Source organism: Proteobacteria bacterium CG1_02_64_396, from assembly GCA_001872725.1.
Classification (GTDB): Bacteria; Pseudomonadota; MNWR01; order CG1-02-64-396; family CG1-02-64-396; genus CG1-02-64-396.
On the sequence record MNWR01000108.1, the window covers coordinates 1 to 42,386 of the forward strand.

Consider the following 42,386-nt stretch of genomic DNA (forward strand, 5'->3'; position numbering starts at 1 on the left):
TACCTCCCAACCCTGCCCTTTCACCCGGCGGGTGAATCCAATAACGGGCATTAGCTCTTGTGGATCAAGAGTTTACATGAAAATGGACACGGATTCAGGCTTAAGCCAGAACTCATGTTCTACGAAAGAATTAATAACTTTTTGATTGATATCAATTGACACGTTCACGAATGCCAACAAATATTTATTTCCCACATCAGAAATAGAGCGTTTCATATATCATCATCCCCTTAATATAAAAAGGCGGGGTCGCCCCCGCCTTTTTGATTCAACTTACCGTTTCCCCTTCAACTGCCCCACATCCCTGACCCCACCCCGCGCCGCCGAGGTGGTCATGGCGGCGTAGGCTTGCAGGGCGGGTGAGACCTTGCGCTCCCGGGGGCCGGGGTGGTAGGCCTCAATCCCCTTGGCCTCCTCCGCTTGCCGCCGGGTGGCCAGCTCCTCGTCGCTCTCCGCCACCCGCAGAACCCGACCCGGGATGTCGATCTCGATGGTGTCCCCTTCGCAAATCAAGGCAATCGCCCCACCCTCGGCCGCCTCGGGGGAGACGTGGCCGATGGAGAGGCCCGAGGTGCCGCCCGAGAAACGGCCATCGGTAATCAAGGCGCAGGCCTTGCCCAGGTGTTTGGATTTCAAATAGCTGGTGGGGTAGAGCATCTCTTGCATACCGGGGCCGCCGCGCGGCCCTTCGTAGCGGATCACCACCACATCGCCCGCCTTGATCTCGTCCCCCAAAATCGCCGCCACGGCTGCGTCCTGGCTGTGAAACACCCGCGCCGGGCCGCTGAACTTCCAGATCGACGCGTCCACCCCGGCGGTCTTCACCACGCAGCCATCGAGCGCGATGTTGCCGTAGAGGACCGCCAGGCCACCCTCCTTGGAATAGGCGTGGGCGGCGTCGCGGATGCAGCCGTTTTCGCGGTCCAGGTCGAGGCTGAGGTAACGCTGACTGGTCGAGAAAGGCTCGATGGTTGCCACATTGCCGGGGGCCGCTTTGTAGAGCTTCTTGGCCTCGTCGCTCACGGTCGGGCTCATTACATCCCAGGCGGCGATCTGCTCAGCCTGGGTCAGTCCGCTGGCGGTCCCTGCTTCACCGTTGAGCAGTCCGGCGCGGTACAGCTCGCCCAGAATGGCGACGATGCCGCCGGCCCGGTGCACATCCTCCATGTGGTACTTCTGGGTCGCCGGGGCGACCTTGCACAGGTTGGGCACCCGGCGCGACAGCCGGTCGATCTCGGCCATGTCGAACGCGGTCACCCCCGCCTCCTGGGCGATGGCCAGCAGGTGCAGGATCGTGTTGGTCGAGCCCCCCATGGCGATGTCGAGGCTCATGGCGTTGCGAAAGGCGTCGAGGGTGGCGATGGCGCGGGGCAACACCGAGGCGTCATCCCCCTCGTAGTAGCCCTTGGTCATCGCCACGATGCGCCGGGCGGCGGCCAGAAACAGCTCTTTGCGATCAAGGTGGGTGGCGACCAGCGTACCGTTGCCGGGCAGGGCCAAGCCGATTGCCTCGGCCAGGCAGTTCATCGAGTTGGCGGTGAACATCCCCGAACACGATCCGCAGGTGGGGCAGGCGGAGCGTTCGATCAGCTCGACCGTCGCGTCGCTCACCGAGCTGTCGGCCGCCATTACCATGGCGTCGACCAGATCGAGGTGGAGTTCATCCCCCTCGACCACCGCCTTACCGGCCTCCATCGGGCCGCCCGAGACGAAGATGGTCGGAATGTTCAGCCGCATGGCGGCGATCATCATGCCGGGGGTGATCTTGTCGCAGTTCGAGATGCAGATCAGGGCGTCGGCGCAGTGGGCGTTGACCATGTACTCCACCGAATCGGCGATCAGCTCGCGGCTGGGCAGGCTGTAGAGCATGCCGTCGTGCCCCATGGCGATGCCGTCGTCGATGGCGATGGTGTTGAACTCCTTGGCCACCCCCCCGGCTTGCTCGATCTCGCGGGCCACCATCTGCCCCAGGCCTTTGAGGTGGACATGGCCGGGGACGAACTGGGTGAAGGAGTTGGCGATGGCGATGATCGGCTTGCCGAAGTCCTCCTCCTTGGTGCCGGTGGCGCGCCAAAGGGCGCGGGCGCCGGCCATGTTGCGGCCTTCGGTCGAGGTGGCGCTGCGGTAACGGGGCATGGGGGACTCCTGGGTCTTATGAGGGTAAAACAATAGGTTCTATAGGACGGATGCGACCTATAGAACCTATGAAAACCGGTCGCCGGAAACCGAATCGGTTTTGTAGGAGGCGTCCCTGACGCCGAACAAGGTTTCTTCGCGGTCGGGGACCGCTCCCACAGGCAAAAGAGCTTTCGCCCCGGTTATTTGCGACCCGTCACCATCGCCTCGATCCGCATCCGCAAGGAATTCAAGCGGATGAAGCCCTCGGCATCCTTCTGGTTGTAGGCCCCGGCGTCGTCCTCGAAGGTCGAGATTTGGGGATTGAACAGGGTTTTGTCGGATTTGCGACCGACGACGACGACGTTGCCCTTGTAGAGCTTGAGGCGGACGGTACCGCAAACGTTGACCTGGGAAGCATCGATGGCGGCCTGCAACATGCGGCGCTCGGGGCTGAACCAGTAGCCGTTGTAGATCAAGGCGGCGTAGCGGGGCATCAACTCGTCTTTGAGGTGGGCCACCTCGCGGTCGAGGGTGATCGATTCGATGGCGCGGTGGGCTACCGAGAGGATCGTCCCGCCGGGGGTCTCGTAGACGCCGCGCGACTTCATGCCGACGTAGCGGTTTTCGACCAGATCGAGCCGTCCGATGCCGTTGGCGCCGCCGAGCTCGTTGAGCTTGGTCAGCAGGGTGGCGGGGGTGAGTTGATGTCCGTCGATGGCGACCGGATCGCCCCCCTCGAAGTCGATCTCGATGTAGGTCGCCTTGTCGGGGGCCTGCTCGGGCGACACCGACAGGCGGAACATCTCTTCGTCGGGCTCGACCCAGGGGTCTTCGAGCACCTTGCCCTCATAGGAGATGTGCAGCAGGTTGGCGTCCATCGAGTAGGGGGACTCGCCCCGTTTGCCGCGTGGTACCGGGATGCCGTGTTTCTCGGCGTAGGCGATCAGCTTGTCGCGGGAGTTCAGATCCCATTCGCGCCAGGGGGCGATGACCCGGATGGCGGGGTTGAATGCGTAGTAGCCCAGCTCGAAACGGACCTGATCGTTCCCCTTGCCGGTGGCGCCGTGGGAAACCGCGTCGGCCCCGGTCTTGGCAGCGATCTCCATCTGCTTCTTGGCGATCAGGGGGCGGGCGATGGAGGTGCCGAGCAGGTAAACCCCCTCGTACTGCGCGTTGGCCCGGAACATCGGGAAGATGTAGTCGCGGGTGAACTCCTCGCGCAGATCCTCGATGAAGATCTCCTTGACCCCGAACTGCTGGGCCTTGGCCCGCGCCGGTTCCAGCTCCTCACCCTGGCCCAGGTCGGCGGTGAAGGTCACCACCTCGCAGCCATACTCGTCCTGGAGCCATTTAAGAATGATGGAGGTATCCAAACCGCCGGAATAGGCGAGGACCGCCTTTTTAACTTGGGCGCGAGACATGCGGGCAACCCCTTTCGAAAACAGAAAAAATGCCCCGGATGGGGCGAAACGGTGCGAAAAAAAGCCCGGATTTCGGGCGGAGGCAATGTTGCCAGATCACAGCCCCGCCACCAACCGCTGCGCTAGGGTTCGGCTCAAGGCGAACTTTTATTGGAGTTCCGGTCTTTACTTAAAGTAGATAATCCTTGACGCTCTGTAAGTGCTTGTTAAATCATACAACCATGTTCACCAAAAACCCCCACATCGCCCGCCTTCTTGGCGGGTTTTTGGCCCTAGTGCTGTTGAGCGGCGCCGCGCAAGGCGCCGCGATGGGCAAGTTGACCGGTTTGCGGCTCGATACCGGCACCAGCACCATCACCCTGGTGGCCCAGGGCAGCGATCTGCCCACGATCAAACCCTTCGTTTTGAAGAGTCCCGACCGGATCGTCATCGATTTGCCCGCCACCGAACTCAACTGCGACCTGCCCGAGGTTTCGGGGTTTGTACGCAGCATCCGGGCGGGTCACCCCAACCGGCAAACCCTACGTTTGGTGCTCGATCTCGAAGCCCCCTGCACCGTAAAGTCGTTCCCCCAGGGTGATGCCTGGAAGGTGCAGATCATCCCCCCCAAGGGGCAGCGGCATAACCCGACGTGGGGTAAGCCGGTGGTGGTGGTCGATGCGGGGCATGGGGGCAAGGATCCCGGCGCTATCGGTCCGGGCGGCACCATGGAAAAAGAGGTCACCCTCGCCATCGCCTTGAAGTTGGCCAGGCGACTTGAGGCTCTGGGGGCGCGGGTGGTGTTGACCCGCGATCACGACACCTTCATTAAGCTCAAGAGCCGGGTGCAGATTGCCCAAGAGGCTCACGCCGATCTGTTCATCAGCATTCACGCCGACGCCCTTGAGGACCACCGGGTGACCGGCGCCTCGGTTTATTGCCTGTCTGAGCGCGGTGCCTCCGACAAGGCGGCGGCGGTGCTGGCCGAGCGGGAGAACGCCGCCGACGAGATCGGTGGGGTTGTCTTCAGCCAAGAGGCGGCGCCGGTCGCGGCGATCCTGCTCGACCTGATGCAGCGCGACACCATCAACAACTCCCTCGGTTTTGCCAAACGGGTGATCGCCGGGCTTGACGCGGTCACCGGCAACCATGCCGATGCCCCCAAACAGGCGGGCTTTGCGGTCCTCAAGGCCCCCGCCATCCCCTCGGTATTGGTCGAGGTCGATTACATCAGCAACCGCGCCATGGAAAGGAAGCTGGCCAGCCGTGAGTACCAAACCAAGTTGGCCGACGCCATTGCCCGCGCCACCCTGACCCAGATCGCCGCCATGCGTCCGGCCTGGCAGGGGGATGGGGAGCAGGTCGCCACCGCAGGCGGCGATCCCATGACCAAGCTGATCGCCGGACAACGCTAAACCCAATCCCCCTTCGTGGTTGACCGTCAATTCCCCCTTCCCTAGGATTCGCGCCCGTTTTTCAGCGGAGCGTGCCAACGTAGCTCAGTCGGTAGAGCAGCTCACTCGTAATGAGCAGGTCACCGGTTCGATTCCGGTCGTTGGCTCCAGAAATCACAAGGCCCCTCAATGGCTTGCGCTGTTGAGGGGCCTTTGTGTTTTGGGGCTGGCCAACCAGGGGCCTCTATCCCCCCCTGTTTTTGGCCTCAATCCGGGCCTGCCACCGTTTGAGCTCCTCGATCAGATGCTGCTTTTGGGCCGGACGGCAGAGGGTCAGATCGTCCACCCCGGTCATCCGCCGCACCCAGCCATTCAGGGCGCGGCGGTCGCCGTGGCGGATCGCCCCCATCCGGTAGAGCCCCCCCCACAACGCCAGAATCAGTCGATCCTGGGCGCTTTCGCCGTTATCCCGAACCTGCCGGGGGAGTCCAGGACGCCAACCCAAGCGGCGCAGCAGCCGCAGCACCCGCATCCGCCCCGGCCCATCCAGGTCGGCTGCTGAGCCGCTCGGGGCGCCCCCCTCGATGGCGATAATCCCCCGGTAGACCGCGTCATCCAAATCGAGCTCTTTCTTGGCGATATGAATCTTGGCCAAGTCGCGGCGGCGGATTTCGTCGGTCACGGTGATTCGTCCTCTTGATTCTTGGGCGCGCTCTTGAAAGGGTTACGCATCGGCCCCCACGGCCCTCCTAACACCAGCGAGACCATCATGAACAAAACCGTCGGTATCGTCCTGCTCGTCGTCGGCACCCTTTTGGTCGGTTACGGCTACAACCAGTCGCAATCTCTGCTGGGGCAGACCGCCGCTCTGATTTCGGGCTCCCCCTCCAACGAGGTGATGTATTACTACATCGGCGGTGGCATCTGCGCCTTGCTCGGGTTGGTCGGGGTGTTCAAAAGCAAGTAATTCTCAAAAGGATGGACCGAGGTGCTGCGGCGGGCCGCACCTCGGTGGTATCCTCCCGCCCCATGTCAGCCACCCCCCCCATCGACATCGCCGCGACCCTGGCCCCCGCCCTCAAGATTCTGCATTCCGTCTTCGGCTACGAGTCGTTTCGACCGCCCCAAGACGAGGTGATCGCCCATCTCATTCAGGGGGGCGACGCCCTGGTGTTGGTGCCGACCGGGGGGGGTAAGTCGCTGTGTTATCAGATTCCCGCCATGGTGCGCTCGGGGGTCGGCATTGTCGTTTCCCCCTTGATCGCCCTGATGCAAGACCAGGTCGCCGCCCTGCGCCAAGCGGGGGTGAAGTCGGCCTTTCTCAACTCGACCCTCGGCGGCCAGGAGTCGTGGGCGGTGGAGCAGGCGCTGCTGGCGGGCGATCTCGATCTGCTCTATGTCGCCCCCGAGCGGCTGATGACCCCCCGTTTTTTGAGTCTGCTTGAACAGGCCCCCATCGCCCTGTTCGCCATCGACGAGGCCCACTGCGTCTCGCAATGGGGGCACGACTTCCGCCCCGAATATATGCAGCTGTCGATCCTGCATGAGCGCTTCCCCGCCATCCCCCGTATTGCTCTGACCGCCACCGCCGACGAGCCGACCCGCAAAGAGATTGCCCAGCGTTTGGGGCTGGAATCGGCTGCCGCCTTCGTGCGCGGTTTCGATCGTCCCAACATCCGCTACCGCATCACCCCCAAAGACAACGGGCGCGAGCAGCTGCTGCGTTTTATTCGGGCCGAACACGAAGGGGATGCTGGGATCGTCTATTGCCTGTCGCGCAAGAAGGTCGAAGAGACCGCCCAATGGTTGACCGACAAGGGGCTCAAGGCGCTGCCCTACCATGCCGGGCTCCCCGCCGACATGCGGGCTCACCACCAGAACCGCTTCTTACGCGAGGAGGGGGTGATCGTGGTGGCGACCATCGCCTTCGGCATGGGGATCGACAAACCCAACGTCCGCTTCGTCGCCCACCTCGATCTGCCCAAAAGCCTGGAGTCCTACTATCAAGAGACCGGACGGGCCGGGCGCGACGGCCTGCCCGCCTCGGCCTGGATGGCCTACGGGCTGCAAGATGTGGTGACCCTAAAGCAGATGATCGAATCCTCCGATTCGGGGGAGGAGCGCAAGAGGGTGGAGCGGCACAAGCTGGAGGCGATGCTGGGGCTGTGCGAGGTGACATCCTGCCGCCGTCAGGCGCTGCTGGCCTATTTCGGCGACCGGATGGCCGACAAGTGTGGCAATTGCGACACCTGCCTGGAGCCGGTGGCGACCTGGGACGGCACCGAGGTGGCGCAAAAGGGGCTTTCGGCGGTCTACCGCACCGGCCAACGCTTCGGGGCATCCCACGTCATCGACGTGTTGCGGGGCAAAGAGACCACCAAGATGAAGGAGTTCGGTCACCAACAGCTGACCACTTTCGGCATCGGCAAAGATCTCGACGAGGCGCAGTGGCGTTCGGTGTTTCGGCAATTGGTGGCGCGGGGGTTTCTGGCGGTCGACATCGAGGGGTACGGAGCTTTCAAACTCACCCACGCTGCCCGCCCTTTGCTCAAAGGGGAGCAGCGGATTCAACTGCGCCGCGATCCCCCGAAAACCTCACGGAGTGGCAAGGATCGCCCCAGCACCCGCAAACACCGCTTCATCGACCTGGCCGACGAATTGCTCTGGGACGAGCTACGGGCCAAACGTAAAGCGCTGGCCGAGGAACAAGGGATCCCCCCCTACGTCATCTTCCATGACGCCACCTTGATGGAGATGGTCGAAGCCAAGCCGCACACCCTGGATGAGATGAGCGAGATTACCGGGATCGGCGAGCGCAAGCTGGAGCTGTATGGGCGGGCGTTTTTGCAGGTGATTCTGGGGGCGCAGGGGTAATCCCCCGAAGTTGCGTTGCTGCGTTGCGCGGTAGGTCGATCAGCGCCCCTTCTTCAACCCCTTTTTCGCCGTATGAAGGAAGCGCCCGAAGGTTTTGTCTTTTTCGCGACGTTGGGCGAACGACAGGTCGTTGAACGCCGATTCCTGCTTGAGCTTCATGTAGTTGCGCAGGTGCTCGGGGTCGATCTCCCCCGACGCCAGGGCGCGGGCGACCGCGCAGCCAGGCTCCCCGGCGTGGTGGCAATCGCTGAAGCGGCACTGGGCCGCCCAGGTTTCGATGTCGTGGAACCCCTGTTCGATCCCTTGGCTGGCGCCGAGAAGCCCCAATTCCCTCATGCCGGGGGTGTCGATCAACAAGGCGCCGTTGCGCAGTTGCACCAAATGGCGACGCACGGTGGTGTGGCGACCCTCACCCGTGGCGCTGACCGGTTGGGTTTCGAGTTCGGCCCCCGCGATCAAATGGTTGATGAGGGTGGTTTTGCCCACCCCCGATGAGCCGACCAGGCAGTAGGTTTTGCCCGGCGCCATAAGGTCTCGAACCGCCTCGACCCCCTCGCCGGTGAGTGCGCTCAAGGTGAGGATCGCAGCCCCAATCGCCATGGCGCGGACCGTGTCGATCAGGTGGGGGAGGGTATCGGGGGGAAGCAAATCGGTTTTGCTCAAGAGCACCGTCGGGGCAATCCCCCCCTCGTAAGCCATGACGAGGTAGCGTTCAAGGCGGCGGGGGTTGAAGTCGTACTGGCAGGACTGAACGATCAACACCCCGTCCAGATTGGCCCCGATCATCTGAAAATCGACGGTTTTGCCCACCGCCTTGCGCCGCAAAGAGCTGCGTCGGGGGAGGATGTCATGCAAGGTCGCGGGGTTTCCGGGGCCGTGATCCTCCAGGCAGACCCAATCCCCCACACAAGGTAGATCGAGGCTTGAATTGCTGGTGAAGCGATACCTGCCGCTCAGGACTGCAAAACGCTGTCCCGCTTCGCTCTGGACGGTGGCCCGGTCCCGGTCGACCACGATGACCCGGGCGGGGATTAGGCCGGGTTGGCAATGACGTGCGAAGAGCTGCTCCCACTGAACGTCCCAACCGATGTCGCTTAGGTTGTACATGGCGCCTGGGCACTGTGGGATGTCATGGCCTACCCCCCCAACGTTGTGGATTAAATGGTCCGAATCTCCACCTCGAACACCCCCCCGATGACGGTGTATTCGTCCTCCCCCTTGAGCATCCCCGGCAACAACTTGTTGAAGAAGAAGATCTTCGCCAACGGCACCTGCGCCGTGAGGATGTAATCGCCGAATTCGTCGGCCCGTTCCCGGGTATCGGTGAAGGAATTCAGGCTGTTGAGTACCACGACCCGGTACCCCCCCTTCTCTTTGGCGAGCACCTCGTGCTGATCGACCCGGTTGACACCGCGATACAGGGTCAGATGGGTTGTTCCGGGTAGCCGCCGCCCCAGCTCGTATTGTCCGAAGGTGTACAAAAGATCGAGCTGCGCCTCTAAGGCGTTGGTGTTGTAGAGCCCCCGGGTGCGTTCTTCCATGTAGCGGCGGTAGGCGTTGTCGTCGGGGGAGGGGATCGGGGTTTTGTGGTAGCGGGGGATCAACCCGAAACGCGATTCGACCCACCCTTTGAGTACCGCCCCCTCCCGGCCGTCGCTGTCGAACGACCACCCCCGCACTGTGCGCAGGTAGTCGGCCTTGGCCCGGCTCTTCTTCATCCCCTTCTCGAACCCCGCCCGCTCCAAGTCGTGCAGCGCAAAGTGAACATCCATGTAGTCGAGGAATTGCTGCGCCCGCTCCTGAACCGTCTCCAACCTTTCGAGGCGGCGGAAGAGATCGGCGTGGGTTTCGGCGACCCCGTCGATCTCAAGCGGGGCCGGATGCCGTTGATAGGTCAGGCTGCCCAGGATCGCAGGGGGGAGATTGCAACGGTTGAAAGGCAGACGGGCTTCGGGTGGAAGGGGGGGATGCCGGGGTGTCGGGGTCGTGTCGGCAACCTTACAAGGGGAAATGTCTTGTCGCATTGAACACTGGACCAAACGGCGGGTATGGACCAAAAAAACCAACAAAAACAAAGACTAATTCATGTTGGCACGGGCGCTGCTCAAGGGGTTGGCGTAAGCGGTATCGACCATTCCCGGGGCCGCTGTTCGAACAACCGGGCAATCGTAAGCGCACAGGCGCTTCAACGCACCGTTCGAACACGCCCCCCATCGTTCAAGCCCTCATCGGGAGGAAACAGCCATGCGTCAATGCGCCATTTACGGAAAAGGTGGTATCGGTAAGTCCACCACCACCCAGAACCTCGTCGCCGCCCTCGCTGAGATGGGCAACAAGGTGATGATCGTCGGTTGCGATCCCAAGGCCGACTCCACCCGTTTGATCCTGCACTCCAAGGCCCAGAACACCGTGATGGAGATGGCTGCCGAGGCCGGTACCGTCGAGGACCTGGAGCTCGAAGACGTCATGCAGGTCGGCTACGGCGACGTGCGCTGCGTCGAGTCGGGCGGTCCCGAGCCGGGGGTCGGCTGCGCCGGTCGTGGCGTGATCACCGCCATCAACTTCTTGGAAGAGGAGGGCGCCTACGAGGGCGGCCTGGACTTCGTGTTCTACGACGTGCTGGGCGACGTGGTGTGCGGTGGGTTCGCCATGCCGATTCGTGAAAACAAGGCCCAAGAGATCTACATCGTTTGCTCCGGCGAGATGATGGCGATGTACGCCGCCAACAACATCTCCAAGGGGATCGTGAAGTACGCCAACTCCGGCGGGGTCCGTTTGGCTGGCCTGATTTGCAACAGCCGCAACACCGACCGCGAAGATGAGTTGATCATGGCCCTGGCCGCCAAACTCGGCACCCAGATGATCCACTTCGTCCCCCGCGACAACGTGGTGCAACGCGCCGAAATCCGCCGCATGACCGTCATCGAATACGACCCGACCGCCAAACAGGCCGACGAATACCGCGCCCTGGCCCAGAAGATGGTCGCCAACAAGATGTTTGTGGTGCCCACCCCCCTGACCATGGACGAACTCGAAGATCTGCTGATGGAGTTCGGTCTGATGGATGAAGAGGACGAAAGCATCATCGGCAAAGCCGCAGCAGAGTTGTGATCGTCCGCTTCGGCAAGTAGAGGTCCGGGGGTGGGAGACCCCGCCCCCGGATCGATACCGAAGGAGGTGCCCGAGGGCGACGAATTATCGCGCCGGGGGCGACGCTCCAACACGTTTTCTCCATTCCATGAGGCGTTCGTCCACGCATGAGTGGCGCGCCCGTCAGGAGGTTGCCATGTCCAGCATGTCCCGCGCCGAGACCGAAGCCCTGATCCAAGAGGTGCTTGAGGTCTATCCCGCCAAAGCCAAGAAAGACCGCGCTAAGCATTTGACGGTCAACGACTCCTCGCTTGAGAAGTCCAACAAGTGCATCACCTCGAACAAAAAGTCGCTGCCCGGTGTGATGACCATCCGTGGTTGCGCCTACGCCGGTTCCAAGGGTGTGGTGTGGGGTCCCATCAAGGACATGATCCACATTTCCCACGGCCCGGTCGGTTGCGGCCAGTACTCCCGCGCCGGTCGTCGCAATTACTACGTCGGCACCACCGGGGTGAACGTCTTCGGCACGATGAACTTCACCTCCGACTTCCAAGAAAAAGACATCGTCTTCGGCGGCGACAAGAAACTGACCAAGCTGATCCAAGAGGTCGAGCAACTCTTCCCCTTGCACAAAGGGATCTCGGTGCAGTCCGAGTGCCCCATTGGGCTGATCGGCGACGACATCGAAGCGGTGGCCAAGAAGACCGCTGCCGAGCTCGAAAAGCCGGTTGTGCCGGTGCGCTGCGAAGGGTTCCGTGGCGTGTCGCAGTCGCTGGGTCACCACATCGCCAACGACGCCGTGCGCGATTGGGTGCTGGGCAACCGTGACGACCAAGCGTTCGAATCGACCCCTTACGACATCGCGATTTTGGGCGACTACAACATCGGCGGCGACGCCTGGTCGAGCCGGATCCTGCTCGAAGAGATGGGTCTGCGGGTCGTGGCGCAGTGGTCGGGCGACGGCACCATCGCCGAGATGGAAAACACCCCCAAGGTGAAGCTCAACGTCCTGCACTGCTACCGCTCGATGAACTACATCTCCCGTCACATGGAAGAGAAATACGGGATTCCATGGATGGAGTACAACTTCTTCGGCCCCAGCAAAACCGCCGAGAGTCTGCGCAAGATCGCCAGCTTCTTCGACGAGACCATCCAGGCCAACGCCGAGAAGGTGATCGAGAAGTACAAAGCGATGACCGACGCCGTGATCGCCAAGTACCGCCCCCGTCTCGAAGGCAAGAAGGTGATGCTCTACGTCGGAGGCCTGCGCCCCCGTCACGTCATCGGTGCCTACGAAGATCTGGGTATGGAGGTGGTCGGGACCGGTTACGAGTTCGCCCATAACGACGACTACGACCGGACCATCAAAGAGATGGGCGACGCCACCTTGATCTACGACGACGTCACCGGCTTTGAATTCGAAGAGTTCGTCAAGAAGGTCAAGCCCGACCTGATCGGCTCGGGGATCAAAGAGAAGTACATCTTCCAGAAGATGGGCATCCCCTTCCGTCAGATGCACTCCTGGGATTACTCCGGTCCGTACCACGGTTACGACGGCTTTGCCATCTTCGCCAAAGACATGGACCTGACCTTGAACAACCCCTGCTGGGGCAAGCTCAAGGCCCCCTGGAAGAAGTCCGAGGAAGAGACCGGCGCCGAAGTCGCCAGCGCTTAAAGCACCGAAAAAAACGTGTAGGAGCGCCGCCCCGGCGCTATGCCCTCCCTTCAAGGGGGCAAAAAGCACCGGGCCGGGGCGGCCCTCCCGCAAAGCCCTCAAGTTTTCTCTTGTTTCCCGTTGTCCACGCATGAGTGGCGCGGGAAGGAGGCCGTCATGCAAAACGCCGAGAAGATCAAACCGTCGTATCCCCTGTTCCGGGATGCCGAATACGTCGACATGCTCGCTAAGAAGCAGGAGCAGTTCGAAGAGAAGGTGGACGCCGCCAAGATCCAAGAGGTCTTCGAGTGGACCACCACCACCGAGTACCAGACCCTGAACTTCGCTCGCGAAGCGTTGACCGTGAACCCGGCCAAGGCCTGTCAGCCCCTGGGCGCCGTCCTTTGCGCCCTGGGTTTTGAGAAGACCCTGCCCTACGTGCACGGCTCCCAGGGCTGCGTGGCCTACTTCCGCTCCTATTTCAACCGTCATTTCAAAGAGCCGGTCGCCTGTGTGTCGGACTCCATGACCGAAGATGCGGCGGTGTTCGGCGGCCAGAAAAACATGATGGACGGTCTTGAGAACGCCAAGGCGCTCTACAAGCCTGAGATGATTGCCGTTTCGACCACCTGCATGGCCGAGGTGATCGGCGACGACTTGAACGCCTTCATCACCAACTCCAAGAAGGCTGGGCACATTCCCCAGGAATTCCCCACCCCCTTCGCCCACACCCCGAGCTTCGTCGGCAGCCACACCACCGGCTGGGACAACATGTTCGAGGGGATCGCCCGCTACTTCACCCTCAACACCATGGAGGGCAAAGAGGTCGGCAGCAACGGCAAGATCAACATCGTTCCCGGCTTTGAGACCTACCTGGGCAACTACCGGGTGATGAAGCGGATGATGGACGAAATGGGCGTCGGTTTGTCTCTGCTCAGCGATCCCTCCGAGGTGCTCGACACCCCCGCCGACGGCTCTTTCCGTATGTACGAAGGCGGCACCTCGCTCGACGAAATCAAGGATGCCCCCAACGGGATCGACACCCTGTTCTTGCAGCCCTGGCAGTCGGATAAGTCTAAGAAATACGTCCAGAACACCTGGAAGCACGAAGCTACCGCCATTTCCATCCCGATGGGGCTGGAGGCGACCGATGAGTTCTTGATGGCGGTTTCCAAGCTGACCGGCAAGGAGATCCCCGCTTCGCTCGAAAAAGAGCGCGGTCGTCTGGTCGATATGCTGACCGACTCCCACGCCTGGCTGCACGGTAAGAAGTTCGCCGTCTACGGCGACCCCGACTTCGTGATGGGGATGACCAAGTTCCTGCTCGAAGTGGGCGCCGAGCCGACCGACGTGCTGGCCAACAACGGCAACAAGCGTTGGGCGAAAGCGATGAAGGCGATTTTGGATGCCTCCCCCTTCGGGAAAGAGACCCAGGTCCATGTCGGCAAGGATCTCTGGCATTTCCGTAGCCTGATGTTCACCAACAAGCCCGATTTCATGATTGGCAACAGCTACGGCAAATTCATCCAGCGCGACACGCTGTACAAGGGCAAGGCGTTCGAAGTGCCCCTGATTCGCCTGGGCTTCCCGATTTTCGATCATCACCACCTGCACCGGCAGACCACCCTCGGTTACGAGGGGGCGATGCAAATCCTGACCACCTTGGTCAACGCGGTGCTGGAGCGTTTGGACGAAGAGACCCGCGGGATGGGGACCACCGACTACAACTACGACCTGGTTCGCTAAGGTCTGCTGCATCCCGTCCCTCTGCTTGCAGAGGACGGGTTGTTTCACCGCCGGGGTTACCGCTCAACCCCGGCGGCTTCCGGTAGGGGGATTATTGCCCCTTCCCCCTGCCGGATTTTTTTCAGATGCGATACGCAGCCTCATGCCCCGTGTGGGGCTGCGTATCGCATCCAATGAGCAGAAATCGAACAGGAGCCCGCCATGCCCAGCGTCATGATCCGCCGCAACGATGCCGGAAAGCTCGACCTCTACGTCCCCAAGAAAGATCTGGAGGAGACCATCACCTCCATCGAGTTCGAGGGGCCCGAGAAGTGGGGCGGCGTCATCGAGCTGGCCGACGGCACCCGGTTTTTCGTAGAACCCCTCGATGGGGAGCCCAAGCTGCCCATCACCCTGCGGGCCACCAAGGCCTAATTACCGTCGTCTTCTTACAGAGGAAAATGTCATGGCCATGCAGATTCTTCGCGACGATTGCATCGATTGCGGCGTGTGCGAACCCGATTGCCCCTCCGACGCGATTTTTCAGGGGAAGGTCGGTTACGAGATCGACCCCGAAGCCTGCACCGAGTGTGAAGGGGCGTTCGACAAACCCAAATGTGTCGAGGAGTGCCCCATCAGCGGGTGCATCGTGAAGTTGTAAGGGTTGTTGTTGGACCGGTCCGACCGGTCCGCACCCCGTTTTTCCCCCGAATTCGCAGAGGAGACCCGCCATGTCCCTGACGCCTGAACTTGCCCTGCGTATCGGATTGGCCGCCCGCACCCTGCCCGACACGGAACCTGGGCGCTTGATGGCCGCATTGATCGAACATGTTGGTCTGCCGCTGACCCCCGAGAAACTGGCCGTTTTGAAGGTTAAGGATCTCAAAGAGGCGGCAGACGGCGAACTTGGGGAGTTGCCGCTGGATGATTTGAAAAAGGCGGCGGCCCTCCTGAGGGGCGAAGGGCTCCCCGAAATCGTGGTGGAGGAGGGGCTGCCCTCGCCCCAACCCTATGCCGACGGCGACATGCCCGGTTCGATCCGGGTCGCCATCGCCTCCAACGGTGGCGAACGGGTCGACGGCCATTTTGGCTCCTGCGCGCGCTTCTTGGTTTACCAGGTCGCCCCCGGACAGGCCCGTCTGATCGACATTCGCGCTACCTCCGCCATGCCTGATGACGAAGACAAGAACGCCTGGCGCGCCGGTTTGATCGCCGATTGCCAGCTGCTTTACATCGCCTCCATCGGCGGTCCCGCCGCCGCTAAGGTGATCCGGGCCGGAATCCATCCCATCAAGCGGCCCCAGATGGGGCAGGGGGGTCAGGTGATGGCGGAGCTTGCCGAAATCCTGGCCGGTTCCCCCCCGCCGTGGCTCGCCAAGGTGATGGGTCAATCCCCGCAGGAGCGCATCCGCTTTGCCCTTGAAGAGGAAGAGGCGTGATGACCCCCGAGGTGACTGAAAAGGTCGCTGCCGCTGTGACGCGCATCGGTTTGGCCGACGGTGAGACGACCCTGGCGCAGTTGCGAAGCGAATTCCCCGGTCTGCGCTTTGCCTGGTGCTGGGATGATGATGTTGGCTCGGGCAAGCCGGTCTGGGATTCCGACCTCTTCGCCCTGTACCTGTACGAGAGCGGGGATCACTGCCTGGGGCTAACCACCGATTACGCCTCGGCGGGTGGTTTCTTGGTCGCCGAGAAGGTCGAGGAATGAACCCCGACCCTGATAAAGGGGAGGGGGATCAAATCCCCATCGCCGATTGCACCGATTGCCCCCACCGCGATCTGCTGGCGCGGGGCGGCTGCCTGCCCGGCGACCGCTGCGTCAAGGTCGACAGCGGGCGGCAAATCGACCGTTTTTTGCGGCTCAACCGCGACCGGGCCGAGGGCTATCTGCACGATCCCTTCTGGGAACGCCGGGCGATTGCGGCCCGTTATGCCCCGGTTGAGTCCATCGGGTTTCTGGCGACAGATCCCGATGAGGTGGTCCGGCGTAGCGTTTCGGATCGTTTGAGCGGCGAGGCTTTGCTGGCGTTGAGCGACGACCCCGACCGCGAGGTCCGCATCACCGTCGCCCGCCATCTTCCACCCCAGTGGCTTGAAAAGATGGTCGAGGATCCCGACTACATGGTGCGGGTTCGGGTGGCCGAGCGGCTGCCCGCCGGAAGGTTGTTCCGCATGATCGCCGACCCCGACCGTCAGGTGCGCATGGCGGTGGCGGCCCGTTTGCCCGAGATGACCCTGCCGCTGCTGGCGGGTGATCCCGAGCCGGAGATCCGCCGCCTGGTCGCCTCCCGTATGGGGGAGGGCGATGCGGCGCAGATGTTGGGCGATGGCGATTGGGTGGTTCGCTTCGAGGCGGCGCAGCGGGCGCCGGTTTCGGCCCTGACCGCACTGCTGCACGATCCCGAACTTGAGGTTCGGGAGGTGGCGCGCAGTCGGCTTGATGGGGGGCTGGATTGATTTTGTTGGTTTTTGCGTTATATCGATTTGAATATAGCGCTTAGGTTTCGGGTGGATTCCACCCCCGTACCACCGCTTCGGCGGTTTTCGTAGCGCCGACCGTTATGATCTGGCGCATATAACGAGGAGGTCGTGATGAACCAACCCAAGGCCGCCGGTCGCATTTGGCTCGATCAAGCGGGGCAGGGGTATGCCGGTTCGGGACGGATCGACCTGCTTGAGGCGATCGAGCGGGAGGGCTCGATTTCGGCGGCGGCCCGCGCTTTGGGCATGAGCTACAAGGGGGCCTGGGATGCCATCGACGCGATGAACAACCTCGCCCCCAATCCGTTGGTGGCGCGCAGCGTCGGAGGCAAACACGGCGGCGGCACCCGGATCACCGCCGAGGGCAGACGGTTGATCGAGGTCTTCCGGGTCTTGGAGAAGGAGCACGAAACCTTTGTCGCCCGGCTCGGTGCCGTGCTCCACGCCCCCGATGCGGGGCAGGTGTTGGGTTTGATGCGAAGGGTTCAGGTCATGCGAACGTCGGCACGCAATCAATGGTTGGGAACGGTGGAGCGGATCGACGAAGGGCCGGTAAGCGCTCTGGTCACGGTGCGGCTCAAGGGGGAAGACCGGATTCAGGCCACCGTCACCCGGGAATCGGCCCATGAGTTGGGCTTACAGCCGGGGGTCGAAGTGGTGGCGCTGCTCAAAGCCCCCTTCGTCATGCTCGCAGCCGCCGACGCCACCACCCCCAAGGTCAGCGCCGCCAACGGGTTGCGCGGCGTCGTCAGCCGGGTGGTGCCGGGGGCGGTCAACGTCGAGGTCACCCTGAATCTGGACGGGGGCAACACCCTGGTTTCGGTGGTCACCCGCGACGGCCTGGCCGCCACCGGACTCAAGGAGGGGGATCGGGCGCTGGCGCTGTTCGATCCGGGGTTTGTGATTTTGGGGTTGGGGGGCTGACCGCATAGGCATCGCGCCGAGGACGACGTTCCTACAAAACCGACGCGTTTAATTCTTGCGGTAGGAGCGCCGCCCTCGGCGCGATGCAACGAAGAACCGGTAGGAGCGCCGCCCTCGGCGCGATTCAGCGAGGAACCGGTAGGAGCGCCGCCCTCGGCGCGATGCAACGAAGAACCGGTAGGAGCGTCGCCCTCGGCGCGAGCTTTTCAAGCCTGCCGCCCTTAAGACCGGGCGATTTCTCAGGCAAAACACAAAACCCGCCAAAGCAATGAAGAGAGAGCTCATGAAACGCAGCCTTTTTCTATCCGTAACGCTTCTGCTCACCCCCGCCGCCCAGGCCGACACGGTCAATGCGGCGGTGGCGGCCAACTTCGCAGCCCCGTTTGCCGCCATCGCCTCAGCCTTTGAAAAGGCGACCGGCCACCATGTCGTCACCAGCTCCGGCTCCACCGGTAAGCTCGACGCTCAGATTCGCAACGGCGCCCCGTTCGAGATTTTTCTGGCCGCCGACAGAGAACGTCCCGACCTCTTGGTGGCCGACGGCCTGGCGGTGACCGGTACCAACGCCCCCTATGCCATCGGAAGACTCGCACTGTGGAGCCCCAACCTGCGCGTCGATTCGGCTGAGGCGCTCAAGCAACCCGGCATCCAGCACATCGCCATCGCCAACCCCAAAACCGCCCCCTACGGTGCAGCGGCGGTGCAGGCGTTGAGCAGGCCGGGGCTGCTCGAATCCCTGCAACCCAAGCTGGTCCAGGCCGAAAACATCGCTCAGACCTTGCAATTCACCGCCAGCGGCAACGCCGAGATCGGCTTCGTGGCGCTGTCGCAGCTCAAAGGGCCCAAAGCCCCCGCCGGCTCCAATTGGGTTGTCCCCGCCGATTGGCACGATCCCATCGTTCAGTCGCTGTGTTTACTCAAAATCGGGCAAGAAAACCCTGCCGCCAGGGCGCTGCTCGACTTCATCGGCTCGGCGCAGGCGACTGCGATCATCGCCTCGTTCGGTTACGACACTCCTGAGAAATAACGATGGAAACCCTCGCCACCCCCCTCGACTGGAGCCCTGTCTGGCTGACCCTGAAGCTGGCGTTGGTCACCACCGCAGTGCTTTTGCTCCTCGGCACCCCACTGGCCTGGTGGCTGGCCCGCACCCGCCAGCGGATGCGCCCGGTCATCGAGGCGCTGGTGGCGCTGCCCATCGTGTTGCCCCCTACGGTGCTGGGTTTTTATCTGATCGTGCTGCTCGGACCGCACGGTTGGGTGGGGGGCTTTTGGGAATCGTTGGGGGGGGCGAGGTTGGTCTTTTCGTTTCCCGGTTTGGTGATCGGCTCGGTGATTTACTCGCTTCCCTTTGCGGTGCAGCCGTTGACCCAGGCTTTCAAAACCCTGGGGGAGCGCCCGCTGGAGGTCGCCGCCACCCTGCGCGCCGCCCCCTGGGATCGCTTCCGCAGCGTGGTGCTGCCGCTGGCAAGACCGGGATTTCTCACCGCTACTGTGCTTGCTTTTGCCCACACCGTCGGGGAGTTCGGGGTGGTGTTGATGGTGGGGGGGAACATTCCCGGCAAGACCCAGGTGATCTCGATTGCCATCTACGACCATGTCGAGGCCATGGAGTACACCCAGGCCCACTGGCTTTCGGCGGGGATGATTCTCTTCTCATTCCTGATTTTGCTGACGCTGTACGCCTTCACCGGAAAGAGCGCCCCCGAGGTGCGGCCATGAGTATTCAAGGGGCGTTTGCCCTCGACCGGGGCAGCTTCAGCTTGCAGGTCGATTTCGATCTGCCGCTGCACGGGGTGACCGCCCTGTTCGGCCATTCGGGCTCGGGCAAAACCACCTGGCTACGCTGCATCGCCGGGCTGGAGCGGGGCCGGGGTTCGCTGCGGGTGGGGGATCAATGCTGGCAGGACGACGCCACCGGTTGTTTCGTCCCGGTCCACCGCCGCCCCATCGGCTATGTCTTTCAAGAGGCGAGTCTTTTTCCCCACCTGAGCGTGCGGGAAAACCTGCTCTACGGCTGGCGGCGGATCGTCCCCGACCAGCGTCGGGTGGCGCTGGATGAGGTGGTGGAATGGCTGGGGCTGGCCCCCCTGATCGATCGCAGCCCCGAGGGTTTGTCGGGGGGGGAAAGGCAGCGGGTCGCCATCGGGCGGGCGCTGCTGACCAGCCCACGTGTGCTGCTGATGGATGAACCGTTGGCGGCGCTCGATGCACGCGCCAAGGGGGAGATTCTTCCGTATTTAGAGGGGCTGCATCGGCGCTTGCAGATTCCGGTGCTCTACGTCAGCCACGCGGTGGAGGAGGTCGCCCGTTTGGCCGACCGGGTGATCCGTCTCGACGGCGGTCGGGTTGTTGACCAAGGGGGGATCGCCCAGGTCTTGACCCGGATGGGGCGCACCCTGACCCCCAACGGCGAAGAGGAGGGGGCGGTGATCGAGGCGCGAGTAACCGCACATGACGAGGCCCAAGGGCTGACCCGGTTGCAGTTTTGCGGCGGCGAGCTGCTGGCGCCATTGCTTGAGGTCGAGGAGGGGGCGCGGGTGCGGCTGTGGATCTCGGCCCGCGAGGTGAGCCTGGCCTTAAGTCCCCACACCGACACCTCGGTGCTCAATATTTTGGCGGCGACCATCGAGGGGAGCGAAACGGCGGGGCCGGGACGGATGCTGGTGCGGCTGCGCTGCGACGCCGTTCAAGGGGGGACAACCCTGCTGGCCCGGATCACCCGACTGTCGTGGGACAAACTCGGTTTGGCTTCGGGGCAACAGGTTTTTGCACAGATCAAGGGGGTGGGGCTGGCGCGGTGAGAGGCCGCACCGACCGGTCGCGGCGCGATGACGCACAGCTCCGTGGTATTGGGTGAGGCCACCGATGCGGGGGCTTGCCTGCCGCAGCGGACAAACAAAAGGCCCGGCAAATTGCTTTGCCGAGCCTGTTCGAAATCGAGATGTTGCCGTGCCAACCGTTATGGGGTTTCGAATATAGCGATCAGACCCAAGCCGAATCCCAGGTGGAGAAATCCTCCAACCGCCGTGCGACCTGACGCTTGATGGGACGCAGCATCATTTTGCGGGCGATGTGCAGCACCTCTTGGTCGGGCCGTAGGCGGCGGTTGTGGTGGGTGGCGTTCCAGATGGGGTCGATGGTGTCGAGTTGACTGCGGATCGCCTTGGCCGAGTGCTCCTTCAACCGCCAGACCAAGGCAGGAAGCAGAACGGGATCTTTGAGGGCGATCAGCCAGTGCCGCCGGTCGGGGAGCAGCACCCACGACAGCGAAATCACCTGACCGCTGTCGTGCAGTGCGCGCATCTCGCGCACCACGTGCCGGGCGGCCCACAGGTCGGCGAACAGCGGCTTGCGTTGCTGCGTTGCGGCGGTGATGAGGTAGACCGTGGGTTTCGATGGGGTGCTTGCTGCGGTGGGCTGGGTGTTCATCGTCGCCTCCCTGGTGTGCCTACAGACGATGCTGCGATGAGCCATCCTGGCCCAAAGACAAGGGGAGGGGAAGGGTGATTTAGGGACCTCAATTAGCAGTCCACATCAAGAAGTGTCTCCAATTAGCTGGAACCAAAAACGTTTATCAACACCCGCCATGTGATCGAATGAGGAAAAAAACATGAACATGTCCAGTAAGTTAACGCTCATGGCCGGAGTCGGTATGTTCCTGGTGACGCCGCGCACCGGTCTCGCCGATGAGATCCCCACTTACCCCTCGGTGAAGATGTTTGGCTACACCCAATTCACCGGCACCTTCGCCTCCGCCGCGACCCCCCACCAGTTCGGGTTTGACCGGGTACGTTTTGGGGCCAAGGGGAAGATCGAGGAGGGGATCGACTACCGGATGCTGGTTGAGATGCTCAAAACCGACCAACCGACCAAGGCCAACACCACCAACGAGGCGCTGCTCGACGCCCAACTTGCCTACACCTTTGCGCCCGCCGCCAAGGTCACGGTCGGACAGGGCAAAACCCCCTTCGGCATGGAATTCAACACCTCGGCGGCCAAACTCGACGTCATCGGCTTCGGCATGAGCGGCAACGTGGTGTTCGATCGCGGCCTGGGGGTGATGGTCTCGGGGCGCAAAATCGCCGGGGGTTTGGGCTACGACCTGGGGATTTACAACGCGGGCGGTCGGGGCGACGGGACCTCATACAGCGCCGGAACCTTGGGCAACGACGATTTGGTGGTGGGGCGTCTGCTCTTCGACCTAGAAAAAACCCTGCACGTCGAGGGGGGTGTCGGCCAGGCGACGGTGACCGGGGGCGGCACTTATTCGGCCTCGTATGCTGCCGTCAAAACGGCCTTCGACCCCATTGAAATCAAGGTCGAATGGGATCGGGGCGTTCAGGGAGGCCGGACCACCACGGTGATGTACGCCCAGGTGTTGGGGAAGGTCGCCGAGCAGGTCGAGGCGGTGGCCAAGTGGGAGCAAACCAAACGCAGCGGGACGGGGAGCGACCTGACCGCCACCAACACCACCCTGGCCTGCAACTTCGCCCTCGATCCCAGCCACGCCGACCGGGTTCGCATTCAGGCCGCCTACGTTTGGGTGGGGGGCGACGCCGCCAGCATCGGCAGCGTGGTGGGATTCAAAAAGGGGGTGAAGGACGATTTGTTCAAGGTGTTGGTGCAAGCGGGATTTTAAGCCGGATCGGTGCGCCCGTGACGTAGGGTGGATAAGCGCAGCGCATCCACCGGCAGGGGATCGCAAGCCCCGGTTGTCGCCAACGCAGCGCGGAACGGGTTTCGACGAAGCTGCGGGTGTGCTGCGAGGTGGTGGTGATGGTGGTGGTGGTGGATGCGCTGCGCTTATCCACCCTACGAATCACCCTACGAATCCACCGGCCAATCCATCCGACCGACGGGGTCGGTATCAAGGCACCATAAAGCCCCCCACAGGGCAACCCGTGGGGGGCTTTTTTCAAGCGGCGATCCCTTAACTGCGGCAACTGGGATGGGAGAGATAGGGCATGGCGCCAGTCAGCGCTTCGAGGAAGGCCGTGATGGGGGGATTATCAGGAAATCGCATGACTCCCATCGTTGGCAGATTCGCGCATCAAGCAAATGAGCAGCGCACTGGTTCAAATAAACCGCTTGAACCCATGTTCTTTCCCGGTCATTGGGCAAGCGCGTAGGGCGTCATTGCGGGCCGGAATCCGGACTACAATGCCGGTATAACATCCTGGTCCTCATCCCGAACCCGCTTCAGGGTCATGTTTTTCCGCCCCCCCGAGAGTCCCCATGTTCATTGCCGTTGCCGTCAACAAATCGGACCAAGTCGCCGGCCACATCGGCAAATGTCCCCACTGGGCGGTGTATGAGGTTGCCCTTGGTGAGGCGGGGGAGCCGACGGTGACGTTGTATGAGCGGATCGAGTTGCCCAAGGCGCTGATCTTCCACCATTACCAGGATGACCAGCCCCATCCGTTGCTCGACTGCGTGGCGGTGGTCGGGGGCAGCGCCGGGGAGAGTTTCCAGCGCAAGATGGCGGCACGGGGATTGGAGACGGTGTTGACCGCCGAGCCCGACCCCGCCAAGGCGGTGTTCGATTGGCTGCGCGACGAGGTGATCCCCGCCAAACCCAGGCCGGTAGGGGGGCTGATCTGCAAAATCCGCGACGCTCTGAATCCCTCTTAAACCGAAAGACCACATGCGCCCGTATCGCTCGGGGTGGGAGGGGTTGCCTCCTCCCACCCTTGCAAAACCTGCGATGCGGCGCAGGGGGCCGATGAACGTCGGCGCCCCCGAACCCCCTTAAACCGCCTCGACCAACCCCTTACCCGCCGCAGCCAGAAGATCCTCAACCGAGGCGTCGATCACCTCGATGCCCATCTTGGCGCAGAACCGCTTTTCTTTGTCGTTGGCCCCCGGAATCAGGGCGTAGCCGGTCGGGCTCCCCGCGCCGTAGACGATGTCGGACATCACCATCCGTTCGGTGTCGCGGTTGAGCCGCAATCCGATGAAGAGGTACTGCTTGTTTTTGCGGTATTCCTTCAAAAACGAGGGGATGGCGAAGCCGCCCATCAGCTCGGTGATGTAATCGACGTAGTCGGCATCCGAGGCAATGAAGGTCGGCTCGGGGGTTGGGGTTCCCAACGGTTTGAAGAGGATCGGCAGGGAGGGGTCAGCCTCGTCTTGGTTGATCTCGGTGTAGCCGCTGCCGTCGTAGTGGTAGATCTTGAAGCGGTAGTCCTTACCGCTCATCCGGGCGATGCCGACAATCAAGGTGTGGGGGGTGGCCTTGTAGCTCTCTTGCAGTTGGGTGTCGCGGTTGATGTCGACCACATAGTGGGGTTTAAGCTCGGCGAGCCAGTCGTGCATGGGGGCCCGGCTCCACGCGGTGTTGGCGTAGGTCTGCACCAAAAAGCGCTGAATGAAACTACGCCCCTTCTTGAGCTCTTGATTCATGGCGGCCCGAGCAAATTCGTACATCAGCTTGGGGGCCATCGGCTTGCCGCCGTTCATCGCCAGAATCAGGGAATCGGAATCGGCGGGGATCGGGGCGCCGGTCTCGGCGTTGACCGAGCCGTTGAGCGCTTGGGCGCCGAGAAAGGGGACCAGGGTGCCGTTTTGCAGGCGGGCGATCAGTTCTGAAAGCGTTGTATCGGACATGGCGCGCTCCTGACGAGTGAATGGATGCCAGGGGTAGCGCAAGAAGGGGGCCATGGAGGAAAGCCCGTCAATACGGGGATTATTCCCGAGTTCTTACGTCGGGATTGCCCCCTTTGTCGTAAAAACGACAGGCCGGGTGGGGCGCTCGGGGGGGCTCCGGGATTTCCCCCGTGGTTTTTACATCCGCAGCGCCGCCTGTTTCAGCTCGGCTTTGCGCGCCGTATCAATCGCCCGCCAGTCGCGCCCCGTCGCTGCCCCCTCCAACCCCCAGAGCAGGTTGAGGGTCGCCTTGGGTTGGCGCTCCTTCACCATGCGCCACACCGTCACCACCCCGGCGCGGCGCAGATCCTCCACCGTCGCAATTCCCACCTCGGCCAGCCAAGTGCGGCTGGTGGGTCCAATGTTCAGCATGGCCGTTTCCTTCTCGATGCAAGAACCCAAATGGGCGGATTTATCGCGCATTCTCAAGCCAGATCCGGCGTGGCACCATCCCTCGAACCATAGTCGACACACGAGGCAAACATGAGACAGAGGGCGCGGTGGTTTTGGCTGGTGTTGGGGCTGTTTGGCGCCGCCGGGGCGGTCCAGGCGGATGAGGTCGAACCCCTGGCACCCCCCTCCAAGCGGATTGCGCTGGTGATCGGCAACGACCAGTACCGCTCCGTGACCCCTCTGCGCAACGCAGTGGCCGACTCCACCGCCGTCGCCAAGGCGCTGCAAGAGGCCGGGTTTACCGTGACCTTGCAGCACAACGTCGACCTTTCCTCCGTCAAGCAGGCGCTGCGGCAATTCAAGACGGCTCTCGCCGAGGGGGATGAGGCGCTCTTTTTCTTCTCGGGCCACGGGGTGCAGCTGGGCGGCGCCAACTACCTGCTGCCGGTCGACATCGTCAGCGACAGCGAAGATCAGGTTCGGGACGACGCGCTGGCGTTGCAACGGGTGCTCGACGACATGAGCGAACGTAAGGTCCGCTTCGCCTTGGCCATCGTCGACGCCTGCCGCGACAACCCTTTCGCCACCCAGGGGCGTGGCGCGGGCGGCCCCAAAGGGCTGGCCGCTACCCGGGCCGACAACGGCCAGTTGATCCTCTTTTCGGCAGGTTCAGGCCAGCAGGCGCTCGACAACCTGGGGGAGGACGACCGCAATCCCAACGGGGTCTTCACCCGGGTGTTCATCCAAGAGATGAATCGCCCCGGCGTCGAGGTGCACCAGGTGCTGCACAACGTGCGCAGTCAGGTGGTGCAACTGGCCAAGTCGGTGGGCCACGACCAGATGCCCGCCCTCTACGATCAGATGCAGGGCGGTTTTTACTTCCACACCTTGCAAGCGGGGCAGGGGGGGGAGGATGCCCCCGCCGCGGTGAAGGCCGAGATTCAAGCCTGGCAGGCGATTCAAAACAGCACCGACCCCGCCGACTTTCGCCGCTACGTCGAGCGCTACCCCAATGGCGCTTTTGTCCCCCTGGCCCGCATCAAGGGGCGCACCCTGGTGATCGACAACCGGTTCGAGCCCAAGATCGACATCTACACCGTCGCGGAGGTCGAGTTTGCCCTGGTGGAGATCCCCGGCGGCAGCTTCGAGATGGGTTTCACCCAGCAGTACCGCAACGCCGAGCAGCCACGCCACACCGTGACCCTGCCCCCCTTCCAAATGATGCAAACCGAGGTCACCCAGCGGTTGTGGCAGGCGGTGATGGGGAGCAACCCCAGCAAGCATCAGGGCGACGACCTGCCGGTGGAGCAGGTCTCTTGGCAGATGGCCCAGAGTTTTGTCGCCAAGCTCAACCAGATGACCGGTCAACACTTCAGCCTGCCCAGCGAATCTCAGTGGGAGTACGCAGCCCGGGCCGGAACCATCACCGATGCGTTCTGGGGCTCGGCGTATCTGCCGGATGAGAAGATCGGCCGCTACGCCTGGTTCAGCTTCAACAACGACGACCAGACCCATCCGGTGGCCCAAAAGGAGCCCAACCCCTGGAAGCTCTACGATATGGCGGGCAACGTGTCCGAGTGGTGTCAGGATGCCTACCACGAGAGCTACAAAGAGAGCCGAGGCAGGGGGGGATTGGCCCCCGACGACGGCACCCCTTGGGAGGCTAAAGGTTTGGAAAACTACAAGGTGGTGCGGGGGGGATTCGCCCATTTCTTGTGGCCCGGGCGGGGAGATATGACCTCCAGTGGCCGCGCCATGTGGTACGACAACCAGTCCTCACCCCGCATCGGTTTGCGTTTGGTGTTGTTGCCGCAGGTGACGCCATGAAGCTGGGACGATGGGGGGTCGGCATCTGGCTGATGGTGCTTGTGGCGGCGTTGGGTCCGGTGGCATTTCAAGCCGAGGCGGCGGGCAAACGGGTGGCCCTGGTCATCGGCAACAACCTGTACCGCAGCATCGCCCCGCTGCGCAACGCGGTGGCCGATGCCGATGCGGTGGCCCAAGCGTTGGCGCGGGCGGGGTTCCAAGTGATGGCGCTGCACGACCTGGACCGGGCCGCCATGCTCAAGGCGGTGGGTGATTTCAAAGCGGGGGTGGCGCCGGGGGACGAGGCCCTCTTTTACTACTCGGGCCACGGGGTCCAGATGGGGGGGGTCAACTACCTGCTGCCGGTCGACATCGTCAGCGACAGCGCCGACCAGGTGAAGAACGACGCGCTGGGGCTGCAACAGCTCCTCGACGAAATGCGTCGGCAACAGGCCCGCTTCGCCCTGGCCATCATCGACGCCTGCCGCGACAACCCCTTTCAGGGTAAGGGGCGCAGCATGGGCGGCGGGCGGGGTTTGGCCGCCACCACCCCCCCCAGCGGGCAGATGATCCTCTTCTCGGCGGGGGCCGGTCAGGAGGCGCTCGACCGGCTGAGCGAACAGGACACCCATCCCCACGGCCTTTTTACCAGGGTGTTGCTCGATGAGATCGACAAGCCAGGGGTGGAGATCCACACCCTGCTCAGCGGTTTGCGCAACCGGGTGGCGGCGCTGGCCGAGGGGGTCCACCGCGATCAGATGCCGGCGCTGTTCGATCAGATGCAGGGCGACTTCTATTTTCATCCCCTCGCCGACGAAGCGGGCAGGTTGGGCCCCGATCTCGAATTCTGGAATAGGATCAAAAACAGCGACGATCCTCAGGGATATCGGCAATACCTCGACCGTTTCCCCACGGGGGCGTTTGCCTCGCTGGCCCGAGTGAAGGCGGCCCAAGGGGGGGGCGCCTCTGCCACCCACAGCCGTGGGCGCAGCTACATGGTGGGTCAGGTGGTCTTCGAAATGGTCCCGATTCCGGGGGGGCGCTTCATCATGGGCTCCGACCGGGACTTCCCCTACGAGCCCCACCCGGTCGAGCTAGCCCCCTTTCAGATGATGCGCACCGAGGTGACCCAGGGGTTGTGGGCGGCGGTGATGGGAGATAACCCCAGCCGGTTCAAGGGCAACAACCTCCCGGTTGAAAACGTCGATTGGCGTCAGGTGCAGACGTTTGTCACCAGACTGAACACCCTGACCGGCCTGAGTTTTCAGCTCCCCAGCGAGGCGCAGTGGGAGTTTGCCGCCCGGGCGGGCAGCGCCACCACTTGGTATTGGGGTAACGATGCGCGCCAGACCGGCGATTACGCCTGGTACCAAGACAACAGCGACGAAGCAACCCACCCGGTCGGTTTGAAAAAACCCAACCCTTGGGGGCTCTACGACATGAGCGGCAATGTGGCCGAGTGGTGCCTGGATGCCTACCACGAACGGTACCAAGGGGGGGTGTTCGGCGACGACGCTCCCAGCGACGGCAGCCCCTGGCTTAAGGATGGGTTCAAAGATTGGAAGGTGGTGCGGGGGGGCTCTTTCAGTGACAAGGATTCGTCCGGGCACCCCAATGCCATGACCTCCGCCGCTCGCGGCAGCGCTCCCCCTCAGTTCAAGAGGGAAAACCGGGGGTTTCGTTTGGTCTTAAGCGGCGAATGATTATTTTCAGGCCCCCACTGACGTGGGCTCCAGGGATGGATCGCATCGTCCGCCGCTTCATGGGCCAGGGCTTCATCGACCTGGTTTACGAGGCAAACGTTTTCGAGGCTTCGCCATGCTGCGATGGGTAGGAATGGTACTGGGGGTGGGTTGGGCGCTGTCGGCCCTGGCCGGAGATCTGCCCGACAACATGGGGCGGGGGGTTCAGGTATCGGCCGCGGGCCCCAAACGGGTCGCCCTGGTCATCGGCAACCACCACTACCAAACCCTGGAGTCGCTGCCGGTCGCCGGGGCCGACGCCGAGGCGCTGGCTCGACGGCTCGAAGAGACGGGGTTTGAGGTGCTGCGTCGCAACGACCTCGATACCGGCGCCATGAAAAAAGCGGTACGCCAATTCAAGGCAGCGCTGTCGCCCGGCGACGAGGCGATCTTCGCCTTCGCGGGGTACGGGGTGGCGGAGGAGGGGGTCGATTACCTGCTGCCGGTCGACATCGTCGGCGAGAGCATCGACCGAATACGCGACGATGCCCTGTCGCTGCAACGGGTGCTCGACGATCTGCAAGACAAACAGCCCCGTTTCGCCCTGGCCATCGTCGACACCTGCCGTGGCAACCCCTTTGTGGGGGGGGCGACCGGGCTGGGGCATGAACGGGGCATGGCGGCGATCAGTGCTGGCAACGGACAGATGATCCTGTTTTCGGCGGGGGTGGGTCAGGCGGCGCTGGAGCGCACCGGGACCGACGACGCAACGGCGCAAAGCCTGTTCGTGCGGGCGCTGGTCGAGGCGATGGGGCAACCGGGTGTGGAGATCCGCCCCCTGGTGCGCCAGGTGCGCGACCGGGTGGCGGCGTTGGCAGCGCAGTCGGGGGGGGAGCAATTCCCGGCGCTCTACGATCAGGCCCAGGGCGACTTCTTTTTTTATCCCCCGGCGGCGGGCAGCGCGGCGGGCGTCCCCCAAGGGGTGGGCCCTCTGGAGCAGGAGTTCTGGGATGCCATCGCTCAGAGCGACGACCCGGCCCTCTATCTGGCCTACCTCGAACAGTACCCCAATGGCTTTTATGCAGAGCAAGCGCGGCAGAAGGGGGGGGTGCAGACGATGCCCGCGCGGGAACAAGAGCCCCAGGTCAAGGGCGAGCGTTTCACCGTGCGCGGCATCCGTTTCGAGATGGTCGAGATTCCGGGGGGCAATTTTTTCATGGGGGGCGACGATCTGTGGGCCTCCTCAGAACAACAGCCACGCCACGAGGTCGCCCTGGCCCCCTTTCAAATCATGCAAACCGAGGTGACCCAAGCGCTGTGGCAGGCGGTGATGGGCTACAACGAACAGGAATACAAAGGGGACAACCTGCCGGTTTATCAGGTGACGTGGCGGGATGCTCAGCGCTTTGCCGACAAGCTCAGCCAGATGACCGGCAAGCGTTTTCGACTGCCCAGCGAGTCCCAGTGGGAGTACGCGGCGCGGGGGGGGACCACCTCGGTCTGGTTTTGGGGCGACGATGAAAGCCAAATGCCCCAATACGCCTGGATTCCTGAAAACAGCGACAAACAACCCCATCCAGTGGCGCAGAAACGTCCCAATCCCTGGGGGCTTTACGACATGACGGGCAACGCCTGGGAGTGGTGCCAGGATGTTTTCCACGAAGACTATCGGGGTGGGATGTTCAACCGTCGACCCGACGACGGCAGCGCCTGGGAGAGCGAGGGTGTGGAGGATGAACGGGTGATTCGCGGCGGGGCGTTCGATGCCATGTTCAATCTCGATTTTCGCTCCGACGCCCGCAGCGGCAGGGACCAGGGGCAACATTGGGCGGGGGTCAGGCTGGTGTGGATCCCCGGCGAGGGGGGGGAGTGATGGGGATGTTCCACCGCGCTGCCGCATCGGTGCGCCCGGCTCGGCGGGCTCTGTGGATCGGGATGTTGCTGTTGGGGCTGGGCTCCTCGGCTCTGGCCGACGATCTGGGTCGAGGGGTGCAGATCGCCGCCAGCGGTCCCAAACGGGTGGCGTTGGTGATCGGCAACGGCCTCTACGACCACCTGGATTCGCCCCCGAGCGCCGTGGCCGACGCCGAGACCATGGCCCAAGGGTTTGAGGCGGCCGGTTTCGAGACCACCTTGCGACTCGATCTGGACCTGTCGGCCCTCAAAAGGGTGGTCCGGCAGTTCAAGGCGAGACTGTCGCCGGGGGACGAGGCGCTGTTTTTCTTTGCCGGACATGGGGTGCAGCTGGAGGGGGCCAACTACCTGCTGCCCACCGACATCGTCGGCGACAGCGAAGAGCAGGTGATGGACGAGGCGCTGGCGTTGCAACGGGTGCTCGACGACCTGACGCAGCAACAGGTTCGGCTGTCGCTGGCCATCGTCGCCGCCTGCCGCGACAACCCTTTTGCCGCCAAGGGACGGGGGCTCGGCGGGGGGCGGGGGCTGGCTCCGGTGGGGGCCGCCAACGGCCAAATGATTGTCTTTGCCGCAGGTTCGGGGCAGCGGGCCCTCGACCGGGTGGGGGAGGGGGACGTCAACCCCAACAGCCTGTTCGTTCGGGTCTTCGCCGACGAGATGGCCCGTCCGGGGGTGGAGATCCGCCAACTGGTGCGCAACGTGCGCAGCCGGGTGGTGGCGGCGGCCAAGAGTGTCGGGGCCGAGCAGGTGCCCGCCTTTTACGACCAGATGGAGGGCGATTTCTACTTCCGCTTGGCCTCTTCAGAGGGGGAGACCACCCGCACCAACGCCGCAGCCCAACTTGAAATGGCGTTCTGGGCCTCCATCGAGCAGAGCGACGATCCGGCCTATTTTCAGGCCTACCTGAAGCAATACCCGGCCGGATCGTTCGTCGATCGAGCGCGAAAAATGGTGGCCCCCCAGGGGGGGGTGTCGCGGCTGCCGGTGGGAGAGAGGTGGGATCCCTATCGCTTTGTCGTGGGGGGGGCGGCGTTCGAGATGGTGCCGCTGGCGGGGGGCAGCTTTACCTTGGGCAATAAGGAGCTCGACCACGCCGATTTGGTCGCCCAGATCACCCTTCCCCCTTTTCAGATCATGCGCACCGAAGTGACTCAGGCCCTCTTCAAAGCGGTCATGGGCAATCAAGGCGATTGGCCCGTGGGGGACGAGTATCCGGTCCTCATGACCTGGGCAGGCGCCCAGACGTTTATCGCCAGACTCAACACCCTGACCGGCCAGCAATTCCGTATACCCAGCGAAGCGCAGTGGGAATATGCGGTTCGGGCCGGCACCGAAAGCCAGTGGTTTTGGGGCCGCAACGGTCAAGAGGGGGACGATTATGCCTGGTGGAGCCAGAACAGCGGCGGCGAGATCCACCCGGTGGCGCAGAAAAAGCCCAATCCCTGGGGGCTGTACGACATGAGCGGCAACGTGCGCGAGTGGTGCCAGGACACATTCCATTTTTCATACGATGGGATCCCCCCCGACGGTTCCCCGTGGGAGGTCGACGGCGAGCGGGGCACGAGGGTTGTCCGCGGGGGGGGCAATCGCAGTCCCTACATTTCGTATCTTGCCTCCAGTTGGCGCGAAGCTGGCGATATCTCGACCGGGGCCGGTCTGCGCCTGATTCGCATGGTGGTCGCCACCGATCCCGTGCGGTAAAGGCCGCCACAACACTCCCCCTCCCCTCGGGGGGGGCTCCCCTGCATTGGCTTTCCCCCGACAATTGTCACATTCGCGACATCCACGCCGCACGACAAACCACGCAATAACAAACACTTGAGAGGCTGGCACACCCCTGGCAATAGGTGAGGTCGTTCATCGTATAGACGACCAACCGCCGGAGGCGTCATGAAACCAAGCGACATCGCCGTACTGCTCGACGAACCGGCCTGCACCCATAACGCCAAGTCCAAATCGGGCTGCGCCAAACCCAAGCCAGGAGCCGCTGCAGGGGGCTGCGCCTTCGACGGCGCCCAGATTGCCCTGCTCCCCATCGCCGATGTGGCCCACATCGTCCACGGCCCCATCGCCTGCGCCGGATCTTCGTGGGACAACCGGGGGACCCGCTCGTCGGGGCCGACCCTCTACCGCTTGGGCATGACCACCGATCTGACCGAGCAGGACATCATCATGGGGCGGGGCGAAAAGCGGCTGTTCCATGCCATCAAACAGGCGGTGACCGAGCACAGCCCCGCCGCCGTCTTCGTTTACAACACCTGCGTTCCGGCCCTGGCGGGCGACGACGTCGATGCGGTTTGCAAGGCGGCCATCGAGGCCTTTGGGGTCCCGGTGGTCCCGGTCGACGCCGCCGGTTTTTATGGCACCAAAAACCTGGGCAACCGCATCGCGGGCGAGGCGATGGTGAAACACGTCATCGGCACCCGGGAGCCCGACCCGATCCCTCCCGCCAGCGAGCGTCCCGGCATCACCGTCCACACCGTCAACCTGGTGGGGGAATACAACATCGCCGGCGAGCTCTGGCATGTGCTGCCGCTGCTCGATGAATTGGGGATTCGGGTGCTGGCGACCCTGTCGGGCGACGCCCGTTTTGCCGAGGTGCAAACCATGCACCGGGCGCAGGTGAACATGATGGTCTGCTCCAAAGCGATGGTGAACGTCGCCCGCAAACTCCAGAAGAAATACGGCACCCCTTGGTTCGAGGGGAGCTTCTACGGCGTGGCCGACATGAGCCGGGCGCTGCGCGATTTTGCTCGCCTGATGGGGGACGACGACCTGAACGCCCGCACCGAGTCGGTCATCGCTCGGGAGGAGGCCCGCATCGACGCCCTGCTCCAACCCTGGCGCGAGCGTCTGACCGGCAAACGGGTGCTGCTCTACACCGGGGGAGTTAAGTCGTGGTCCATCGTTTCGGCCCTGCAAGACCTGGGGATGACGGTGGTCGCCACCGGCACCAAGAAGTCGACCGAGGAAGACAAAGCCCGCATCCGCGAACTGATGGGCGACGAGGCGCGGATGATCGACGACGGCAATCCCCGCGCCCTGCTCGACACCTACAGGGAGCTGGGGGCCGACATCATGATCGCAGGGGGGCGCAACATGTACACGGCGCTCAAAGCCCGCATTCCCTTCCTCGACATCAACCAAGAACGGGAATTTGGCTACGCCGGGTATACCGGCATGGTCGAGTTGGCCCGGCAATTGGCCCTGGCCCTAGAAAGCCCGGTGTGGGAGGCGGTTCGCCGTCCGGCGCCGTGGGACGCCCGAGGGGAGGTCTCCAATGGCTGAAATTCTCAAAAGAAACAAGGCGATGTCGGTTTCGCCTTTGAAATCGAGTCAACCGGTCGGCGCCGCGCTCGCCTTTCTGGGGCTGCACCACACCATCGCGATGATGCACGGCTCCCAGGGTTGCACCGCGTTCGCCAAGGTCTTTTTCGTGCGCCACTTTCGTGAGCCGATCCCGCTGCAAACCACCGCCATCGACCAGGTTTCCGCCGTCATGGGGGGGGACGATTCGGTGGTGCAGGGTTTGGCCACCATCGCGGGCAAATCCAAACCGGCCTTGATCGGGGTCATGACCACCGGGCTGACCGAAACCCAGGGTTCCGACCTGACCATCGCGGTGAAGGAATTCCGTACCAAACACCCCGAGTTCAACACGGTGCCGGTCGTCCCGGTCGCCACCCCCGATTTCAGCGGCTGCCTGGAGAGCGGCTATGCCGCCGCCGTCACCGCCATGATCGCGACCCTGGTCCCCGAGAGGGCTGAGGAGAGGCCCGGCAAGGGCCCCGGCACGAGAAAACGGCAGGTCAACATTCTGGCCGGATCGTGGCTGACCCCCGGCGACGTTGAGGCTCTGAAAGAGACGGTCGAGCTTTTTGGATTGCGTCCGGTGGTGCTTCCCGATTTGTCGGGCTCCCTCGACGGCCACCTCTTCGAGCGGGAGTTCACCCCCCTGACCGATGGCGGTTTGCCGGTCGACGAGATCGCCACCCTGGGCGAAGCGGCGGCGACGCTGGTGCTCGGCGCCTCGATGAACGGGGCCGCAGATTTGCTCAAGCGTCGCACCGGGGTGCCCGATCACCGTTTCGACACCCTGCTGGGACTCGACGCGAACGACAAGCTGATGACGGTGCTGGCCGCCATCGCCGACGGGCCGGTGCCCGAGCGGCTGCGCCGTCAGCGGGCGCAGTTGCAAGACGCCATGGTCGACACCCACTTCATGACCGGGATGCGCCGGGCCGCCATCGCCGCCGATCCCGATCTGCTCTACGTCTTGTCGGATTTGATTGTTTCGATGGGGGGGGAGGTGGTGGCCGCCGTCGCCCCAGCCCGTGCCCCCATTTTGGAGCGGCTCCCGGTCGCCCAAGTGAAGATCGGCGATTTGCAGGATTTAGAGGTGCTGGCCCGGGCCGGTCAGGCCGAGTTGGTGATTGGCAACAGCCATGCGGTGGGCAGCGGCGAACGGCTGGGGATTCCGGTGCTGCGGGCCGGATTCCCGCAATACGACTGGGTTGGCGGCTATCAAAAGGTTTGGATCGGCTACAAGGGGACCCGTGAGGCTCTGTTCGATCTGGCCAATCTGCTGCTGGGGGTCGATCACCACGCCATTGCGCCGTACCGCTCGATCTACGCGGTGCGGCCGGGGGAGGAGGGAAGCGGTGACTACGGTGCGGCGGTTCCACATCCTGAAGTCAGGCACTGAGGCGGTCATGAGCACCGGCATCTTGGTGGCTTTTGCCTCGGGCGATCTCAAACACGTCGATCAGCACTTCGGTTCGGCGACCGGTTTTGCCCTCTATCGGGTCACCCCCGACACGGCGTTGCTGGAGCAGGTCATCCAGTTCGACGAAGAGGTGCAGGACGGCAATGAGAACAAGCTGATCCCCAAGATCGCCGCCTTAAACGGCTGCGCGGCGGTCTACTGCCAGGCGGTGGGGGGGTCGGCGGTGCAGCAGTTGGTCAAGCTGGGGGTGCAGCCGGTCAAGGTCTCGCCGGGCGCTCCCATCGGCGAGTTGCTGCAAGACCTGCAAAACGAGATGGCCAGCGGCCCCTCGGCCTGGGTGGCGCGGGCGCTGAGCAAGGTCGAGAGCGACAACGGTCGGTTCAAAACGATGGCGGACGAGGGGTGGGAGGAATAGCCCAACCGCCACCGCTGATAGGTCGCATAGGTCCAATAAGCCCTATAAGACCTATGTGAAGGCGTCATTCCGGGGCGCCGCAGGCGAACCCGGAATCGACCCGAAGCCGGGGACGCATCAAGTGGAGACAACGAGGTTTTGGTGAATTGCGGTTTCCGCGATGCAGCCCCGTGTGGCATTGAGAACCAAGCATTACCCCGGACCAGAGCCGGTTCATCCCTACACGCGAGGATTTACAACATGAGCGATCTGAAACTGGCCGTGGCCGAGAACGACCCCATTCTTGAGAGCGATTTCATCAAGGAAATCATCAAGCAGATGCGGGCGGTCGACACCTACGGGATGTACGACAAATGGGGCGCGGCGCGGATCGTCGACCCCTACGTCATCACCCCCGAGCGCAAGAGCGAGATCCCGGTGGTGGGCGACCCCGACGAGTTCACCATCGCCCGGGTCAAGGCCTTCTACAACGCCATCGCCAACATGATCGAGAAGGAGTGCGGCCTGATGGCGGTCCCCATGATCAACCTGACCCACGAGGGTTTTGGTCGGGTGGTCATCACCGTCGGCAAGCTGGTGGCGATGGACAAGAACCTGCGCGATGTCCACCGCTTCGGTTTCCCCTCCCTTTCGAAGATGAAGGACGAGGCCGACAAGGTCCTCTCCATCGCCCTGCAACTGATCGGCGATCACAGCAAGGTCGCCGGGCTGTAAAGCCCAGCCTCCCCTGCCGACTGTAGGCGGGGAGGCGCAGCGCGATGTTGGAATTCCGTCTTTGGAGACTTCCCCCTTCACTGACGGAATCGGTCTGGACGCGGGGTGGCCGCCGGGGTTTTCCGGCGGGTGCCCCGGCTGGCGGCCCCGCGTCCGGGCCGTACTTGTGTTCCGGGTCTTTCTGGGGATCGCAACCGCCCTGTGGGGCGGCCCGCCCAGGGAACCCGCAAAGGTTTGGCGCTGCGCCTGATCGAGCCGCCCCTGCTGCTGAGCAGGCGTGGTTATGAGGAATAACGCGATGAACGACGAAGAACTAAAAGCGCTGCAAAAAGAGGTGCGTAAGAAAAAGCGGATCGCCAGCGAGTGGGCCAGCCAGCTCCACGATCTGGTCGAGGATCGCTTGCCCGCCGGATTCGAAGAGATTCCCGGCATTGCCCAGTCGACCTACGACGCCTGCCAGGATTGGGCCGAGGCCAACGCTCGGCTGATCGCGGCGGGCGGCGGCCAGTAAATCGAGCATCCACCCCATCCCACTTGCACGAGGGTTGAACACTATGAGCGACGTGATTACCGGTATTACCCGTGGCGGCAGCGCCTGGACCCCGCAATTCATCAAGGCTGTCGACCCTGAAAACTGCATCGGTTGCGGCCGCTGCTACAAGGTCTGCCCCCGCGACGTCTTCGACCTGGTCGAGAAATCCGAGCTGGTCGAGATGGACGACGACGATTTCGACGATGACGACAACGCCATGGTCATGGCGATTAAAGATGCACTGGACTGCATCGGCTGCCTGGCCTGCTCCAAGGTTTGCCCCAAAGAGTGCCACAGCCACGCCCCGGCGGCGGTTGGGGCCTAAGTCGTGGGTCGTGTGGTCGATGCGGCGGGGGCGTTTGGCAATCTGCCAGCCGGGGTTGCCGACGTGGTGGCCCAGGCCATCGCCCTGCGCGGCACCGAGCCCGACCGCGCCGAAATGCTGATGTGGAAGGCCCAGGCCGCCGATCCCACCAGCCTCGAAATGTACGTGGGGCTGGCCAAGTTCTACCTCCACGCCGGACGCCTCAAACAGTCCCGCATTGCCCTTGATCTGGGCTACGGCGAGGCGTCGCGGCAGGGACGGATTTCGGGCGATTGGCGCGATCTGACCGCAGAGGAGCTGCGTTTGGCTGGGGATGTGGGCCGCAAGGCGCTGCTCTTCATGAAGGGGCGGGCTTTCATTCGCCTTCGCCAAGGTCATGTGGAGGAGTCATGGGCGCTGCTCGACCGCTTGGCCGAGCTCGACCCCGACGATGGGGTGGGGGCCGAGACGATTCGGGCTTTGGCGCGGGCCTGCGGACCTGAAGAGGGGGAGCAGGCCGAGCGGCTTGGCCCGGAAGCAGGGCTACGCCAGGCGAGTTAAGGGTGTGGGGTAGGGGCGCGGGGAAGATCGACTCTGCCTTCGCCGTCGAAAAAACCGGCTACCACGAAACACACGAAACCACACGAAAAGTGCGGCGGAACCTATAAAGGCGTCATCCCGTGACGGCGCAGCCGGACCCGGAATCCAATTTGATCCTCGGGACGCCTTAGTTTTGTGGTTTGCGCGATTTTTGGAGGGACGTGCTCCGTCGTGGCCGCCTTTGAATTTAAGACCGAAAGGCGGACGAGACGCAGCGTTTCCCTCCAGGGGGCCGACGCTTCGTTCGGCCGGTAAACAAAAGCCCGCTACCCAAAGCAAGGCGACCATTGCCGCCCCGAAAAAATGCAATATTTGTTGGAGCGTCGTTTTTCCACCTGTCCTGAGCCTCCCGTTCATCCTGAGCCTGTCGAAGGACGAAGAACCCGGAGGAGCGAGGGGACTGAAAACCAGCAAGAGCGATCCCATGCCCGACACCCATCCCCCCCGCATCATCCTGGCCCACAAGCAATCGACCAGCGGGCGCGTGCGCTTTTTGTTGATGCCCCACACCGGGGTCTGCGGCGACGACCCGCTGCCCGGCGGTGCCGCCCTGCGCGACGAAGACGAGGCGCAGGCGCAGGCGGTGTTGCACCATCCGGCTGCCGTGGCCAAAGAGGCGGCCGAGAAGCTGGGGTTGGTCCCCGGCGACATCGCCCCCGAGGCGGGATTCCACGAGGTGGTCGACACCGCGACCGGGCCGCTGTCGCTCTTTCTCGGCCTCTTCACCGCCATCGACCCCCCCTTCGCCGCCGCCGAGGCGGTCGAGGCCTGTTTCATCCCCCTGACCGAAATCCGGATCCTCCCCCCCATGGAGCAGGAGCTGGCACGACGGGCCTACGTCCACCTGATGGAAGGTTAATAGCAGCCCCATGCCGATCCGCCCCGCCACCCCCGCCAACATCCACGACATGACCGTGCTGCTCGGCCTGCTCTTCGCCATCGAGCAGGACTTCGCCTTCGACCGCGACAAGCACAAACAGGGACTCAAAGCGCTGCTGGATCACCCCGAGCGGGCTCAGGCCTGGGTTGCGGTGTGGGGGGGGAAGGTGGTGGGGATGGTGACGGTGCAGACGGTGATCTCGTCCGCCGAGGGGGGGGAGGCGGGGCGCGTTGAAGATTTGGTGGTCGCACCAGCGCACCGGCGCAAGGGGCTGGCCGCCAAGCTGCTTAACGCCGCTGAGGACTGGTGCCGCAACCGCAACATCGCCCGCATCGAGCTGCTGGCCGACCTCGACAACGCCCCGGCGCTGAATTTTTACCGCCGCAGCGGCTGGCGGCAGACCAATCTTGGGGCGTGGCAGAAGCGGGTTTAGGGGTGGGTAGCTCCAAACTAAGGCACAAAAAAAGCCTCCGATCAGGAGGCTTTTTTTGTGCTCGATGTTTTCATCAATAGGGCGATTTTCTATGAAAAAATCACCCCATTATTTCTTCGAACGACTGGCCGCATCGCAGGCCTTGGTGGCCCATTGAATCAATGTTTCGGCCTCTTCTAATACCTCGGCTGGGGTCTCGTAAAAATTGAGTTTTCGGCTGCCATCTTTGCCGTAGGTGTACTGAACCATCCCTTTTTCGATGAAATCATCGACGTTGCCCGCATCGACCCTCAGCCAGAGCGACCCGTGTTTGATTTTGGCAAATGCGGCCCCGTTTCTCAGCAGCGCCGTCCCTCCGAATTGGTTGCTGGTTTCAAATGTTCCCATGCTGCTGAGTTGATCGAGCACAAAAGCTGTAAACTCTGAATCGACCGACATGTTGGACGCTCCATTAGATGAGAGGGCGTTCGAGCATAGATAATGGCTCGAATGGATTGGGCAGATAGAATCTAGCATCGCGGCGGCGTTCGTGTCGCGGTTCAGATTAGATTGGCGAATCAGATTGACGGGTCAGATCGGGGGCTCCCGCCCGATCCAAAAACGTATCGTTCGAGCCCACCGCCCTAAAGAGGGTAAACCCGATTCGGATCTAGGCGTCGCGGTTGGGGCCGTTTCATCAAAACGGTTTGCATTCCTGAACGATTGGATATCATCAGATGTATTGAAACATCTAGAGGTATCAATAGGAATAACCATGGGCCGAAAAAAGAATTACGACCGCGATGTGTTGATTCAAAAGGCGGTAGAAATATTTCGAGATCACGGTTTTGCCGGGACCTCGACGCAGATGCTCGTTGAAGGTCTTGGGGTGAACCGTTTTAGCCTGTACGCCGAATTTGGCAACAAACAGTTGCTGTTTGAGGCCGCGCTCGAACGTTACAATCACAAGGTTGTGCAGCGCAGTTTTAGCCCACTGGAAGGGGCTGATGCGGGTGTCGAAGAGATTCGTACGTTGCTTTCATTTTACGCATCGGCGGGCGAGGGTCCGGCAGCGGGTCGGGGTTGCCTGTTGTGCAATACAGCCGTTGAGTTCGGCCCGGTTGATCCCACCGGCGCCGGGTTGATCCACGGCTATTTCGAGCATATTTCTAAGGCCTATTTAGCAGCATTGAGCAACGCCCACCGAAAAGGTGAGCTGCGCAGTTCAGTTGCACTCAATGAAGAGGCCGACTTCTTTACCGCTTCGACCCTTGGATTGTTCGTTTTAATCAGAGCCAAGGCCGCCCCAAAAACCATCCAAAACGCCGCAAAAATAGCGATGGACCACCTTGAAGGGCTCCGCGCTTCAAGCGATTAAGCGCTCGACCCACCCCCCCCCAGGGTTTCGGTCCTTGTCATGCCCGCCGCCACCAAGCTTTTGATCCTTGCCCGGCCCTTGCCCAGCCCTTGCCCAGCCCTTGCCCAGCCCTCAACGGGGACCCCGAACGGTATTCGAGGTCCCCACAAGGATGCCCTGCTGATCGGCTCAAACTAAGGTTACATATTCCGGGTGACCAAAATGTTCATCGCCGAAAAGCCCTTGTCGCGCATGGGGATGAGCGCGGTGTATTGCTCGGATGCGAACATCGTGGTGATCGCCTCGACCGAGTCGAAGTCCATCACCATGGCCATGCCGCTAGGGGTGCCGTGAAGGACGTTTTCGACCTTCAAGCGTTTCACCAGCTTACCGCCAGCGCCCAAGAGCAACGGCATCACCCCCTGCAGGTAGCCTTGAATCGATTCCATCTCGTTGGGGTTCGGGGTCCCGGTGACCACCAGGGTTGCGCTCTCGCTCATGGCTATCCTCATTAAGTTGTTATGATTTAAAACTAACCGGTCAGTTAGTTAACGCGGGGTTTGTATCGAGAAGCGGTGGATGCGTCAAGGGGGAACTGCGACGGTGCCGCGGGTGACCGCGCCCGACGAGGGGGGGGCGGGCGGGGCTGATCGAGGATGGGTTGCCGTGCCCGCCGCATTGCCCGCATCGCTAGCGGCTGGCCGACCTCGACAACGCCCCGGCGTTGAATTTTTACCGCCGCAATGGCTGGCGGCAGACCAACCTGGGGGCGTGGCAGAAGCGGGTGTAGGGGGTGGGTTTTTTAGCAGTGGAAGACGAAGGGCCTCCCGTGGGGAGGCCTTTTTTGTGGTTGTGGATTGCGGGTTTGGGTGGTGCGTGGCATAAGGTCTGGGCAGCGTCGGCGGGAGGTCGAAGGGATTGTGCAACATCGTTTCTGTAAAAAGCCCTGGTCTCTTCTATTCGGCAGCCGGGATCAGATTTTGAAGTTCAGGTAGATTTTGCCGGCCATCCACTCCTCGTCGAATTCGGCGAGGAGTGCGCTGACCAGGCGTAGGCACGCGTCTGGATTGGGGAAGATAGAGGCGACGCGAGTTCGGCGTTTAAGCTCCCGATTGATGCGTTCCAGTCCATTGGTGGTGCGTATCCTGACTCTGTGGTGAGCCGGGAAGTCGAATGCAGCCAGCCCCTCCGGTAGGTTTTCCTCGGCCCATGCCGCCAGCTTGGGGGCCTCCTTGTGCCACTGTTCGACGGCTTGCTCCAGCAGACGCTGCGCCTCGTCCTTGTCGGGGGCGTTGAAGATGGCGCGGATGCGCTGGGCGACGGCCGGGCGCTGTTCGAGACGGGCCACGTAGCCCACCGCGTTCTGTTGAAGGTGGAACTGGCAGCGTTGCCAGGGGACGCTGGGGAAGACGGCACGCCGGGCCGCCTTGAGGCCAGTGTGGCTGTCGGCCACGATGAGTTTCACCCCACACAAACCCCGGCGTACCAGGGAGTCGAGGAAGCCGCGCCAATGAATCTCGGCCTCGGAAAGCTCCACCGAAACCCCCAGCACCCGGCGATGCCCCTCGGCGGTGACGCCCACCGCGACCAAGACCGCGCAATCGACGATCTGCCCCTCGGTACGCACCCGTTCATAACGGGCATCGAGAAACACGTAGGGGGTTGGCCCCAAAGGGCGCTGGCGCCAAGCGGCGAGCCCCTCGTCGAGAGTCTTGGCGGCCCGGCTGACCTGCGTCGAGGAGATCGCCACCTGCGGTCCCACCAGTTTCTGCAACACCGTGACGACCTTTCGGGTCGAGACCCCTTGGACGTACATCTCGGCCAAGGCAAGGTTCACGGCCCGTTCGGTACGAGACCCTTTTTCCAGGGCGCTGGGGTAAAAGCTGCTGTCGCGCACCTGGGGTACCTCGACGGTGATCTCACCAAGACGGGTCGTCATGGTTTTGGGTTTGAAGCCGTTGGCATAGCCTAGGCGCTCGCTGGTACGTTCGTAGGGGTTGGCGCCCAAATGTTGCGCCCGTTCGATCTTGCAAGCCTCGTTGATCAGAATTCGAAGCGCCTCTCCGGCGCCATCCAGGCCCTGATTCAACAACGCCGAAAAAGCCCCCTCCAAGGGGTGGCTGGGGTCTACGTGTACGGCCATGACGTTTCTCCTTCAAGGGTGAGTGAAAAGCGGCATCAAAGAAGAACCTAAGACCCCGGCCAACAGGGAAGGCAGAAATTACAGAATGAAGGTTGCACTAACCGCCAATCATGCCCCCTCGGTCTTAACAAAACCTACTGTCCAGTTTTTGGGGTCCACTTCACGTTATTTGAGCGGGCGTTGCTTGGAAAGGGTAG

43 protein-coding genes and 1 tRNA gene are annotated in these 42,386 nt (G+C 62.8%); 33 read left to right on the top strand and 11 right to left on the bottom strand.

The window, feature by feature from the left end:
• Positions 1-273: 273 nt before the first annotated feature.
• Together AUJ55_13055 and AUJ55_13060 are read right to left on the bottom strand one after the other, a co-directional pair.
• A complete protein-coding gene (locus AUJ55_13055) occupies positions 274-2,136 on the bottom strand; it encodes a dihydroxy-acid dehydratase (GenBank protein ID OIO53736.1) in 1,863 nt (620 codons plus the stop codon).
• Positions 2,137-2,318: 182 nt separating this feature from the next.
• A complete protein-coding gene (locus tag AUJ55_13060) occupies positions 2,319-3,539 on the bottom strand; it encodes an argininosuccinate synthase (GenBank protein ID OIO53737.1) in 1,221 nt (406 codons plus the stop codon).
• A gap of 221 nt (positions 3,540-3,760) precedes the next feature.
• On the opposite strand from AUJ55_13060, the gene AUJ55_13065 reads away from it, so the two are divergent.
• Both AUJ55_13065 and AUJ55_13070 read left to right on the top strand, forming a co-directional pair.
• Positions 3,761-4,933, top strand: coding sequence for a hypothetical protein (locus AUJ55_13065; protein OIO53738.1), 1,173 nt, complete (start codon positions 3,761-3,763; stop codon positions 4,931-4,933).
• Between the two features lie 73 nt (positions 4,934-5,006).
• Positions 5,007-5,082, top strand: a tRNA-Thr gene (locus AUJ55_13070).
• Positions 5,083-5,156: 74 nt separating this feature from the next.
• Here AUJ55_13070 and AUJ55_13075 read toward each other — a convergent pair.
• The gene (locus tag AUJ55_13075) at positions 5,157-5,582 is read right to left on the bottom strand and encodes a hypothetical protein (GenBank protein OIO53777.1); all 426 of its coding nucleotides are present in this window, start codon (positions 5,580-5,582) and stop codon (positions 5,157-5,159) included.
• A 99-nt stretch (positions 5,583-5,681) separates the two neighbouring features.
• Here AUJ55_13075 and AUJ55_13080 point away from each other — a divergent pair, with 99 nt between their 5' ends.
• Both AUJ55_13080 and AUJ55_13085 read left to right on the top strand, forming a co-directional pair.
• The gene (locus AUJ55_13080; protein ID OIO53739.1) at positions 5,682-5,879 is read left to right on the top strand and encodes a hypothetical protein; all 198 of its coding nucleotides are present in this window, start codon (positions 5,682-5,684) and stop codon (positions 5,877-5,879) included.
• Between the two features lie 62 nt (positions 5,880-5,941).
• Positions 5,942-7,786, top strand: coding sequence for an ATP-dependent DNA helicase RecQ (locus AUJ55_13085; GenBank protein OIO53740.1), 1,845 nt, complete (start codon positions 5,942-5,944; stop codon positions 7,784-7,786).
• 39 nt (positions 7,787-7,825) lie between these two features.
• Here AUJ55_13085 and AUJ55_13090 read toward each other — a convergent pair whose 3' ends face one another.
• Complete coding sequence (locus AUJ55_13090) at positions 7,826-8,893, bottom strand: ribosome small subunit-dependent GTPase A (protein OIO53741.1); 1,068 nt, start codon at positions 8,891-8,893, stop codon at positions 7,826-7,828.
• A gap of 50 nt (positions 8,894-8,943) precedes the next feature.
• Complete coding sequence (locus AUJ55_13095) at positions 8,944-9,810, bottom strand: NAD(+)--dinitrogen-reductase ADP-D-ribosyltransferase (protein ID OIO53778.1); 867 nt, start codon at positions 9,808-9,810, stop codon at positions 8,944-8,946.
• A 220-nt stretch (positions 9,811-10,030) separates the two neighbouring features.
• Here AUJ55_13095 and AUJ55_13100 point away from each other — a divergent pair, with 220 nt between their 5' ends.
• The 12 genes from AUJ55_13100 (at position 10,031) to AUJ55_13155 (ending at position 20,464) form a co-directional block, all read left to right on the top strand.
• A complete protein-coding gene (locus AUJ55_13100) occupies positions 10,031-10,897 on the top strand; it encodes a nitrogenase iron protein (GenBank protein ID OIO53742.1) in 867 nt (288 codons plus the stop codon).
• A gap of 175 nt (positions 10,898-11,072) precedes the next feature.
• Positions 11,073-12,551 (top strand): nitrogenase molybdenum-iron protein alpha chain, encoded by a 1,479-nt coding sequence (locus AUJ55_13105; protein OIO53743.1) that lies wholly within the window; start codon positions 11,073-11,075, stop codon positions 12,549-12,551.
• A 156-nt stretch (positions 12,552-12,707) separates the two neighbouring features.
• Complete coding sequence (locus tag AUJ55_13110; protein OIO53744.1) at positions 12,708-14,276, top strand: nitrogenase molybdenum-iron protein subunit beta; 1,569 nt, start codon at positions 12,708-12,710, stop codon at positions 14,274-14,276.
• Between the two features lie 201 nt (positions 14,277-14,477).
• Entirely contained in the window at positions 14,478-14,690 is a 213-nt protein-coding gene (locus AUJ55_13115; GenBank protein ID OIO53745.1) for a putative nitrogen fixation protein NifT, read from the top strand.
• Positions 14,691-14,721: 31 nt separating this feature from the next.
• On the top strand, positions 14,722-14,916 hold the full coding sequence (locus tag AUJ55_13120; protein ID OIO53746.1) for a ferredoxin: 195 nt from the start codon (positions 14,722-14,724) through the stop codon (positions 14,914-14,916).
• 70 nt (positions 14,917-14,986) lie between these two features.
• Positions 14,987-15,694: a dinitrogenase iron-molybdenum cofactor biosynthesis protein gene (locus AUJ55_13125; protein OIO53747.1), complete on the top strand. Its 708-nt coding sequence runs from the start codon at positions 14,987-14,989 to the stop codon at positions 15,692-15,694.
• A complete protein-coding gene (locus AUJ55_13130) occupies positions 15,694-15,963 on the top strand; it encodes a hypothetical protein (protein OIO53748.1) in 270 nt (89 codons plus the stop codon). Before AUJ55_13125 ends, AUJ55_13130 begins: the two co-directional genes overlap by 1 nt.
• A complete protein-coding gene (locus AUJ55_13135) occupies positions 15,960-16,712 on the top strand; it encodes a (Fe-S) protein (protein OIO53749.1) in 753 nt (250 codons plus the stop codon). Before AUJ55_13130 ends, AUJ55_13135 begins: the two co-directional genes overlap by 4 nt.
• A 135-nt stretch (positions 16,713-16,847) precedes the next feature.
• On the top strand, positions 16,848-17,660 hold the full coding sequence (locus AUJ55_13140; protein ID OIO53750.1) for a hypothetical protein: 813 nt from the start codon (positions 16,848-16,850) through the stop codon (positions 17,658-17,660).
• Between the two features lie 268 nt (positions 17,661-17,928).
• Positions 17,929-18,687, top strand: coding sequence for a molybdate ABC transporter substrate-binding protein (locus tag AUJ55_13145; protein OIO53751.1), 759 nt, complete (start codon positions 17,929-17,931; stop codon positions 18,685-18,687).
• A gap of 2 nt (positions 18,688-18,689) precedes the next feature.
• Positions 18,690-19,382, top strand: coding sequence for a molybdenum ABC transporter permease subunit (locus AUJ55_13150; GenBank protein ID OIO53752.1), 693 nt, complete (start codon positions 18,690-18,692; stop codon positions 19,380-19,382).
• Positions 19,379-20,464 carry a molybdenum ABC transporter ATP-binding protein gene (locus AUJ55_13155; GenBank protein OIO53753.1) on the top strand — a complete coding sequence of 362 codons (1,086 nt, stop codon included), beginning with the start codon at positions 19,379-19,381 and terminating at the stop codon, positions 20,462-20,464. Before AUJ55_13150 ends, AUJ55_13155 begins: the two co-directional genes overlap by 4 nt.
• Before the next feature lie 181 nt (positions 20,465-20,645).
• On the opposite strand, the gene AUJ55_13160 is transcribed toward AUJ55_13155, so the two are convergent.
• The gene (locus AUJ55_13160; protein ID OIO53754.1) at positions 20,646-21,092 is read right to left on the bottom strand and encodes a hypothetical protein; all 447 of its coding nucleotides are present in this window, start codon (positions 21,090-21,092) and stop codon (positions 20,646-20,648) included.
• 223 nt (positions 21,093-21,315) lie between these two features.
• On the opposite strand from AUJ55_13160, the gene AUJ55_13165 reads away from it, so the two are divergent.
• Together AUJ55_13165 and AUJ55_13170 are read left to right on the top strand one after the other, a co-directional pair.
• Positions 21,316-22,302 (top strand): hypothetical protein, encoded by a 987-nt coding sequence (locus tag AUJ55_13165; protein OIO53755.1) that lies wholly within the window; start codon positions 21,316-21,318, stop codon positions 22,300-22,302.
• Between the two features lie 596 nt (positions 22,303-22,898).
• A complete protein-coding gene (locus AUJ55_13170; GenBank protein OIO53756.1) occupies positions 22,899-23,294 on the top strand; it encodes a hypothetical protein in 396 nt (131 codons plus the stop codon).
• Positions 23,295-23,411: 117 nt separating this feature from the next.
• On the opposite strand, the gene AUJ55_13175 is transcribed toward AUJ55_13170, so the two are convergent.
• Together AUJ55_13175 and AUJ55_13180 are read right to left on the bottom strand one after the other, a co-directional pair.
• On the bottom strand, positions 23,412-24,269 hold the full coding sequence (locus tag AUJ55_13175) for an SIR2 family protein (protein OIO53757.1): 858 nt from the start codon (positions 24,267-24,269) through the stop codon (positions 23,412-23,414).
• 177 nt (positions 24,270-24,446) lie between these two features.
• Complete coding sequence (locus AUJ55_13180) at positions 24,447-24,731, bottom strand: hypothetical protein (protein ID OIO53758.1); 285 nt, start codon at positions 24,729-24,731, stop codon at positions 24,447-24,449.
• Between the two features lie 60 nt (positions 24,732-24,791).
• On the opposite strand from AUJ55_13180, the gene AUJ55_13185 reads away from it, so the two are divergent.
• The 14 genes from AUJ55_13185 (at position 24,792) to AUJ55_13250 (ending at position 38,710) form a co-directional block, all read left to right on the top strand.
• Positions 24,792-26,528 carry a hypothetical protein gene (locus AUJ55_13185; GenBank protein ID OIO53759.1) on the top strand — a complete coding sequence of 579 codons (1,737 nt, stop codon included), beginning with the start codon at positions 24,792-24,794 and terminating at the stop codon, positions 26,526-26,528.
• Positions 26,525-28,210 (top strand): hypothetical protein, encoded by a 1,686-nt coding sequence (locus tag AUJ55_13190; protein ID OIO53760.1) that lies wholly within the window; start codon positions 26,525-26,527, stop codon positions 28,208-28,210. The genes AUJ55_13185 and AUJ55_13190 overlap by 4 nt, the downstream gene beginning before the upstream one ends.
• Before the next feature lie 133 nt (positions 28,211-28,343).
• On the top strand, positions 28,344-30,062 hold the full coding sequence (locus AUJ55_13195; protein ID OIO53761.1) for a hypothetical protein: 1,719 nt from the start codon (positions 28,344-28,346) through the stop codon (positions 30,060-30,062).
• The gene (locus AUJ55_13200; GenBank protein OIO53762.1) at positions 30,062-31,807 is read left to right on the top strand and encodes a hypothetical protein; all 1,746 of its coding nucleotides are present in this window, start codon (positions 30,062-30,064) and stop codon (positions 31,805-31,807) included. The genes AUJ55_13195 and AUJ55_13200 overlap by 1 nt, the downstream gene beginning before the upstream one ends.
• Positions 31,808-31,996: 189 nt before the next feature.
• Entirely contained in the window at positions 31,997-33,394 is a 1,398-nt protein-coding gene (locus tag AUJ55_13205; protein ID OIO53763.1) for a nitrogenase iron-molybdenum cofactor biosynthesis protein NifE, read from the top strand.
• On the top strand, positions 33,387-34,811 hold the full coding sequence (locus tag AUJ55_13210) for a nitrogenase iron-molybdenum cofactor biosynthesis protein NifN (GenBank protein OIO53764.1): 1,425 nt from the start codon (positions 33,387-33,389) through the stop codon (positions 34,809-34,811). Before AUJ55_13205 ends, AUJ55_13210 begins: the two co-directional genes overlap by 8 nt.
• A 7-nt stretch (positions 34,812-34,818) precedes the next feature.
• Positions 34,819-35,247, top strand: coding sequence for a nitrogen fixation protein NifX (locus tag AUJ55_13215; protein OIO53765.1), 429 nt, complete (start codon positions 34,819-34,821; stop codon positions 35,245-35,247).
• 240 nt (positions 35,248-35,487) lie between these two features.
• A complete protein-coding gene (locus AUJ55_13220; GenBank protein ID OIO53766.1) occupies positions 35,488-35,961 on the top strand; it encodes a hypothetical protein in 474 nt (157 codons plus the stop codon).
• Between the two features lie 105 nt (positions 35,962-36,066).
• On the top strand, positions 36,067-36,255 hold the full coding sequence (locus tag AUJ55_13225; GenBank protein OIO53767.1) for a hypothetical protein: 189 nt from the start codon (positions 36,067-36,069) through the stop codon (positions 36,253-36,255).
• Between the two features lie 4 nt (positions 36,256-36,259).
• A complete protein-coding gene (locus AUJ55_13230) occupies positions 36,260-36,472 on the top strand; it encodes a hypothetical protein (GenBank protein ID OIO53768.1) in 213 nt (70 codons plus the stop codon).
• 43 nt (positions 36,473-36,515) lie between these two features.
• Positions 36,516-36,818, top strand: coding sequence for a ferredoxin III, nif-specific (locus AUJ55_13235; GenBank protein OIO53769.1), 303 nt, complete (start codon positions 36,516-36,518; stop codon positions 36,816-36,818).
• Positions 36,819-36,821: 3 nt separating this feature from the next.
• Positions 36,822-37,358: a hypothetical protein gene (locus AUJ55_13240; GenBank protein ID OIO53770.1), complete on the top strand. Its 537-nt coding sequence runs from the start codon at positions 36,822-36,824 to the stop codon at positions 37,356-37,358.
• Positions 37,359-37,821: 463 nt separating this feature from the next.
• Positions 37,822-38,256, top strand: coding sequence for a hypothetical protein (locus AUJ55_13245; GenBank protein OIO53771.1), 435 nt, complete (start codon positions 37,822-37,824; stop codon positions 38,254-38,256).
• A 10-nt stretch (positions 38,257-38,266) separates the two neighbouring features.
• The gene (locus AUJ55_13250) at positions 38,267-38,710 is read left to right on the top strand and encodes a hypothetical protein (protein OIO53772.1); all 444 of its coding nucleotides are present in this window, start codon (positions 38,267-38,269) and stop codon (positions 38,708-38,710) included.
• A gap of 108 nt (positions 38,711-38,818) precedes the next feature.
• Here AUJ55_13250 and AUJ55_13255 read toward each other — a convergent pair whose 3' ends face one another.
• On the bottom strand, positions 38,819-39,148 hold the full coding sequence (locus AUJ55_13255) for a hypothetical protein (protein ID OIO53773.1): 330 nt from the start codon (positions 39,146-39,148) through the stop codon (positions 38,819-38,821).
• 316 nt (positions 39,149-39,464) lie between these two features.
• Here AUJ55_13255 and AUJ55_13260 point away from each other — a divergent pair, with 316 nt between their 5' ends.
• Positions 39,465-40,067: a hypothetical protein gene (locus AUJ55_13260; protein ID OIO53774.1), complete on the top strand. Its 603-nt coding sequence runs from the start codon at positions 39,465-39,467 to the stop codon at positions 40,065-40,067.
• A gap of 179 nt (positions 40,068-40,246) precedes the next feature.
• Here AUJ55_13260 and AUJ55_13265 read toward each other — a convergent pair whose 3' ends face one another.
• Together AUJ55_13265 and AUJ55_13270 are read right to left on the bottom strand one after the other, a co-directional pair.
• Positions 40,247-40,546 carry a hypothetical protein gene (locus tag AUJ55_13265; GenBank protein OIO53775.1) on the bottom strand — a complete coding sequence of 100 codons (300 nt, stop codon included), beginning with the start codon at positions 40,544-40,546 and terminating at the stop codon, positions 40,247-40,249.
• Between the two features lie 473 nt (positions 40,547-41,019).
• Positions 41,020-42,189, bottom strand: a complete 1,170-nt coding sequence (locus AUJ55_13270; protein ID OIO53776.1) for an IS256 family transposase — start codon at positions 42,187-42,189, stop codon at positions 41,020-41,022.
• Between the last annotated feature and the right edge of the window lie 197 nt (positions 42,190-42,386).

Excerpts from the sequence above, each read along its gene's own strand:
- AUJ55_13120 (OIO53746.1), top strand. The coding sequence starts at position 14,722 with ATGGCCATGCAGATTCTTCGCGACGATTGCATCGATTGCGGCGTGTGC.
- AUJ55_13180 (OIO53758.1), bottom strand. The coding sequence starts at position 24,731 with ATGCGCGATAAATCCGCCCATTTGGGTTCTTGCATCGAGAAGGAAACG.
- AUJ55_13145 (OIO53751.1), top strand. The coding sequence starts at position 17,929 with ATGAAGAGAGAGCTCATGAAACGCAGCCTTTTTCTATCCGTAACGCTT.
- AUJ55_13065 (OIO53738.1), top strand. The coding sequence starts at position 3,761 with ATGTTCACCAAAAACCCCCACATCGCCCGCCTTCTTGGCGGGTTTTTG.
- AUJ55_13205 (OIO53763.1), top strand. The coding sequence starts at position 31,997 with ATGAAACCAAGCGACATCGCCGTACTGCTCGACGAACCGGCCTGCACC.
- AUJ55_13190 (OIO53760.1), top strand. The coding sequence starts at position 26,525 with ATGAAGCTGGGACGATGGGGGGTCGGCATCTGGCTGATGGTGCTTGTG.
- AUJ55_13105 (OIO53743.1), top strand. The coding sequence starts at position 11,073 with ATGTCCAGCATGTCCCGCGCCGAGACCGAAGCCCTGATCCAAGAGGTG.
- AUJ55_13255 (OIO53773.1), bottom strand. The coding sequence starts at position 39,148 with ATGTCGGTCGATTCAGAGTTTACAGCTTTTGTGCTCGATCAACTCAGC.
- AUJ55_13230 (OIO53768.1), top strand. The coding sequence starts at position 36,260 with ATGAACGACGAAGAACTAAAAGCGCTGCAAAAAGAGGTGCGTAAGAAA.
- AUJ55_13165 (OIO53755.1), top strand. The coding sequence starts at position 21,316 with ATGTTCCTGGTGACGCCGCGCACCGGTCTCGCCGATGAGATCCCCACT.
- AUJ55_13130 (OIO53748.1), top strand. The coding sequence starts at position 15,694 with ATGACCCCCGAGGTGACTGAAAAGGTCGCTGCCGCTGTGACGCGCATC.
- AUJ55_13260 (OIO53774.1), top strand. The coding sequence starts at position 39,465 with ATGGGCCGAAAAAAGAATTACGACCGCGATGTGTTGATTCAAAAGGCG.
- AUJ55_13265 (OIO53775.1), bottom strand. The coding sequence starts at position 40,546 with ATGAGCGAGAGCGCAACCCTGGTGGTCACCGGGACCCCGAACCCCAAC.
- AUJ55_13125 (OIO53747.1), top strand. The coding sequence starts at position 14,987 with ATGTCCCTGACGCCTGAACTTGCCCTGCGTATCGGATTGGCCGCCCGC.
- AUJ55_13115 (OIO53745.1), top strand. The coding sequence starts at position 14,478 with ATGCCCAGCGTCATGATCCGCCGCAACGATGCCGGAAAGCTCGACCTC.
- AUJ55_13135 (OIO53749.1), top strand. The coding sequence starts at position 15,960 with ATGAACCCCGACCCTGATAAAGGGGAGGGGGATCAAATCCCCATCGCC.
- AUJ55_13155 (OIO53753.1), top strand. The coding sequence starts at position 19,379 with ATGAGTATTCAAGGGGCGTTTGCCCTCGACCGGGGCAGCTTCAGCTTG.
- AUJ55_13235 (OIO53769.1), top strand. The coding sequence starts at position 36,516 with ATGAGCGACGTGATTACCGGTATTACCCGTGGCGGCAGCGCCTGGACC.
- AUJ55_13090 (OIO53741.1), bottom strand. The coding sequence starts at position 8,893 with ATGTACAACCTAAGCGACATCGGTTGGGACGTTCAGTGGGAGCAGCTC.
- AUJ55_13140 (OIO53750.1), top strand. The coding sequence starts at position 16,848 with ATGAACCAACCCAAGGCCGCCGGTCGCATTTGGCTCGATCAAGCGGGG.
- AUJ55_13055 (OIO53736.1), bottom strand. The coding sequence starts at position 2,136 with ATGCCCCGTTACCGCAGCGCCACCTCGACCGAAGGCCGCAACATGGCC.
- AUJ55_13250 (OIO53772.1), top strand. The coding sequence starts at position 38,267 with ATGCCGATCCGCCCCGCCACCCCCGCCAACATCCACGACATGACCGTG.
- AUJ55_13110 (OIO53744.1), top strand. The coding sequence starts at position 12,708 with ATGCAAAACGCCGAGAAGATCAAACCGTCGTATCCCCTGTTCCGGGAT.
- AUJ55_13170 (OIO53756.1), top strand. The coding sequence starts at position 22,899 with ATGTTCATTGCCGTTGCCGTCAACAAATCGGACCAAGTCGCCGGCCAC.
- AUJ55_13200 (OIO53762.1), top strand. The coding sequence starts at position 30,062 with ATGGGGATGTTCCACCGCGCTGCCGCATCGGTGCGCCCGGCTCGGCGG.
- AUJ55_13195 (OIO53761.1), top strand. The coding sequence starts at position 28,344 with ATGGTACTGGGGGTGGGTTGGGCGCTGTCGGCCCTGGCCGGAGATCTG.
- AUJ55_13095 (OIO53778.1), bottom strand. The coding sequence starts at position 9,810 with ATGCGACAAGACATTTCCCCTTGTAAGGTTGCCGACACGACCCCGACA.
- AUJ55_13215 (OIO53765.1), top strand. The coding sequence starts at position 34,819 with ATGAGCACCGGCATCTTGGTGGCTTTTGCCTCGGGCGATCTCAAACAC.
- AUJ55_13210 (OIO53764.1), top strand. The coding sequence starts at position 33,387 with ATGGCTGAAATTCTCAAAAGAAACAAGGCGATGTCGGTTTCGCCTTTG.
- AUJ55_13270 (OIO53776.1), bottom strand. The coding sequence starts at position 42,189 with ATGGCCGTACACGTAGACCCCAGCCACCCCTTGGAGGGGGCTTTTTCG.
- AUJ55_13060 (OIO53737.1), bottom strand. The coding sequence starts at position 3,539 with ATGTCTCGCGCCCAAGTTAAAAAGGCGGTCCTCGCCTATTCCGGCGGT.
- AUJ55_13220 (OIO53766.1), top strand. The coding sequence starts at position 35,488 with ATGAGCGATCTGAAACTGGCCGTGGCCGAGAACGACCCCATTCTTGAG.
- AUJ55_13085 (OIO53740.1), top strand. The coding sequence starts at position 5,942 with ATGTCAGCCACCCCCCCCATCGACATCGCCGCGACCCTGGCCCCCGCC.
- AUJ55_13150 (OIO53752.1), top strand. The coding sequence starts at position 18,690 with ATGGAAACCCTCGCCACCCCCCTCGACTGGAGCCCTGTCTGGCTGACC.
- AUJ55_13100 (OIO53742.1), top strand. The coding sequence starts at position 10,031 with ATGCGTCAATGCGCCATTTACGGAAAAGGTGGTATCGGTAAGTCCACC.
- AUJ55_13245 (OIO53771.1), top strand. The coding sequence starts at position 37,822 with ATGCCCGACACCCATCCCCCCCGCATCATCCTGGCCCACAAGCAATCG.
- AUJ55_13175 (OIO53757.1), bottom strand. The coding sequence starts at position 24,269 with ATGTCCGATACAACGCTTTCAGAACTGATCGCCCGCCTGCAAAACGGC.
- AUJ55_13080 (OIO53739.1), top strand. The coding sequence starts at position 5,682 with ATGAACAAAACCGTCGGTATCGTCCTGCTCGTCGTCGGCACCCTTTTG.
- AUJ55_13185 (OIO53759.1), top strand. The coding sequence starts at position 24,792 with ATGAGACAGAGGGCGCGGTGGTTTTGGCTGGTGTTGGGGCTGTTTGGC.
- AUJ55_13160 (OIO53754.1), bottom strand. The coding sequence starts at position 21,092 with ATGAACACCCAGCCCACCGCAGCAAGCACCCCATCGAAACCCACGGTC.